The following is a 56,237-nucleotide window of genomic DNA, read 5'->3' on the forward strand; positions in this document are numbered from 1 at the left end:
CCCGTTCGGCGCCCCGGACCCCTTCGGAGCCGCAGACCCGTTCGGCGCTCCGGCCGCCGCACCGGCACCCGCGCCCACGCCCGAGCCCGAGGCGGCCGACCCGAAGAAGGGACGCCTCGTCAAGGTGCCCCCGGCGGACTTCAACCCCTTCGCTCCTCCGGCCCCGCCCGCCGCCCAGAGCGCGCCCGCGGCCGCCGACGGCGAGCAGGAGGAGCCGAAGGGACGCCTGGTCAAGGTCCCCCCGGCCGACTTCAACCCCTTCGGGCAGTCCGCCGCCCCCGCGGCCCCCGCCGCCCGGCTCCGGCTCCGACCCCGGCCGCCGCGCCCGCCCGTCCGGCCTCCGCCGACCCGTTCGGGACGGTGGTCTCCGCCGAGCCGGCCGACCCGTTCGGCACCGTCACGGGCCCGCCGTCCTCGTCGAACATCCCGCCGCGGCCCACCGCGCCGCCGACGGTGCCCGCCCCGGCCGGCCCGCCGGAGGCGGCGGACCCGACGAAGGGACGCCTCGTCAACGTGCCCCCGGCGGACTTCAATCCGTTCGCCCCGCCGGCCCCGAGCGCGGGCGCGCCCGCAGCCGCCGAGGGCGAGGGCGACGAGGAGAAGCCGAAGGGCCGCCTGGTCAAGGTCCCCCCGGCAGACTTCAACCCCTTCGGCGGCCTGTCCGCACCGCCGGCGCCCGCCGCGGCTCCCCAGGCGCCGCCGGCCCCGCCGGCCACCAGCCCCTTCGGCTGACCGGATCCCGAACGGCGGGCCCCCACCGGGCCCGCCGTTCGCCGGTCCCGCGGCCTCCGTCCCGGTTCCCCGGTTGCCGCGGGACAGGCGGCCGCCGCGGCGAGTTCTGTGCCCAGCTTGGCCGAGCCCCTACTGGTCCGCCCTCCGCCGAACGATCATCATCACTCGTGGCAGACACCACGACACGAGAGAAGATCGCGATGTCCCTGAGCTCCTCCAGGAAGCCCCGCCGGAACGCCGTCAAGGCCGCCACGGCCGTCAAGGCCTCGTTCGTCGCCTTGGCGACTGCGGCCGCGCTCGGCGCCGTCGCCCCCGGCGCCCAGGCGGCGGGCAACTGCACGCACTACGGGCAGGCGGGGTACGGGCAGGTGTTCACCGACTACAACTACGCGGGCGACTGCTGGGAGTTCCAGCTCGGGAGCTGGACGGTCTTCCCGGTCCTGGTGAACCACAAGGTCTCCTCGCTCCGGAGCTGGGGCAGCTACTCGGGCCAGAAGGTGAACCTGTCCGGCGACGGCCTGACCTTCACCGCGGGCGCCGGCGAGTGGTGGCCGAACCTGCCCGACTGGTTCAACGACCGTGCGAACGCCGCCTACTGACGGCTCGTCGCAACGGCAGCTGCCGCAACGCCCGCGCGTCCCAGGACCGTTGACCTGCACCGCCGGCCCCGGCCTCGCGCGGGCTCCGCTCCGTCGTGTGTCGACCTCGGGCTCGAAACGTCCACCACGACAGGAGAATCGATGACCGGCAAGACCCTGAGCACCGAGCTGCGCATCCCCACCGCGGGCGGCGGCCGGGCCGACGCGTTCGCCGTGCACCCGGACGGCGGCGGGCGGTACCCGGGCGTGCTGATGTACCCGGACGCGTTCGGGATCCGGCCCGTGGTGCGGGAGTTGGCGCAGGAGCTGGCCGGGCAGGGGTACTACGTGCTCGTCCCCAACCCCTTCCACCGGCACGGCCCGACGCCGGTGATCGAGCTGCCCGCGTTCATCGACGAGTCCCGGGCCGACCTGTTCGCCAGGCTGATGCCGTTGATCCGGGCGCACACGGCGGAGCTCTCGCGGAGCGACGCCGCCGACTACCTCGACTTCCTCACCGCGCGGCCCGAGGTCCGCCCCGGGCCGGTCGCGGTGACCGGCTACTGCTTCGGCGGCCTGCTGGCGATGCGCACCGCCGCGGCCCGCCCGCACCAGGTGGCCGCGGTCGGCGCCTTCCACGCCCCGGTGGCCGCGGACGGGCCCGAGCTGTTCGGGGAGGTCACCGCGCGGCTCCATTTCGGCCACGCCGCCACCGACCTGACGCCCGAGACCCTCGCCGAGCTCAACCGTTCGCTGGACGCCGCGGGCCTCGACCACTCCTCCGAGATCTACCCCGGCACCGTCCACGGCTTCACCATGTCCGACACCTCCGCGTTCAGCCCCGCCGGCCTGCGACTCCACTGGGACCGCCTGCTCCCGCTGCTCGCCGAGGCCCTGCCCGCCGACCCCCGGCCCGCCCTCTGACGGGCCCGCTCGCGCCGACGGCCCGTCAGTCCCTGCTGCGAGGATCTCCGGGGATCGTCGCCGCTGCCGCGCTGGTGGCCGCGCAGTGTCCGGGCGGCGGCCCGGTCAGCACCGCCTACGGGCCGGACGAGCCGCTGCCGGTGTTCGGCGCCGGCCTCCGCCGGACCGCCCTGGACGCGCTGGGCACGGTGCTCGGCGCGGACTCCGAACTCGCCGAGCTCTGGGACGACGCGGACCAGGGGGCTCAGTGGCGGCGCGAGGTGGAGCGGCTCCGGGCCGTGCTGCACGCGGCAGCGGCCTGACGGAGGCTCAGGCGGGGTCGCCGCGTTCGCCGTCGATCTCCTCGGCCAGCACGGCCATCCGGTACAGCGCGACGAAGTAGCGGGAGGCGTAGCCGTCGGCCGCGAAGGCCGGCAGCAGCTGGCCGAGGAGCAGGATGCGGCGGCGCAGGTGGTCGCGGTGGCGGGCGCCGAGGGCGGGGCCATCGAGGACGTTGGCGGCGAAGCCGGTCAGGACGGTGTCCAGGGTGACCAGGCAGGTGCCTTCGGGTTCCTGGTCGTACCAGCCCGCGGGGAACCTCATGGCGCTGAACTCGTCCCAGAGGCACGCCAGGAGGTCGGTCTTCTCGTCCGACATGACGATGATCATGCCGCACGCGGGGGCTGGTGGGAACGCGTCACGTACACGACTTCCCCACCGAATCCGGCCGCTCCGTCTGCGATCGGGTCAGCCGGCCCGCCGGGCCAGGTGGACGACGTCCGGGACGCCGCGCTCGACGGCGATCTCCTCGGTGCGGACCTCGGTGAACCCGGCGTCCCGCAGCGCCTGTTCGAAGGCGGAGGACGGCTGGGCGCTCCACACCGCGAGGATGCCGCCGGGGTGGAGCCGGGCGGCCGCGGCGGCCAGGCCGGCCGGGCCGTACAGGCTGTCGTTCTGCTCGCTGACCGTCCAGTCCGGGCCGTTGTCGATGTCGAGGCAGAGCGCGTCGTAGCGGTCGGCGGACTCGGCGAGGTAGCGGACCAGGTCGGTGTGCAGCACCTCGACCCGGGGGTCGTCCAGCGCGCCGGCGGAGAACGTACCGAGCGGGCCGGTGCGGTGCCAGTCGATGATCGCCGCCTCGCGCTCGGCCACCGCGATCCGCCCCCACCGAGGCTCGGCGGCGGCGTACGCCAGCGAGAAGCCGACGCCGAGGCCGCCGATCAGCACGCTCGGGCGGGGCGCGGCCAGTCCGTCCAACGCCGCCTGGACCAGCAACCGTTCGGAGCGGCCGTCGGCGGTGTCCATCAGGAAGCAGCCGTTCGCGATGATCTCGTAGTGCCCGCCGCGCCGCCGCAGCGCCACCTCCCCGTACGGGCCCTCCCGCCGGTCGATCACTTCGGCCTCGGGCAGGCCCTGGCGGGTGGGCAGCACGGACATCCGGCAACTCCTGGTCAGCACGCGGTCACGGACCAATCGACCCTAACCGATCGCCCCGGCCCGGGGCCGGGCATTTCCGGCCGCCGGATCACCCCTGCGCGTCCAGCACCGGACCGGCCTCGGCGATCGGCGTCGCGCCCTCCTTGGGGCTGCGACGGCCGCGCGCCTCCAGCCACTTGGCCAGCCAGGACAGCAGCAGACACATGCCGATGTAGATCGGGGAGATCACCATCACCACGGGGATGAACGGCAGGTCGTAGTCCAGGTTGGTGGCGATCAGCTTCCCGGCGTGCAGGAACTCCTCGAAGGTGATCAGGAAGCCAAGCGAAGTGTCCTTCAGCGCCACCACCAGCTGGCTGACGATGGTCGGCAGCATCGCCCGGACGGCCTGCGGCACCAGCACGTACGTCATCACCTGCGTCTTGCGCAGGCCGAGCGCGAACGCGGCCTCCTTCTGGCCCTTGGGGACGGCCAGCACGCCGGCCCGGAACACCTCGGCCAGCACCGAGCCGTTGTACAGGGTGAGGCCGGCGACCAGTGCCCACAGCGGTTCGACCTTGAGGGCGACGAAGATGAAGAAGATCATCACCAGCAGCGGCATGGCCCGGAAGAACTCGACCACCACGGTGGACACCCAGCGCACCGGCCGGTGGTCGGAGAGCCGCCCGGCGGCGAACAGCGCGCCGAACGGCAGCGCGAACAGCACCGTCCAGCCGAACGCCTTCAGGGTGTTGCCGAGGCCGTCCAGCAGCAGGCGCTGAACGCCCTTGTACTGGAAGGCCGTCCACTTCTGGTAGGTGAACTGGTTGGTGTGGAACAGCATCCAGACCACCCAGCCCAGCACGGCGGCGATCACCACCAGCGCCAGGAAGCCGTACAGCCGGTGCCGGGCCAGCGCCTTCGGGCCGGGGACGTCGTACAGCGCGGAGGACTCCACCGTCATCGGGACACCGCCACCCGTCGTTCGAGCACGTTGAACAGGGCGCTGATCGCGAGCGTCAGGATCAGGTAGCCGACAGCGATCCAGACGAAGGTCCAGATGATGCTGTAGCCCAGCTCGTTGATGGTCCGGTAGGTGCCGAGCAGTTCGACCACGCTGAACGAGCCGGCGATCGCCGTGTTCTTCGCCAGCGCGATCATCACGCTGCCCAGCGGGGCGATCACCGCGCGGTACGCCTGCGGCATGACGACCAGGCTCAGCGTCTGACCGAACGTCATGCCCAGGCTGCGGGCCGCCTCGCCCTGCCCGGCCGGCACCGTGTTCACGCCGGAGCGGAGCGCCTCGCAGACGAACGCGGAGGTGTAGCAGCCCAGCGCCAGCACGGCGAAGGTGAAGAACGGCAGCGTGATGGAGAAGCGGGGCAGGCCCAGCACCACGATGAAGAACAGCAGGGTCAGCGGGGTGTTCCGGAGCACCGTCACCCAGCCGGTGCCGAACGCCCGCAGCGGCTTCACCGGCGACACCCGGAAGCCGGCGATCACCACCCCGAGCACCAGCGCCAGCGCCGCGCTGACCAGGGTCAGCCAGAGCGTGCCGAGGAAGCCGTGCCAGTAGGTGGACCAGTTGTCGGTCAGCACGTTCATCCGCGCCCCCTGCTCACTTGTACCGGTCGATGGCCGGGGGCTGCGGCGCCGGCACCCCGGACAGGCCGAGCGTCGCGTCGTACGCCTTCTTCCAGTTGCCGTTGTCCATGTTGAGCTGGAGCGCGTCGTTGATCGCCATCCGCAGCACGGTGTCGTTCTTCGGGACGCCGATGCCGTACGGCTCGGTGGAGAACGGCTCGCCGACCATCTTCAACTCGTCCGGGACCTTGGCCACGTAGCCCTGCAGGATCGCGTTGTCGGTGGTCACCGCGTCGACCTGATTGCTGATCAGGTTGTCCACGCAGGCCGAGTAGGTGTCGTAGCCGACCAGCTCGGCCTTCGGGTAGTTGGCCTGGATCCGCTGGTACGGGGTGGAGCCGGCCGCCGAGCAGACCTTCCGCCCCGCCAGGTCCTGCGGGCCGTTGATCTTCGTCTCGTTCTTCCGGACCATCAGCGCCTGCCCGGCGATGAAGTACGGGCCGGCGAAGCCGACCAGCTTCTTGCGGTTCTCGTTGATGGTGTAGGTGCCCACGTAGTAGTCGACCTGGCCGTTCTGCAGCGCCGTCTCGCGGTTCGCGGAGGCGATGGTGCGGAACTCGATCCGGTCCGGGCCGAAGCCGAGGTAGGCGCCGACCATCCTGGCGATCTCGATGTCGAAGCCGGAGTACTCGCCGGTGGCCGGGTTCTTCTGCCCCAGGTACGGCTGGTCCTCCTTGGCACCGACCACCAGGTGGCCGCGCGCGCGGGCCGCGTCCAGGGTCGGCGAGCCGGTGATCGGGGCGGCGGTGCGCACCTCGTAGCTGGGCAGCGCGCCGGGCTGCGGGCCCTTCGGCGGCGGGGTGCCCTCCTTGCCGCAGGCGGACAGGCCGGCCAGCGCGGGCAGCACGGCGAGCAGCGTCAGCGCGGGCAAGAGCTGTTTCCTCACCGCGCCGCCTCAGTGCTTCAGGATCTTGGACAGGAAGTCCCGGGCCCGCTCGCTGCGCGGGTCCGCGAAGAACTCCTCGGGCACGCGGTCCTCGACGATCCGACCGTCCGCCATGAACACCACGCGGTTGGCGGCGGAGCGCGCGAAGCCCATCTCGTGGGTGACCACCACCATGGTCATCCCCTCGGCGGCCAGCGAACGCATCACCTCCAGCACCTCGTTGATCATCTCGGGGTCGAGCGCCGAGGTCGGCTCGTCGAACAGCAGCGCCTTCGGGTCCATCGCCAGCGCCCGGGCGATCGCCACCCGCTGCTGCTGGCCACCGGACAGCTGCGCCGGGTACTTGTCCGCCTGCGAGGCCAGCCCCACCCGTTCCAGCAGCGCCCGGCCCTTGGCCTCCGCCTCCGCCTTGCCGCGCTTGCGCACCTTGACCTGGGCGAGCGTCACGTTCTGCAGCACCGTGCGGTGCGCGAACAGGTTGAAGGACTGGAACACCATCCCGACCTCGGCGCGCAGCTTCGCCAGGCCCTTGCCCTCCGCGGGCAGCGGCTGGCCCTCGATCAGGATGTCGCCGCTCTCCACCGCCTCCAGCCGGTTGATCGCCCGGCACAGCGTGGACTTCCCCGACCCGGACGGGCCGATCACCACCACGACCTCGCCCCGACCCACCGTCAGATCGATGTCCTGCAGCACGTGCAGGGCGCCGTAGTGCTTGTTCACCCGGCGCAGTTCGATCAGCGGCTCGCCGGACGGCCGGGCCGCGGCCTCCTGCGGACCCGTCACCTGGTGCGCCGCCCCTTCAGCAGCCAGCCGAGCGCCGTTCCCGCGAGCAGCGTCGCCAGCAGCGCGATCCAGAGCGGACAGGTGACGGTGAAGACCCAGAACTGGATCTTCACCTTGTCCAGGTTGGCGAACAGGAACCAGATCGCCAGCACCACGATGACGCCGATACCGATGTACCGGGTCGGGATGCCGGCGATCTCACCGCGCTGGGCACCGGACGGAGAACCACCTGAAGTCTTGGTCACCCCGGCAGTCTGCGCCCGTCCCGGCCGGTGATCGTCGCACCACCACCGCCCGGGCCGCGCATTCACCCGTCCGCACCACACTCCCCCGGCCCGACCGGCGCCACCGCACCGCCCGCGCCTCCCGCGCCGACCGCAGTGCCCGCGCCGCCCGTACCGTCCGGGCGGCGGGCGGGCCGCTCGTCGCGCCAGGAGCGCCAGAGCGCCGCGTACGGCCCGCCGGAGGCCACCAGCTCCGGGTGCGGCCCGTACTCGGTGATCCGGCCCTGCTCGACCACCGCGATCACGTCCGCGTCGTGCGCGGTGTGCAACCGGTGAGCGATCGCCACCACGGTGCGCCCCGCCAGCACCCGCGACAGCGAGCGCTCCAGGTGCCGGGCGGCCCGCGGGTCGAGCAGCGAGGTCGCCTCGTCCAGCACCAGCGTGTGCGGATCGGCCAGCACCAGCCGGGCCAGCGCCAGCTGCTGGGCCTGAGCGGGCGTCAGGACGGTGCCGCCCGAGCCCACTTCGGTGTCCAGCCCGTCCGGCAGCGCGTCCGCCCAGTCCGCGGCGTCCACCGCGGCGAGCGCGGCCCGCAGTTCGGTGTCGTCGGCCTCGGCGCGGGCCAGCCGCAGGTTGTCGCGCAGGGTGCCGACGAAGACGTGGTGCTCCTGGTTGACGAGCGCCACCTCGGTCCGCACCCGCTCGGCGGGCATCCGGGACAGCTGCGCCCCGCCGAGGGTGACCCGGCCGCGGCCGGGCGCGTAGATGCCCGCCAGCAGCCGGCCGAGCGTGGACTTGCCCGCCCCCGACGGCCCGACCAGGGCGACCCGGCTGCCCGGCTCGACGTCCAGCGTGATCTCGCGCAGGACGTCCGCCCCCTCGCGGTAGCCGAAGCTGACCCGGTGCGCCTCGACCCGCCGCCCGTCGGGGCGCAGCTCCGCGTCGGTCTCCGGCTCGGCGACCTCGTGGACGCCGACCAGCCGGGCCAGCGAGGTCTGGCCGATCTGCAGTTCGTCGTACCAGCGCAGGATCCGCGACACCGGGTGCACCAGCGCCTGGGCGTACAGCACGCCGGTGGTGAGGCGGCCCGGGCCGATCCAGCCGTGCAGGGCGAACAACCCGCCGAGCACCAGGGTGCCGAGCACGGCCAGCGCGTAGGTGGCGTCCACGGTGGGGAACCAGACGGTGCGCAGCCACAGCGTGTACCGCTCCCAGGAGATCCACTCGTGGATCTTCCGGTCCGTCAGTTCGACCCGGCGCGCGCCGAGCCGCAGTGCTTCGACCGTCCGCCCCGCGTCGACCGTCTCGGCGAGCGCGGTGTTGACGGCGGCGTACCCGGCGGACTCGTTCCGGTAGGACTGCGGGGCGCGCCGGAAGTACCAGCGGGAGGTGAGGACGAGCAGCGGCAGGCCGAGCACGGCGGTGGCGGCGAGCAGCGGCGAGGTGACCAGCAGCGCGCCCAGCACCAGCAGCACCGAGACGACCGCGACCACCAGTTCGGGCACCGCGTCCCGGATGGAGCGGGCCAGCCGGTCGATGTCGGTGGTGCCGCGGGAGACCAGGTCTCCGGTGCCGGCCCGTTCCAGGACGCCGAGCGGCAGGGCGACCGAGCGGACCAGGAAGTCCTCCCGGAGGTCGGCCAGCACCTGTTCGCCGAGCACGCTGCCGCGCAGCAGCGACAGCCCGGTGAACGCGGACTGCACCACCAGCGCCGCCAGGTACCAGCCGACCGCGGCGGTGATCCCGTCGGCGCCGCCGCCGGTGGACAGCGTCTGCACCAGCGAGCCGAGCACGGCCGGCCCGACCAGGCCCGCCACCGTCGCCGTGCCGTGCAGGGCCACCACGCCCGCCAGCCCGCGCCGGTGACGCCGCGCCAGCATCCGCCCGTAGGCCCGCACCGCTGCGGCGGACCCGACCGGCAGCGTGGTGGCCGGCCCCTGTTCCTTGATCCTCGGCGGCTTCACCGGGTGCTCCTTCGCCTTCGTTCTCCGGCTCGTTCTCGGTTGCTCCCCCGGTCTCCGGCGACAACCGGACGGGAGTGGTGCGCCGACGCCCCGTCAGCAGGGCACTGCGCCATGGCCGTTCGCTGCGGCGTACCTGAGGTCAGCGGCGCGCCTGAGGTCAGCTGCGTGCTTGAGGTCGGCGGTGTGCTTGAGGTCACTGCGCACCTCCCGGTGCGGGCACGCCGGCGCCGGCGGCCGCGAGGTCGGTCTCGTCGCGGGTGACCACCGCCCGGTAGCGCGGTTCGGTGGCCATCAGTTCGCGGTGGGTGCCGCCGGCGCAGACCCGGCCGTGGTGCACCAGCAGGACGGTGTCGGCCTGGTCGAGCAGCAGCGGGCTGGTCGCCAGCACCACGGTGGTGCGGCCTTCGCGCAGGGCGCGCAGGCCGGCCGCGATCCGGGACTCGGTGTGCGCGTCCACCGCGCTGGTCGGTTCGTCCAGCACCAGGACGGGCGGGTCGGCGACCAGCGAGCGGGCCAGCGCGAGGCGTTGGCGCTGGCCGCCGGAGAGCGAGCGGCCGCGTTCGGTGATCCTGGCGGCCATCGGGTCGCCGCCGCACTCGGGCGAGCCGTCGACCAGGGCCTCCAGCGCGTCGCCCGCGTGGGCTGCGGCGAGGGCGGCGGCGGGCTCGACCCGGCCCGAGCGCGGGACGTCGAGCAGTTCGGCGAGGGTGCCGGAGAGCAGCATCGGCTCCTTGTCGTGCACCAGCACGGCGGCCCGGGCGGCGGCCAGCGGCACCGCGTCGAGTTCCGCGCCGCCGAGGCGGGCGGAGGGCAGCGGCGTCTCGCCGTCGGCCAGGGCGGGGCGGCCGCCGAGCCGGGCGGCGAGTTCGCCGGCCGCGTCGGGGTCGCCGCAGACCACGGCGGTCAGCCGGCCGGCGCGGGCGGTGACGCCGCTGGCCGGGTCGTGCAGGTCGGACCGCTCGGCCCGGCGCACCAGCTCCGCGGGGTCGGTGTCGGCCGCGGCGGTCGGTCCGTCGGCGGCCGCGCCGTCCCGGGTGAGGGCGAGCACGGACACCACGCGGCCGGCCGAGACCCGGGCGACGCTCCAGGCGTGCGCGGCCTCGCCGATGACCCGCAGCGGGGCGGCGAGGAACGCGGTGGCGCCGTAGACGGAGATCAGTTCGCCGACGCCGATCGAGCCGTTCAGCGCCAGGTGCGCGCCGTACCAGGTGACGCCGATGACGAACAGGCCCGGCAGCAGCACCTCCTGGGCCTGCATCACGGACCAGGTGCGGGCAGTGCGCACGGCGGCGGCGCGGACCCGCTGGGAGGCGGCCCGGTAGCGGCGCAGGAACAGCTCCTCGCCGCCGATGCCGCGCAGCACCCGCAGCCCGGCCACGGTGTCGGCGGCGAGTTCGGAGGCCTTGCCGCCGAGCGCCCGCTGCTCGGTGTAGCGCCGTTCGAACGGCCCGAGCAGCGGCCAGACGGCGGCGGCCAGCACGGGGACGCCGAGCAGCACGGCGAGGCCGAGGCCGGGCTGCCAGCAGAGCACGGCGATGCTGACGCCGAGCCAGGCGAGCACCGCGCCGTACAGCCGGGCGGCGAGTTCGACGTACCAGCCGATCTTCTCGACGTCCCCGCTGGAGACGGCGACGATCTCGCCGGTGGCGATCCGCCGGCTCAGCGCGGCGCCGAGGGTGGAGGCCTGACGGGACAGCAGTTGCCGGACCTGGGAGGCGGCGTGGATCCAGTTCCACACCACTTGGCGGTGCACCAGCACCGTGGTGGCGGTCTGGCCGGCGGAGAGCAGCAGGGCCAGCAGCCCGGCCGTCAGCAGCCCGGAGCCGTCTCCGTCGACGACGGCCTGGACGCCGCGGCCGACCGCGACGGGCAGTGCGGCCGTGCAGCCGAGTTCCAGGACGCTCCACAGCGTGGCGAGCAGTTGGCCCCTGCGCTGGGAGCGTTGGAGCCAGCGCAGGAAGCCGAGGGGTGAGCCGAGATCGGGGCTGCCGGGGTCGGGCAGCGGCAGGGGGACGAGCGGCATGGTCGCTCCGTGGTGGGACGAGGGTCGGGCGAGGACCGCCGGGGAGGGCACGGCGGAGGGGCCTACAGGGCCGCAGGGAGCCTCGGGGTGCCGCGGGGGCCGGCCGGGAGCGGCGGCGGGCGGCGAACGGACGGTCGGTGCGTTCTCACATGCTGGGGAGCGTGGCTGCCGCAATGTGACGCACGCAACAGGTTTTTCTGCGGATCGGCCCGATTCGGCCGCCGCGCTCGAAGCGTTTCATTCGTTAAGGGGAACTCTCGGACAGGGGGAATAGACAGTTGTTCGACCCGGTTGCCGCCCTTCTGGAAGCACCCGCACGCCAAGAGCACCGTCAAGAGCTCCGCACAACCGAAGGACACCCCTTCTCGTGACCAGCACTCCCGCAGTCCCCCAGATCCCCTCCGTCGCGCTGAACAACGGCGTGCGGATCCCGCAGCTCGGCTTCGGCGTCTGGCAGGTGCCGGACGCGGAAGCCGTCCCGGCGGTGCGCACCGCGATCGAGGCGGGCTACCGCTCGATCGACACCGCTGAGATCTACGAGAACGAGGCGGGCACCGGCCGGGCGATCGCCGAGGCCGGCGTGGCCCGGGACGAGCTGTTCGTGACCACCAAGCTGTGGAACTCCGGCACCGTCGACTGGTCGGGCGAGCAGGGCCGCGACCGCGTGCTGCGCGCCTTCGACGGGTCCCTGGCCAAGCTCGGGCTGGACCAGCTGGACCTGTACCTGATCCACTGGCCGCGCCCGATGCACGGCAGCACCTTCCTGAACATCTGGCGCGCCTTCGAGCAGCTGCACGCCGACGGCCGGGTCCGCGCGATCGGCGTCTCCAACTTCCGCGTCCCGGACTTGGAGCTGCTGCTCAAGGAGGCTTCGGTGGTCCCGGCGCTGAACCAGGTCGAGCTGCACCCGTACTTCCCGCAGGCCGAGCTGCGCGCCTTCCACGCCCAGCACGGCATCGCCACCGAGGCCTGGAGCCCGCTGGGCCAGGGCGGCGACCTGCTGGCCGAGCCCGCGCTGGTCCGGATCGCCGAGAAGCACGGCCGTTCGACGGCCCAGGTGGTGCTGCGCTGGCACCTGCAGAGCGGCGTGATCGCGATCCCGAAGTCGGTCACCCCGTCCCGGATCCGGGAGAACCTGGACGTGGCGGGCTTCGAGCTGGACGCCGAGGACCTCGCGGCGATCGCCGCCGTCGCCACCGACCAGCGGATCGGCCCGGACCCGGCCGGCTTCGACTGGAACTGACGGCCCGTCCGATGCCCCGAACCGGCCTTCCGGACACTCTGACTGACGCGGCATCAGCGAATGCTGACTGCCCGTCAGCACGGAGCGTGACGAACCGGAGGGCCGGCCGGGGTGCCCGGAGAACCGGAAGGGGCCGACACCTGACGAGGTGTCGGCCCCTTTCCGGCGCGTCCCGGGCGGTGCCGCGTGCCCGCCGGGGCGCGTTCGCCGCCCGAATCGAGGGCAGCGCTTTGCAGAATCGTTACAGCCGAGCCGCCTTCGCGAGCAGCGCCAGCGCCGGCGCGTGCTCGTGCGGCTCCAGCGGAGCGAGCAGCGCCTCCTGGACCTCGCGGACCCCGGCGGTGGAGCGGTGCAGCAGCTCCTGGCCGGTCGGGGAGAGCGAGAGCAGGTTGCGGCGCCCGTCCGAGGGGTCGCGGCGACGCAGCACCAGGCCGCGCCGCACCAGCCGGCTGACCATCTCGGCCATCGTCGCCTTGTCCAGCGAGGCGAGCTCGCCGACCGTGCGCTGGTCGGCGCCCGGTTCGGTCTCCAGCGCGTCCAGCACGGCGTACTGAGGGGCCGTCAGCTCGGTGCCGACCTTCTCCGACCACAGCTTCGTGTGGACCTGCTGGGCGACCCGGATCAGGTAGCCGATGGCCCGCTGGGCGTCCAGCGTGGGCCTGGCGTCGGCCATCACGGCGACGGCGGCCGGTTCGAGCCGGGCTATCCGCGCCATGGTCCGGACGATTTCCAGCTGTTCGTCCGGGGTGAGCGGTTCGAACAGGGTCCGCTGGACGCGGACCACGCCACCGGTCGCCTCGCGCACGGCCTGAGCGCCGCTCTGCGAGAGGGCCAGCAGCTTGCGGCGGCCGTCGGCGGGGTCGCGGCGGCGGAGCACCAGGCCCCGTCGGACCAGCCGGGCGACCATTTCGGCCATCGTGGCCTTGTCGAGCGAGGCCCGTTCACCGACCGTGCGCTGGTCGGCTCCGGGTTCCAGCGCCAGTACCAGCAGCACCGCGAACTGCGGAGCCGTCAGCTCGGTACCGACGTATTCGGACCACAAGCGGGTGTGCACCTGCTGGGCCACTCGAATGAGGTGACCGGGCGACTGCTGCAGTCGGCCGGGCACGCGGGTTGTCGGGATCTCCCCCAGCACCATGAAATCCGTCCCGGTGTCACGCTCGGGGGTGTGTGGGACACCCGAGCGGGGCAGTAACGGCGAGTGAGCATCCCGCTGTGAGTAAGGACGCGCCGGCCGTGCAGCCGGTGGCTGCTGGCGCACACTATACAAACGGTCGGCCTGGACCGGCAGGTAGGGGCGCAGAGTAGTCGCAGGTTCCGCAAAGTTGGCATATTTCCCCCGTATGTCGGGACCACGTCCAACCCGGTTCACCCGCTCGGCCGCCGCGCGCCCTCACCCTCTGTCACCTGCGGCGCTGCCTCTGGCCGGAATTCCTACCCGCCGGTAAGGTTGCCGCGCTGCGCGCTGCGCACCTCATTTATTTCTCATCCACGGGTCGCCGGCCCGCGCCGGTCCCGTCGTCCGACTTCGAGAGAGACGAGTACGAAGATGACCGAGCAGAGCACGTCCGTGACCGCCGACGCTCCGGTGCGGGTGGCCGTGGTGACGGGCGCGGCCCGCGGCATCGGCGCCGCCACCGCGATGCGGCTGGCCGCGGACGGTTACGCGGTCGCCGTGGTCGACCTGGAGGAGTCCAACGCGAAGGGCACCGCCGAGGCGATCGTCGCCGCGGGCGGCCGCGCGCTGGCCGTCGGCGCCGACGTCTCGAACGCCGAGCAGGTGCAGGCCGCGGTGGACCGGATCGCCGCCGAGCTGGGCACCCCCGTGGTGCTGGTGAACAACGCGGGCGTGCTCCGCGACAACCTGCTGTTCAAGATGTCCGAGTCCGACTGGGACACCGTCATGAACGTGCACCTCAAGGGCGCGTTCCTGATGACCCGCGCGATCCAGAAGCACATGGTGGACGCCGGCTTCGGCCGCATCGTCAACCTGTCCTCCTCCTCCGCGCAGGGCAACCGCGGCCAGGCCAACTACTCGGCGGCCAAGGCCGGCCTGCAGGGCTTCACCAAGACCCTGGCCATCGAGCTCGGCAAGTTCGGCATCACCGCCAACGCGGTCGCCCCCGGCTTCATCGCCACCGACATGACCGCGGCCACCGCGGCCCGGGTCGGCATGGAGTTCGAGGCCTTCAAGCAGGCCGCCGCCTCGGCGATCCCGGTCCAGCGGGTCGGCGTCCCGGACGACATCGCGCACACCATCTCCTTCCTCGCCTCCGAGGGCGCCGGCTTCGTCTCCGGCCAGGTCATCTACGTGGCGGGCGGCCCGCTCGACTAGTCGTCGGCCCGCTCGTGGTGCGCCGCCCCCGGCGCGGGTCCAGACTCGACGTGCAGGCCCGCCGATCACCGGCGGCAGGCGCCCCGCCGCAGGGCCCGGCCCGGCGGCGCTCCACCCACGGAGGATCTTGATGACCGAACCCACGGACAGCGACTCGAAGCCCACCCCGGACAACCTGCTGCACACCGGGGCGGAGCACCCGGTCGACCCCGAGGACCTGGTGATGGCCTCGGGGCGCACCCCCACGCCGGAGCTGGTCGCGAAGGCGAAGAAGGACCTGGAGGAGCAGGGCGCGGCGGCCGTCGAACGCGTGCTGCCCTGAGTCGCCCGGCCCGCCCGACGAGGCGGCCGATTTCCCGGAAGTGACGCGCGTCACGGGAAATCGGCCGCCTCTTTCGTTCTCGCACCACCCGCCCGCCAATTGGAGAAACGGCGGGAAAACGGCGCCCGGGAGCACCCCCGGGCGTGATTTGGCCCACTCCCCGCCGCTTTCCGGTCCGGCTCCGACACCTCTGAACTGCCCGTATGGGGATAGTGCGGACAACCGATCACCGGCGGGTGACAGATCCCCCGAATAGCCCGGACCGCTCAGGGCCAGCCGGTAATGTCGAAGGCGTGCCAGCCAAGCCCGAATCCTCCGAGAAGCGGATATCGACCACACCACGCACGGTTCCGGTCCAGTCCGAGCGCGATTCCGTCACCGATGCGACGGAATCCGCACTCCCTTCGATCAGCCGCCGGCACGCTCTGCTCTTCGGCATCACCGCGGTGCTCTATCTCGCGGTGGTGCTGGCCATCATGTGGGACTCCCCGCTGGTGGACCTGGACTGGGCGCTGCAGCAGCTGCGCCCGTACAAGGTGTGGCCGGAGGCCCTGCCGTACCTCGACATCTGGGTGATCGCCGGGCAGCGCGGACCGACCGCGATCGCGGCCTGCCTGTGGCTGGGCTGGCGCTGCTACCGCACCCACTCGGCGCGGCCGCTGCTGGTGATGGGCATGGCGCTGCTGCTGCTGAACGTCACGGTCGGCGGGGTGAAGATCCTGACCGGCCGGCTGGGTCCGCACTACGCGCACTACGTGGGCTCGCCCGAGCTGTTCTCCGGCGGCACCATCTTCCCGTCCGGGCACACCGCCAACGCCGTGGTCACCTGGGGCGTGCTGGCCTACCTGGCGGCGCGCTGGCGGCGGACCGGCACGGTGCTGGCGGCGCTCACCGCGGCCTCGATCGGGCTGACCACCGTCTACCTGGGCACCCACTGGATCTCGGACGTGTTCGCCGGCTGGGCGGCCGGCGCGCTGGTGCTGCTGTCGCTGCCGCTGGCCGAGCCGGCCGTCGCCGCGCTGGACGAGCGGGTGCTGGCCGTCTGGCACCGGGAGGGGCGGTTCGCCCGGCCCGCGCCGGTGCCCCGGCCGAAGCCGGCGGTGGCGCACTGGACGACCCGCCCGCTCCCGCTGCCCCCTCAGGCCGCCCAGGCGCGTTCCACCACGCCGTCCCGCACCGTCAGGTTGAGCCGCTCGGACCGGTACTCCATGGTGAGCAGCGCCTCCGGCTCCAGCACCCGCACCGTGCGCCAGCCGCGCTCCGCGGCCAGCGCCCGGGCGGGCTCGACCGGCAGCCCGAGGTAGTCGTCCAGCCTGTCCTCCATCGCTCCGCCTCCCGTGCCCGACAGTCCTACGCTGGAAGGGTAGAGGGAGGCGGTTGCGTATGCGGCGGGCGAGGACGCCGAGGGTCTGGCGGAGCGGGACGGAGCCGGCCACCGCGCGCAGCGATCTGAAGCTGCGCTTCCTGCTGTCGGTGGTCTTCCTGCCGTTCTTCGCGCTGTGCACCGCCGGGTTCGCGGTGTGGGCGGGCTTCGCCTCGCCGCACGGCGCGCCCAGCAGCGGGACGCTGATCGTCTTCGCGGTGGGCTGCGGAGTGCTGACGCTGGTGGCGGCGGCGGACCTGTGGGTCGTGGTGCGCCGCCGCCGCACCGAGCTGTAGCCGGGGTTCAGCGGGAGCCGACCGCCTGCTTGACCAGGGTGCGGCCGAAGTCCCACATCAGGCCGCTGCCGCGGTGGGCGTCGTCCATCACCTCGGTGAAGGCGTCCACGAAGCGGTCGGCGTCCCGTTCGGTGACGATCAGCGGCGGGATCAGCTTGATCACCTCCAGGTGGTCGCCGGAGACCTGGGTGAGGATCCGGTGCCGCTGCAGCAGCGGCACGACCACCATCTGCGCGAAGAGTCCCTTGCGGGCGGCCTGGAGGGCCGTCCAGCCGGTGCGCAGCTTGAGCGACTTGGGCCGGCCGAACTCGATGCCGATCATCAGTCCGCGGCCGCGCACCTCGGCGAGCAGCTCGTACCGGTCGGTGAGCGCGGCGAGCCGGGTGCGCAGCAGGTCGCCGACCTTCGCGGCGTTCTCCACCACGCCCTCCTGCCGCATCACGTGCAGGGTGGCCAGGCCGGCGGCCATCGCCTGGGCGTTGGAGCCGAAGCTCGCGGAGTGGACGAGGACGCGGTCCATCGAGGAGTACACCTTCTCGAAGATCCACGACTTGCCGAGGGTGGCCCCGATCGGCACGTAGCCGCCGGACAGCGCCTTGGCCGCGCACACCAGGTCGGGCTGGACGCCCTCCTCGGCCTGGAACGCGAAGAAGCTGCCGGTGCGGCCGATGCCGGTCTGCACCTCGTCGCAGATCAGCAGCGCCTTGTGCGCGTGCAGCAGTTGCTGGGCGGCGGCCAGCCAGCCGGGCGGCGGGGCGAGTACGCCCTTGCCCTGGATCGGCTCCACGATCAGCGCCGCGACGTCGCCCTTCCTCAGTTCCCGCTTCAGCGCGTCCAGGTCGCCGAGCGGGATCGCGGTGTCCGGCAGCAGCGGGTCGAAGCCCTTGCGGAAGCCGTTCTCGCCGTTGACGGAGAGCGAGCCGGTGGTGAGGCCGTGGAAGGCGTGGTCGCAGTAGAGGACGCGGCGCCGGCCGGTGGCGAAGCGGGCGAACTTGAGCGCCGTCTCGACCGCCTCGGTGCCGCTGTTACCGAAGAACACCCGGTCGAGGCCCGGGGCGTGGGCGATCAGCTGTTCGGCGAGCAGGCCGGGCAGCGGGGAGCAGTCGAAGCGGGTGAGGTCGGCGGTCTCCAGGTCCATCGCCTGCTGGACGGCGGCCCGGACGACCGGGTGGTGGCGGCCGAGCGCGAAGATGCCGAAGCCGGCGAGCATGTCGAGGTACTCGTTGCCCTCGGCGTCGTAGAAGTAGGGGCCCTTCGCGCGTTCGTAGTACCGGTCGAAGCCGATGGTGTGCAGCATCCGGGGCAGCTGCGGGTTGAGGTAGCGGGCGTGCAGCTCGTAGCGGTCGCCGCCGCGGGCGTCGAGCAGGGCGGCGAGGTCGAGCGGTTCGGCCTGGGTCACGCTGGTTCGCTCCAATCGGTCAGCGGCATCCGGGGCCGGTAGTCCTGAGTGCGGGTGCCGGGCAGCAGGCGGCGGGCGTGGGCGGCGGTCTGGGCGGCGACGCCGGTGCCGGTGAGTCCGATCTCTTCGAGGATCTCGCCGCGCGAGGCGTGGTCGAGGAACTCCTGCGGGATGCCGAGGTCGCGCAGCGGCACGTCCACGTCGGCGTCGCGCAGTGCCTGGGCGATCGCGGAGCCGACGCCGCCGGCCCGGCCGTTGTCCTCGACGGTGACGACCATCCGGTGGGCGGCGGCCAGGGTGACCAGGGCGGGGTCGACGGGCTTGACCCAGCGCGGGTCGACGACGGTGGCGGTGATGCCCTCGGCGGCGAGCAGGGCGGCGGCGTCCAGGCAGGCGGGGGCCATCGGGCCGACGGCGACCAGCAGCACGTCGGGGGCGGGTCCGGTGCGGGCGAGCACGTCGATGCCGCCGGTCCGTTCCAGCGCGGGGACGTCGGGGCCGAGTTCGCCCTTGGGGAAGCGCACCACGGTGGGGGCGTCCTCGACGTCGACGGCTTCGCGGAGCTGTTCGCGCAGCCGTTCGGCGTCGCGGGGGGCGGCGATCCGCAGGCCGGGGACGACCTGGAGGATCGACAGGTCCCACATGCCGTTGTGGGAGGGCCCGTCGTTGCCGGTGACGCCGGCCCGGTCGAGCACGAAGGTGACGCCGAGGCGGTGCAGCGCGGCGTCCATCAGGACCTGGTCGAAGGCCCGGTTCAGGAAGGTCGCGTAGACCGCGACCACCGGGTGGAGTCCGCCGGTGGCCAGGCCGGCGGCGGAGGCGACGGCGTGCTGTTCGGCGATGCCGACGTCGAAGGTGCGGCCGGGGTGAGCCTTGGCGAACGGGCCGAGTCCGACAGGGTGCAGCATGGCGGCGGTGACGGCGACCAGGTCGGGGCGTTCGGCGCCGAGGGCGAGCATCTCCTGCCCGAACACGGACGTCCAGGAGGTGCCGGCGGACGGCGAGATCGGCAGGCAGGTGTACGGGTCGATGGGGCCGACGGCGTGGAAGCGGTCGGCCTCGTCCTGTTCGGCGGGCCGGTAGCCGCGGCCCTTGACGGTGAGGCAGTGCACGATGACGGGGCCGCCGAAGTTGCGGGCCCGGCGCAGCGCCTGTTCGACGGCGGCGATGTCGTGGCCGTCGATCGGGCCGAGGTACTTCAGGCCGAGGTCCTCGAACATGCCCTGCGGGGCGAAGGCGTCCTTGAAGCCCTTCTTCGCGCCGTGCAGGGCGTCGAACAGCGGGGGTCCGACCACGGGGGTGCGCTGCAGGGCGTCCTTGCCCCAGGCGAGGAAGCGTTCGTAGCCCTTGGTGGTGCGCAGGGTGGCGAGGTGGTGGGCGAGGCCGCCGACGGTCGGCGCGTAGGAGCGTTCGTTGTCGTTGACGACGATGACCAGCGGGCGGTCGTCGGCCTCGGCGATGTTGTTGAGGGCTTCCCAGGCCATGCCGCCGGTGAGCGCGCCGTCGCCGATCACGGCGACGGTGCAGCGGTCGACGCCGAGCAGCTGGTTGGCCTTGGCGATGCCGTCGGCGTAGCCGAGCGCGGTGGAGGCGTGCGAGTTCTCGATCAGGTCGTGCGGGGACTCGGCGCGGGCGGGGTAGCCGGAGAGGCCGTCCTTGGCGCGCAGCCGGCTGAAGTCCTGCCGGCCGGTGAGGAGTTTGTGGACGTAGGCCTGGTGGCCGGTGTCCCAGAGGATGCGGTCGTGCGGGGAGTCGAAGACGCGGTGCAGGGCGATGCTGAGTTCGACCACGCCGAGGTTGGGTCCGAGGTGGCCGCCGGTGCGGGTGACGGCGTCGATCAGGAAGTCGCGGATCTCGTCGGCGAGCGGCGGGAGCTGCTCGGGGCGCAGTCGGCGGAGGTCGGCGGGTTGGGTGATCCGGCTCAGCAGTGGCATGGCGTGCCCCTCACGGCTGGTTCGGGTGGGTGGACGGTAGGTGTCCAGCCTGCGGCCCCGGGGTCGTGGTCGCCTGTCGGCGTGGGCCGCCCGCGCGGGGCGCGGGCGGCTCCTGACGGTCCGTCAGGCCTTGGGGGCGGCGAGGGTCTCCCGGGCGGCGCGGATCGATTCCTTGAGGGAGCCCATGGTGGCGAGCACGGCGGTGGGCTCGTACCCGCAGTGGGCCATGCAGTTGTCGCAGCGCGGGTCGCGGCCGCGGCCGTACTTGTCCCACTCGGTCTTCTCGATGAGTTCCCGGTAGGTGGGGACGTAGCCGTCGGACATCAGGTAGCAGGGGCGCTGCCAGCCGAACAGGGAGTAGTTGGGGATGCCCCAGGCGGTGCACTCGAAGTCGACCTTGCCTTCGAGGAAGTCCAGGAACAGTGGGCTGTGGTTGAGCCGCCAGCGGCGGCGGTTGCCGCCGGCGAAGGCCTTCCGGAACAGCTCGCGGGTCTGTTCGACGCCGAGGAAGTGGTCCTGGTCGGGGGCCTTCTCGTACGCGTAGGCCGGGGAGATCATCATCTCGTCGACCTTGAGTTCGTCGTTCAGGAAGTCCAGCACCTCGACCACGGTCTGCGCGGTGTCGGTGTTGAAGAAGGTGGAGTTGGTGGTGACCCGGAAGCCCCGCCGCTTGGCCTCCTTGATCGCCTCCACGGCCTCCGCGAAGGTGCCTTCCTTCGCCACCGAGGCGTCGTGCCGCTCCTCCAGGCCGTCGATGTGCACGGCGAAGGTGAAGTACGGCGACGGGGTGAACAGGTCGAGCTTCTTGCGCAGCAGCAGCGCGTTGGTGCACAGGAAGACGTACTTGCGGCGGGCCACCAGCTGCCGGACGATCTCGTCGATCTGCGGGTGCATCAGCGGTTCCCCGCCGGCGATGGAGACCATCGGGGCGCCGCACTCCAGGACCGCGCCGACCGCCTGCGCGACCGGCATCCGCTGCTTGAGCACCCCCGCCGGGTGCTGGATCTTGCCGCAGCCCTCGCACTTCAGGTTGCAGGCGAACAGCGGCTCCAGCTCCACGATCAGCGGGAACTTCTCCCGGCGCTTCAGCTTCTGCTGCATGAGGTAGGTGGACACGCGGATGGTCTGACGCAGCGGCATGGCCATGGCTTAGCTCGCCTCCTGAGGGAGCGTCGAGGGCTGTGGGGACGTCAGCGGACGGGGCGCGGCGGCCAACTGCCGGTGCCACGCGGTGAGCGCGGGGACGGCGGCGCGCAGCACCCGCCAGGCGCGGAACCCGGCGGGCAGGGTGCCGGGGCGGACGAGTTCCCGCTCGGGGGTGTCGACCACCACCCGCAGCACCGCGGCGGGCAGGTCGGGGGCGTGGGCGGCGCGGGCGGCGAGCACCGCGGCGGCCTCCATGTCGACGGCGAGCGCGCCCTCGGCGTGCAGCCGGACCCGTTCGGCGCCGCGCACCACGTGGTCGGCGGTGCGGTGGGTGCCGAGGTGGACCCGCAGTCCGGCCTCCTCCAGGGCGGTGGCCAGCTCGGGCGCGGTGCCCAGCGGGTGGTCGGCGCCCTCGGGGTCGGTGACCCGGTCGGCGACGATCACCTCGCCGGGGCGGACCCCGGGGCCGACCGCGGCGCCGAACCCGGCGACCAGCAGCGCCCCGTAGCCGCCGACCTCCAGCAGGGCGGCGGCCCGCGGCCCGGCGGCCCGGCGGCCCATGCCGGTGCGGGCCAGCACCGGGGTCCGCCGGCCGCGCCGGACCAGTCGCCGCCGCGCAGCGCCCAGGCCTCGGGCCGAGCGCGCACAGCACCAGCAGGGGCGCGTTCATCGGTCACCGCCCCGGCCGAGCGGGGCGTCGTGCACGTACCGGCCGAGCGCGGTGACCGGGAAGACCAGGCGGTACAGGTGGTAGTTGATGGAGAAGTCCCAGGGGAAGCCGGTGCCGGTGAACTGGGGTTCGTCCCAGCTGCCGTCGGGGCGCTGGGTGCGGGTGAGCCAGGCGATGCCGCGCTCGACGGTCTCGGAGTCGCGTTCGCCGGCGGCGAGCAGCGCCATCAGGGCCCAGGCGGTCTGCGAGGCGGTGGAGTCGCCGCGGCCGGCCCAGGTGGCCGGGTCCTCGTAGGAGCGCATGTCCTCGCCCCAGCCGCCGTCGGTGTTCTGCCGGCCGGTCAGCCAGCGGACGGCGCGGCGGACCGCGGGGTGGTCGGGGGAGATCCCGGCGGCGATCAGGGCGGGCACCACGGAGCCGGTGCCGTAGATGTAGTTGGTGCCCCAGCGGCCGAACCAGGAGCCGTCGGGCTCCTGGTGGCGGAGCAGCCAGGCGAGGCCGCGGCGGGCGCGGGGGTCGCGGGAGCGGCCGGTCTCGGCGAGCATCTCGACCATGTGCGCGGTGACGTCGGCGGAGGGCGGGTCGATGACCTCGCCGAAGTCGCAGAACGGCAGCTTGTTGGGGAGCCGGCTGGTGTTGTCGGCGTCGAACGCGCCCCAGGCGCCGTCCTTGGACTGCATGCCGAGGCTCCAGCCGACGGCCCGTTCGACGGCGCCGGCCAGCCGGGGCCGGTCGGGGTGGTCGATGCGGCGCAGGGCGAGCACCACCTCGGCGGTGTCGTCGACGTCCGGGTAGGTGTCGTTCTGGAACTCGAACGCCCAGCCGCCGGGGTCGAGCCGGGGCCGCTTGACCGACCAGTCGCCGCGGGTGGTGACCTCCTCTCCGAGCATCCAGTCGCCGGCCCGGACCAGGGCGGGGTGGTCGCCGGGCAGTCCGGCGTCGCGCAGCGCGATGGCGGCGAGGCAGGTGTCCCAGACCGGGGACTGGCAGGCCTCCATCCAGCGCTTGCCGTCCTCGGTGTGCACGGTGAAGGAGTCGAACGCGGCGAGGCCGGCCTTCATCACGGGGTGGTCGAGCCGGTAGCCGAGCAGCCGCAGCGCGATCAGCGAGTACACGGCGGGCGGCTGGATGCCGCCCCAGCAGCCGTCGGCCTCCTGCCGTTCGACGATCCAGGCGGCGGCCTGCCGCAGCGCGAGCCGGCGCACCGGTTTGATGGCGTGCCGGTGGTAGCGGTGCATCAGCTGGTCGAGCCGCTGGAAGAGGCCGTCCCAGGTGTGCGCGGGGGCGAGCGGCCGGTCGGGGTAGGGGTGGGCCGGGTCGGTGTGCAGTTCGGTGAGGTCGAACGGGGCGGGCCGGACCGGGCGGTGGGCGGAGACCACGGTGAGCGGGACGATGGTCTGCCGGGCCCACTGGCCGAAGGAGTAGATGTTCAGCGGCGCCCAGCTGGGCAGGAACAGCACTTCGGGCGGGAGTTCGGGGAGCTTCGCCCAGGGCCACCAGCCGAACAGGGCGAGCCAGATCCGGGTGAAGACCCGGGTGGCGGCGATGCCGCCGTGTTCCCGGACGTGGGCGGCGGCGGCCCGCATGTGCGGGGCGTCGGGGGCGTCCCCCGCGAGCCGGAGGGCGACGTACGCCTCGACGGTGGTGGACAGTTCGGGCGGGCCGCCGTGGAAGGTGGCCCAGGTGCCGTCCTCCCGCTGCCGGGAGCGGATCCAGGCCGCGGTGGCCCGGGTCTGCTCCTCGGTGCGGATGCCCAGGAACTGGCGGAGCAGCAGGTCTTCGGCGTCCATGGTGACGTTGGTCTCCAGGTCGCCCTTCCACCAGCCGTCGGCGTGCTGGAGTGACAGCAGGTGTGCGGTGGCTCGGCTGAGCGCCGCCGCGGGTGAGGAATCGTCAGATCGTGTTACTGCAACTGAGGTTTGGGGTCCGAGCCTTCCACCCGCGGTTGCTGTCACTCTTACGTCACCTCTCTCTGACCACCACGAATTCGGCGAGTGCGACGAAGTGCTCGCGCACCTCGTCGGTCATGGGCACCTCGCCGAGCGCGGCGAGGGCGGTGTCGTACTGGCGGCGGGCCTCTTCCTGCGTCCAGGCCCGGCCGCCGGCCTGCTCGATCAGCGCGGCGCGGGCGGCGAGCTGCTGCTCGCTCTCCTCGCCGCGGCCGGTCGGGTCGGCCAGCTGTGCGGCCAGCTCGCGGGAGGCGGCGCCCCCCTCGGCCAGCGCGGCGCACACCGGGAGCGACTTCTTGCGCGACTGGAGGTCGCTCCAGTGCGGCTTGCCGGTCACTTCGGTGGCGCCCCAGATGCCCAGCAGGTCGTCCACCGCCTGGAACGCCAGGCCCAGGTGGTGGCCGTACCGCTGGAGCGCGTCGGAGATCCGGTCGTCGGCGCCGGCCAGGACCGCGCCGATCGCCGCGGAGGCCGCCAGCAGGGCGCCGGTCTTGCCGCCCTCCATGGTCAGGCACTCCTCGACCGTCACCACGTCACGCTGTTCGAACGAGACGTCCAGGGCCTGGCCGTCGATCAGCCGCCGGGTCGCGGTGGTGATCAGGCGGACGGCGCGGGCGGCGTCGGTCGGGGTGGCCCCGCCGGTCACCGCGGCGTCCAGCAGGACCTCGGTGCCGAGGGTGGCCAGCGCGTCGCCGACCAGCACGGCCTGCGCCGGGCCGAACACCGTCCAGGCGGTGGCCCGGTGACGCCGTGTCTCGTCACCGTCCATCAGATCATCATGGAGGAGGGAGAAATTGTGGACCAGTTCCACCGACACGCCGCCCGGTACGCCCACCTGCGCGTCCGCGCCCACCGCTTCGGCCGACAGCAGGGCCAGCGCGGGGCGCACCGCCTTGCCGCCGTCACCCGCCGCGGGCCTGCCGTCGCGGTCGATCCAGCCGAAGTGGTACGCCGCGACGGTGTCCATCGGGGCGGCCAGCCGGGCGACCGCCTCGCGCATCGGCGGCGTGCAGAGCGTGCGCCCGCGCGCCAGCAGGTCCAGGACCGTCGGGGTGTCCCTGACCGTCGAGCCGGTGCGTGCCTCCACGTGCGTTCCCTCTCGGTACGTCTGGCCGGCCGCGAACGGCGGCCGGCCGGGTGCGATGTCGGTGGTCGGGTAGCGGCGGGTGGCCGTCATCGGGGCCACCGCCCGTCCGCCCGGTCGACGGGGAGCCGGCCGGTGCCGGCCAGCGCCGCGTCGGCCGCGGCGTGGCCGCTGCGCACGGCGCCCTCCATGGTCGCGGGCCAGCCGGTGGCCGTCCAGGAGCCGGCCAGCAGGATGCCGGGGACGTCGGTGCGCGCGCCGGGGCGCAGCCGGGCGGTGCCGGGCGCCGGGTCGAAGGTGGCGGTGCGCTCGCGGGTGACGAAGAAGTCCAGCACCTGCGCGCCGCGGGCGGCGGGCAGCAGCCGGGCCAGCTCGGGCAGGTAGCGCTCGCGCAGCTCGGCGACCGGCAGGTCGATCTCGTCCTCGGCGGCGGACTGCGACACGGCCAGGTACTGGGCGCCGGGGACGGCCAGGCCGGAGTGCCGGGTGCGGTCGAAGACGAACTGCACCGGGGAGCCGATCGCCGCGAAGAACGGGCGGCGGATCATCGGCCGGTCGTAGATCACGTGCACGTTGAGGATCGGCGCGGTGCCGAAGTCGGCCAGCCGCTGCTGGCCGGGGATCGCGCCGGGCGGCAGCAGCGCGGCCGCGGTGTCCTGGGCGCCGGCCAGCACGACGGTGTCGGCGGTGAGCAGCTCGCCGCTCTCCAGCCGGACGGCGTGGGGTTCGGCGGCCTTCAGCTCGGCGGCCCTGGTGCGCAGCAGCACCCGGACGCCGGCCCGTTCGAGTTCGGCGCGGGCCCGGTCGTGGTGGATCTCGCCGAGCGGGGCGCGGGCGATGCCGATGTCGGCGGCGCCCGGGTCGGACAGCAGGCCGGTCTGGAACACCTTGGCCGCCAGCGCCATGGAGGTGCGGTCGGCGGTGGCGTTCAGGGTGGCGACGCCGACCAGGTCCCAGACCGCCTCGATGGTGGCCGGGGTCTGGCCGTGGCGGCGCAGCCACTCGCCGAAGGACAGGTCGTCGAGCGCCGGGTCGTCCAGGTCGAGGCCCTTGAGGGCGAGCGCGCCGCGCACCACCCGCAGCCGGTCGGCCGGGCCGAGGTGACGGTACGTGGCGAGGCTGCCCGCCAGGTGCAGCGGGACGGGCAGCGCGGCGCGGCGCAGCCGGCCGAGGCTGCGGGTGCCGTCGGCGGCGAGGCCGAGCACCGGGACGTCCAGCCGGTCCTGGAGGTCGACCAGGTGCTGGGCGCCGAGGCGGTCGATCAGGCCGCGGTAGGCGGTGCAGCAGCGCAGGTAGACGTGCTGGCCGTTGTCGACCGTCAGGTCGCCGCGCTTGAAGGAGAAGGCCAGGCCGCCGAGCCGGGGGCGGGCCTCCAGCAGGGTGGTGCGCACGCCGGCCTCGGCGAGCCGGAGCGCGGCGGTGATGCCGGCCAGGCCGCCGCCGACCACCACGGCGGTGCGCTGCCGCTGCGGCGTCGGCGTGCTCATCGGTCCTCCCGGACAGCAGTGGACTGAGGGCACAACAACGTGCGCGTGCGTCGTGATTCCCTGTTGACACAGCGTGACATAACTGGCGTGAGAATCAAGAACGCCCTCCGGCGAGCCCGGACAGTGCCACGTATGCCTTCTCCCAGCCGGGCAGCGAGACCCGGCCGCGGAGCACCGAGTGCGGGTCGGCGGAGATCCGGCCGAGCAGGCGGTGGTAGATACCGGCCATCGCGGCGGTGGCGGCGCGGCTGCGGCGGTCGAGCATCGGCAGCAGCCGCAGGCCCTCGGCGAAGGCCTGCTGGGCGCGGTCGGCCTCGAAGGCGACCAGGCCGGTGAAGTCGGCGCCGACCGGGAGCTGCGGGAGGGCGAAGCCCTGCTGGCAGCCGAACCGGGCGAGGTCCTCGGCGGGCAGGTAGGTGCGGCCGTTGAGGGCGTCCTCGCGCAGGTCGCGCAGGATGTTGGTGAGTTGCAGGGCGAGGCCCAGGGTGTCGGCGTACTCGGCGCCGCGCTCCCAGTCCTCGCAGCCGTAGACGCCGAGCGAGAGCCGGCCGATCGAGCCGGCCACGCAGCGGCAGTAGACCTTGAGCTCGTCGAAGGTCCGGTACTCGACGCCCTTGAGGTCCATCTCGACGCCGTCGATCAGCTCGTCGAAGCCGCCGAGCGGGATCGGGAAGCGGCGGGCGGCGTCGGCCAGCGCGACCTTGATCGGGTCGGTGTCGTCCTCGCCGACGGCGCCGGCCCGGATCTCGTCCAGCAGGGCCCGGGTGCGGGCCAGCGCCTCGGTCTTCTGTTCGGCGGGCAGTTCGCCGTCGCCGATGTCGTCGACCCGGCGGGCCAGCGCGTACAGCGCGGACATCGCCAGCCGCTTGGCCTCGGGCAGCAGCCGGATGCCGTAGCTGAAGTTGCGGGCCTGCAGGGCGGTGACCGCCTCGCAGTACCGGTAGGCCGCCATGACCGGCGCGGACGCCAGTGGTGATGCCCCCACGCGGGCGCTCACCTTCCCTTCGCGAAAAGTGCCGCCGCCCGGCCGGCCAGGCGGCGCTTGTCCGGCTTCGCCCGGTGCGCGAGCACGTCGAACCCGGCCGCCGCGATGGCGTCCAGGGCCGCGTACCCGCCGGCGGTGAATCCCGCCAGCAGCAGTCGAAGCCTCCCGTGAACCGTACCTACCAGCGGTGCGCCGCGGTCGAGCAGGGTCCGGGCCCGGCTCGCCTCCCAGGCGATCAGCTGCCGCACTTCGCGGGAGGCGGCGGGGGCGGCGAGGTCCTGTTCGGTGACGCCGAAGGTGGCGAGGTCCTCCTGCGGGAGGTAGATCCGGCCGCGGTCGAGGTCCTCGGCGACGTCCTGCAGGTGTTCGACGAGCTGCAGCGCGGTGCAGATCGCGTCGGAGAGTTCGATCCGCTCGGGGGTGGCGCGGCCGGCCAGGGCGAGCACCAGGCGGCCGACCGGGTCGGCGGACAGCGTGCAGTAGTGCAGCAGGTCGTCGTAGGTCGGGTAGCGGGTGGTGGTCTGGTCGACCCGGTTGGCCTCGATGAGCCGGCGGAACGGCTCGGGGGTGACGGCGTGCTGTTCGATCAGCGGGACCAGGCGGCGCATCAGCGGGTGACGGGGTTCGCCGGCGGCGGTGCCGAGCACGGTGCCGCCCTGGGCGCGGTCGTCGCCGAGGGCGGTGGCGAAGGCCCGGTCGAGGTCGCGTTCGAGGCCGTCCAGCAGCGCGAGCCGGAAGCCGTCGTCCGCGGGCCGGCCGGGGACGTCGAGCAGCTGGGCGACGGCGGCGGGGTCGGCGAGGTCGCCGTCGCCCGCGTCGTCGATCAGCCGGGCGAAGCCGTAGACCGCCATCAGGTCGTCCCGCCAGGCCGCGGGCAGGAAGCCGGGGGCGACCGGGAAGTTCTCCAGGTCCGCCTTGTCCAGCGTCACCGCCGCTGTCTGGTTATCGGATTTGATTGAAGCCGACACTGCCGTCACTCCCCCGTTCTACACCGGTCCCGGCCGCCATCGCGCCTCGGACACGCTTCCGTCGCCGCGCCTTCACCCGCCGCACGGCACAGGGCCGGTGCCGGGGATCGTGCTCCCCGCGCACCGGCCCTGCGACCGTCGGCCGCGCCCCGGTCAGGGGCGCTCGCCCTTCTCGTACCGCCGGACCACCTCGTCGGTGTGCCCGTCCATGATCAGCTCGCCGTGCTCGATCCAGATGGTGCGCTCGCAGGTCTCGCGGATCGCGTTGTTGTCGTGGCTGACCAGGAAGACCGTGCCGGCCTCCTTGCGCAGCTCGTTGATCCGGGCCTTGGAGCGCTGCTGGAAGCCCTGGTCGCCGGTGGCGAGGGCCTCGTCGATCAGCAGCACGTCGTGGGTCTTCGCCGCGGCGATGGAGAACCGCAGGCGGGCGCCCATGCCGGAGGAGTAGGTGCGCATCGGCAGCGAGATGAAGTCGCCCTTCTCGTTGATGCCCGAGAAGTCCACGATGTCCTGGTAGCGGGCCCGCACCTGGGCCGGGGACATGCCCATCGCCAGGCAGCCCAGCACCACGTTGCGCTCACCGGTCAGGTCGTTCATCAGCGCCGCGTTCACGCCCAGCAGCGAGGGCTGCCCCTGGGTGTAGATGCCGCCCTTGGCGGTCGGCAGCAGGCCGGCGATGGCCGCCAGCATGGTCGACTTGCCGGAGCCGTTCGAGCCGATCAGGCCGACCGCCTCGCCCTTGTACGCGGTGAAGCTGATGCCGCGCACCGCGTGCACCTCGCGGATCGCGGGCGACTTCTTGCGCGTGATGATCCGGCTCAGCGCCGAGGTGGCGCTGCCCTTGCCGGAGCCGGCGCCGTGCACCTTGTAGACGATGTGCACGTCGTCCACGACCACGGTGGGGACCTGGGACTTGTCCACCGCAGTGGCCTCCTTCACGGTGTCGAGTGCTGCGTCAGCCACGGCCGTACTCCTCCTCGGCCTTCCAGAAGAACACGAAGCCGATCGCGAAGGCGACGACCGCCCAGCTGGTGGCCATGATCCAGATGTGGTCCGGCAGGATCAGCGCCTTCGGCAGCGCGTTGCCGTGGGCGTCCACCCCGCCCGGGTAGAGCGTCTTGTCGAAGCTCTCGGGCATGAAGGCGTAGCGGATCAGGTCCATGTAGACCACGGCCGGGTTCCACGAGTAGGCCGTCTGCCAGAAGGGCGGCCACTTCTCGATGAAGCTCGACACGCTGTACATCACGCCCGAGACGTACATCCAGGTGCGCAGCAGGAACGGCATCAGCTGCGAGATGTCGGAGGTCTTGGAGCCGATCCGGGCCATCACCAGGGCCAGGCCGGTGTTGAACATCGACTGGAGCACCAGCGCCGGGATGATCAGCAGCCAGGTGGCGCCCGGGGTGATGCCGTTCACCAGCACGATGACGACCAGCACGACCATCGAGATCAGCAGCTGCTGGAGCTGGATGATGGTGAAGGCGATCGGCAGGCTGGCGCGCGGGAAGTGCAGCGCCCGGATCAGGCCCAGGTTGTCGGAGATCGACCGGGTGCCGGCCTGGATCGCGCTCTGCGAGAACTGGAAGATGAAGACGCCGATGCACAGCCAGGCGATGTAGTTCGGGACGGTGTCCCGGTTGCTCATGATCAGGCCGAAGACCAGGTAGAACACCGCGCAGTTCAGCAGCGGGGTGAGCACCTGCCAGACCTGGCCGAGCTTCGCCGTGGTGTACTGCGCGACCAGCCGAGCGGTGGCGAACGCGCTGATGAAGGCCCGGCGGGCCCACAGCTGGCGGACGTACTCGGGCAGGCTCGGCCGCTTGCCGCTGACGGACAACCCGTACTTGTCCGCGAGCTGCTTGGGGGTCAGACCCGCGTCGGAACCCCTTGGCGCGGAGAGGTTGACCGGGTCACTCAGTGTCGACACATTCGTCCTTCAGGGGGTCGGAATCCGCTACCCGGGGGGACGGGGCAGGGGACCGGGGCGTACCACGAAGAGCTCTGGTTTGCGTGCGGGCGGCACGGGGAAGTACCGACCGGTTGCGATCAGATGATTGGCGGTCTGCCGAGCCTGGTCAAGCGCCAGACGGTGGACCACTTCATCGGCCGGCGCGGGCCGCAGGGCTCGCTCCAGCCTGCCCGGAACCCGCCGAGCCACGCCTTCAGCGCCGACCCGGAGGGCCGCCGGGCGAGCGTCAGCAGGAACCAGGTTCCCAGGTAGAGAGGCACCAACAGGGCCGGAAGGTTCCGTCGGGCCAGCCACACCCGGTTGCGGGCCACGTTGTGGAAGTACGTCGCGTGCCGGGCCGGCGAGGTCGCCGGGTGGAACAGCACCACGTCCGGGCGGTAGTCGATCGACCAGCCGGCGTCCAGCGCGCGCCAGGCCAGGTCGGTCTCCTCGTGCGCGTAGAAGAACTCCGCGGGCAACTGCCCGGCCTGCGGGAAGACCGCGCTGCGCACCGCGCTGGCGCCGCCCAGGAAGGTGGTGACCCGGGAGCCGCGCATCGGGTCGCTGGCCCGCAGCCGGGGGACGTGCCGGCGCTGGGTGGTTCCGGTCTCCGGGTCGGCGATCCGGAACGAGACGATGCCCAGGCCCGGATCGGCGGTGAACGCCTGCCGGAGCAGCTCGGCGGAGTCGGTGTTCGGCAGCAGGCCGTCGTCGTCGAGGAACAGCACCGCGTCGACGTCCCGGCCGTCCGGGCCGAACAGCTCGATGCCGACGTTGCGGCCGCCGGGGATGCCCAGGTTCTCGGGCAGCTCGACGCTGCGCACGCCCTCGGGCAGGGCGGGCAGCGGGGCGCCGTTGGCGACCACGGCGAGCTCGACCGGCGGGCCCTGCTGGGCGCGCACCGACTCGATCAGGGCGTTCAGCTCGGCGGGCCGGTTGCCCATGGTGATGATGACCGCGCCGAGGCGGAAGTCGTCGCTCATCGCAGCCTGCTCGACAGCACGATGGACAGCAGGTGCAGGACGGTCTGCAGCATCGCGATGGCGGCCAGCACGACCACGGCGAGGCGGGTGAAGAACAGGTCGCCGCGGACCGCGTCGGCGATGCCGGCGGCCAGGATGAACAGCGAGGCCTCGACCGCGCCGACCAGGCGGTGGAACTTCAGCAGCGAGGCGGCCCGGCGGGCCTTGGCGACGGCGTTGGAGCGCGGCACCGAGGCCTCGTCCGCGACGGCGGTCATCCCGGAGCGGGCCCGGGCGACGTCGACCAGGTCGGTCTCGGACTTGATCAGGATCGCGCCGAGCGCGGCCAGCGTGCCGAGGAAGGCCCACTGCCAGGCGGCGTGGTCGCCGTCGCGGTGCAGCAGGTCGGCGGCGCGCAGGCCGAGGCCGGTGAGCAGCGCGGCCTCGGACATGTAGTGGCCGACCCGGTCCAGGTAGACGCCGGTGAGCGAGGTCTGCCGGCGCCAGCGGGCGACCTCGCCGTCCACGCAGTCCAGCAGCAGGTAGACCTGGATCAGCACCGCGCCGAGGATCGCGCCGGTCAGGCCGGGGACCACCAGGGCGATGCCGGCCAGGATGCCGGTCAGCATCATCAGGTAGGTCAGGCCGTTGGGCGTGATCACGGTGACGGTCGACAGGATGCGGGTGATCCGCAGCGAGATCTTCCGCATGTAGAGGCGGCCGGCCCAGTGCTCGGCGCTGCGTCGCTGGAGCATGCCCTCGGGGTGGATGACCGCCCGGAGCTCCTCGATCGACGGGCGGCGGGTGAGGTCAACCGGCGGGCGTTCAGCTGTTGACGGCTTGGACATAGTCGGCGTACGCGTCCCTGATGTCTGTGGCGGAGAGGTCGAGGTGTTCGAGGATGGTGAAGCGCCCCGGTCTGGTGTTCGGAGCGTAGTGCACCGCTTCGGTGAACTCCGCCTCGGTGAAACCGATCTGATCGGCCGTCACCGGCAGGCCGTGGAAGCGCAGGCGCTCCACGACCAGTCCGGACAGGTCCCGCTCGCCCCGCAGGAAGCAGGCGAAGGCCGCGCCGAGGCCGACCTGCTCGCCATGCTGCGCGGACCGCTTGGGGTACAGCACGTCCAGGGCGTGCGAGATCTCGTGGCAGGCGCCCGAGCTGGGCCGGGTGCTGCCGGCGATGTTCATCGCGATGCCGGACAGTACCAGGGCTTCCGCGAGCGTCGTCAGCAGGTCCGGGTCCTCCAGGGTGCCCGGGTGCCGCAGCAGGTTCTCGCCGGCCGCCCGGGCCATCGCCACGGCCAGTCCGTCGACCGGTTCGCCGGTGACGGCGTGCGACAGTTCCCAGTCCGCGCAGGCCGAGATGTTGGAGACGGCGTCGCCGATCCCTGCGGCCACGAACCGCTTCGGGGCCTTGGCGACCACGTCCAGGTCGACGATGATGCCGATCGGGCCGGGCACCCCGTAGGAGCCGCGGCCGGCGTCGTTGTCCAGGGTGGAGACCGGCGAGCAGATGCCGTCGTGGGCCAGGTTGGTGGCGACCGCGACCACCGGCAGGCCGACCCGGGCCGCGGCGTACTTCGCCACGTCGATGATCTTGCCGCCGCCGAGGCCGACCAGGGCGTCGTAGTGGCCGCGGCGGATCTCGTCGGTCAGCCGGACCGCGCTGTCCAGGGTGCCGTCGTCCACCTGGTACCAGTCGGCGCCGGGCAGCGCCGGCTCCAGGCGCTCGCGCAGCACGGCGCCGGAGCCGCCGCTGATCGCCACCGCGATCCGGCCGGCGCTGGACAGCCGCTGGTCGGCGAGGATGCCGCCGAGCGCGTCCAGCGCGCCGGCCCGCACCTCGACGAACACCGGCGAGGGCACCAGTCGGGTCAGTACCGGCACGCGATCTCCCGGGCCTTGGCCAGGTCGTCGTGGTTGTCGACCTCGACCCAGGAGACCTCGCCGATCGGCTGGACGTCGATGGTCAGGCCGCGGTCGACCATCTCCTGGTAGCCGTCCTCGTAGTACAGCTGCGGGTCGCGCTCGAAGACCGCCTTGAGGGCGTCGGCGAGGGCCGGGCCCGCGGACGGGTTGATCACGGTGACGCCGATGTACTCGCCGGTGGCGTCCAGCGGGTCCATCAGCTTGGTGATGCGGCGCACGCCGAGCTGCGGGTCGACGACGACCTTCATCTCCTCGTCGGCGAGCTTCTTCACGGTGTCCAGCGCCAGCAGGATGCCGGGGGCGCCGCCCTCCTTGATCCGGCGGTCGTTGCCGTCCAGCATGGTGCGCTGCACCGAGGCCGGGTGCACGGTGTCGCCGTTGGCGAGCAGCAGGCCCTCGCCGAACAGGTCGCGGGCGCACCACAGGGAGTAGGCGTTGTTCCACTCCTCGGCCTTGTCGTTCTCGACCAGGGTGAGCTTGACGCCGTACTTCTGCTCCAGCGCGTCCTTGCGGTCGTACACGGCCTCCTTGCGGTAGCCGACCACGATCGCGGCCTCCCGCAGGCCGACCTCGGCGAAGTTCCCGAGGGTCAGGTCGAGCACCGTCCGCTCCCCGTCGACCGGCACCAGCGCCTTGGGCAGCGTGTCGGTGTAGGGACGGAGCCGGCGGCCTGCGCCGGCGGCCAGGACGAGGCCGATCATGCGGGACTCCAGGGTCTCGGGTGCCGTCCGGCCCACCGGTGCGGGCCCGGGCGCCGGGACGCGGCCGCGGCTGCGGCGCGCCGTTGGGGCGCGTCTTGCGCAGCGCCCAGTCCCACTGATGGTAGGCGACCCCGGTCACCTGCCAGAACGCGCCCCGGGCAGGTCAGGCGATCATCCGCCGGTACCGGGCGGACGTCCGGCGACGCCGGGCGATCGCGGATCGAACAGTTCCGCCGGTCATCCGGTCGACGGGCCCGGCGGCGTGCGTCGTGGCCCCGGCCGTGCCGGGGCATGCGGCAGACTTGGGCCCCGACGCCGTCGGCGGACCGGCCGGTCCGGGCCGACGTGCGCGCAGCCGACCTCAGGACCGGGGTGGGCGGCCGCGGAGCCGCACCCGGTCCACGTGCCGAAAGGGGCATTGTGCCCATGAGCCCTGCCGTCAGCCGGACCGACGACCCCTCCTCGGAGCTCTCCGTCCCGTCCGCACCCGGGGAGATCCTGCTGGAGCTGGTCGACGACCACGGCGTGACCATCGGGACCGGGGAGAAGCTCTGGGCCCACCAGCAGCCGGGCCGGCTCCACCGCGCCTTCTCGGTGTTCCTGTTCGACCGGCAGGGCCGGCTGCTGCTGCAGCGCCGGGCGCTCGGCAAGTACCACTCGCCGGGCGTCTGGTCGAACACGTGCTGCGGCCACCCGTACCCGGGCGAGCAGCCGTTCGTGGCGGCCGCCCGCCGCACCACCGAGGAGCTGGGCGCGGCCCCGGCCCTGCTGTGCGAGGCCGGCACCGTCCGCTACGACCTGCCGGACGAGGCGTCCGGGCTGATCGAGCGGGAGTGGAACCACCTGTTCGTCGGGCTGGTCACCGCGGAGCTGGAGCCGGACCCGGAGGAGATCGAGGACACCCGGTTCGTCACCGCCGCCGAGCTGCGCGCGCTGCGGGCCGAGAAGCCGTTCTCGGTGTGGTTCGAGACCGTCTTCGAGGCCGCGCTGCCGGGGATCCGGGAGATCGCCGGCAACGACTGGTGACGGCCGTTCAGTAGTCCGGGTCCTCGTCGGGGTCGTCGCCGCAGCGGCCCGCCCCGGCGGGGCCCGTCCCGGGCAGCGGCAGGCTGGCCCAGATCACCTTGCCACCGGCCTCGGTCCGCTCCACGTCGCAGGCCCCGCCCGCCTGCAGGGTGACGCTCTTCACCAGCAGCAGCCCGCGCCCGCCCGGGCGGGCCGGGTCGCTCTCCTGCGCCTTCGGGCGGTACGGGTGACCGTCGACCACCGAGATCCGCACCCGGTCCGGGCCGATCTCCAGCTCGCAGTGCAGCTGCGGGGAGAGCACCGCGGCGTGCGTGACCGCGTTCGACACCAGCTCCGAGACGATCAGCAGCAGGTCGTCCACCAGCTCCTGGTAGCGCTCCCCCGCCATGCCCTGGGCGAGCAGCCGGTCCCGCACCGCGTGTCTGGTGCGCGGCACCGAGGACTCCTGCGCGGGGGCGGTGAACCGCCACACGCCGGGCTCCGGTCCCGCTGCGAACCGCCCCGGCCGGACCACCAGGTGGCCACGTCGGTGGCCGCCTTCTGCGCCTCTTCCACTGCACGCCGCCCTTCACGCGGTGACGGGAGCCGGCGGCAGCTGTCGGGACGGGGCGTTCCGCTCGGGGCTCCCTGGTCACCCGAGGCTAGGAGAGCACCGGCCGATGACCCGCACCGGGACAGGAATCACGCGTGTCGTGAAGGTTCTCGACCGATTCGGTGCACGCCCTGCCCCCTCCTGCCCGCCCAGGCTCGTCTTCTGCCCCGGACCCTCCGGCCCGCACCCCCGCCACCAGCGCTTTCACCCCCTCCCCCGCCCGCCTTGCCCGCTTGCGCCCGAATTGCCCCTCCCCGCCGCCGCAGGGCCTCGAAAACGCAGGTGAGAAGCAGTCCGGAAGCCTGGTAATGTTCTCTCTGTCGCCAGGGGGCAGCCGAAAGGAAGCCCCGAGGTGAACACCCGGTCCGGGTGGCGGAATGGCAGACGCGCTAGCTTGAGGTGCTAGTGCCCTTTATCGGGCGTGGGGGTTCAAGTCCCCCCTCGGACACAGATGCTGCGGGTCAGGAGAAATCCTGGCCCGCAGTTTTTGTTTGCCCGCAGCCTCCTCCGCCCGCGGCCTTGTCGGTGCGCGACCTCATTCGCCCGGTGCCCAGAAGCCTTCGGCGCGCCCCTCGGCGAGGCGGCCGCGGTAGGTGTCGACTTTGTGGTCGATGCGGGCCAGGTGGGACTGGAGTTCGGTGAGCCGGGCGGCGACCTCGGTGCGGTGGGCTTCGAGGAGGGCGAGGCGCTCGGGTTCGTTGCCGGGGCCGGCGGTGACGAGTTCGGCGTAGCGGCGGATGGTGCGGATCGGCATGCCGGTGGCGCGCAGGCGGGTGCAGAGGTCGATCCACCGCAGGTCGCGGGGGTGGTAGCGGCGGCGGCCGCCCGGGGTGCGGTCGACGGGGGTGACGACCAGGCCGGCGCGTTCGTAGTAGCGCAGGGTGTGGACGCTGACGCCGGTGCGTTCGGCGGCTTCGGCGATGGTCAGCCCCTCGGCGGGGGCCGCGGGTCGGGAGTTGATTTCGAGCACGCTCGAAATCGTAGCCTCGGCACGGTCGACCGGGCGGGGCAGCGCTGACGAGGGGTCAACTCCCGTACTGGTGACCGGTGGAGGAGTTGCGGTGTCCGAACTGGACGGCCGGCGGAAGCGGTTGGTGCTCGCGGTGTGCTGCGTGAGCATGGTGATGGTGGTCATGGACATCACGGTGGTGAACGTGGCACTGCCCGCGGTGCGGCGGGAGTTGGGGGCGTCGGTGCCGGCGCTGCAGTGGACGGTGGACGCGTACACGCTGGTGCTGGCGGCGTTCCTGCTGCCGGCGGGGGCGGCGGCGGACCGGTGGGGGCGGCGCCGGGTGTTCATGGTGGGGCTGGCGCTGTTCGGGCTGGGTTCGGCGCTGTGCGGGCTGGCGCCGGGCACGGGGGCGCTGGTGGGGGCCCGGGTCGTGCAGGCGGCGGGCGGGACGATGCTGAACCCGGTGGCGATGGCGATCGTGGCGACGGCCTTCCCGGAGCGGGAGGAGCGGGCCCGGGCGATCGGGGTCTTCGGGTCGGTGTCGGGGCTGTCGCTGGCCCTGGGCCCGGTGCTGGGCGGGGCGCTGGTGGACGCGCTGGGCTGGCGGGCGGTGTTCTGGGTGAACCTGCCGGTGGTGGCGGCGGGCCTGGCGGGGCGGCGCGCTGGGTGCCGGAGTCGCGGGCGGCGCGGGCGCGGCGGTTCGACCCGGTGGGGCAGCTGCTGGTGGTGGCGCTGCTGGGCGGGGTGGTGTTCGCGGTGATCGGGGCCGGCCGGGCGGGCTGGTCGGCGCCGGTGGTGTGGGGGCCGCTGGCCGGGCGGCGCTGGCGGTGCCGCTGCTGGGCCGGTGGGAGTCGCGGCGGGCGGACCCGCTGCTGGAGGTGCGGCTGCTGCGCAGCGCGCCGGTGCTGTCGGCGCTGGTGATGGCGTTCGCGGCGCTGTGCGCGTTCGGGGCGTTCCTGTTCGCGGTGACGCTGTACCTGCAGGGGGTGCGCGGGATGCCGGCGCTGCGGGCGGGGCTGTGCCTGGCGCCGGTGGGGGTGCTGATCGTGCTGCTGTCGCCGTGGACGGGCCGGACGGTGGGGCGGCGGGGGCCGCGGCTGCCGCTGCTGCTGTCCGGGTCGGCGCTGGCGCTGGCGGGCGGCCTGCTGCTGCTGGTGGGTCCGGGGACGCCGGTGCCGGCGCTGCTGGCGGTGTTCGCACTGGTGGGGGTGTTCCAGGGGACGGTGAATCCGCCGATCACGAACACGGCGGTGTCGGGGATGCCGGCCTCGATGGCGGCGCTGGCGTCCGCGCTGGCGTCGGCGGCCCGGCAGACGGGCTCGGCGGTGGGCGTCGCGGTGGCGGGCACGGTGCTCGCGGGCGGGGTGGCGGCGGGCGGTGCGGCGTTCACCGGGCGGCGCGCGGGTGTGGTGGCTGCTGGTGGCGGCGGGTGTGCTGATCGCGGTGCTCGGCGCGGCGGGGTCGGCCGCCGGGCCGGGGCGCCGGGCGCCCGGGGTGCCGAGGGGGCGGGTCAGGCGGCGCTGCGGGCGCAGTCGGCGCAGAGTCCGCGGTAGGTGACCTCGGCGGTGGTGATGGTGAAGCCGAAGCGCTCGGCGGAGGGGAGGGAGGCCAGCGGGTCGCCGGTGGGGTGGACGTCGCGGATGGTGCCGCAGGCGAAGCAGACCAGGTGCTGGTGCGGGCGGTGCGCGTTGGGGTCGTACCGCTTGGCGCGGCCGTCGGTGGCGACTTCGAGGACCTCGCCGAGGGCGACGAGCTCACCGAGCGTGTTGTAGACGGTGGCGCGGGAGATCTCGGGGAGGCGTTCGGCGGCGCGCGCGTGCACCTCGTCCGCCGTCAGGTGGACGTGGTCGCCGTCGAGCACTTCGGCCACCACGCGGCGCTGGGAGGTCAGTCGCCACCCTCGGTCACGCAGCCGTTCCAGCAGGTCACTCATCTTGTTCATCCATTCAGCTCAACAGACGCCCGAACTGTACAGGGGGCGCGGCGACGCGCCCGAGTCGAGCGGAACCACCACCCGATCGACCAGCTTCTTGACTTAGACTGTGTCTATCTTAGGATCGACTCCGGCGAACAGCCAAGATCCCGTTGCAGAGTGCGATCCGCCCGACCCGGAGGGACTCCCATGCCCGAGAACGACGACGCCATCGTCACCGACCCCAAGTCCGAGGGTGCGGGCGGCTGCCCGGTCGCGCACGGCCGCGCGCCCCATCCGACCCAGGGCGGCGGCAACCAGCAGTGGTGGCCGAACCGGCTGAACCTGAAGATCCTGGCGAAGAACCCGGCGGTGGCGAACCCGCTGGGCGCGGACTTCGACTACGCCGAGGCGTTCAACAGCCTCGACCTGCCCGCCGTCAAGCGGGACATCGAGCAGGCGCTCACCACCTCGCAGGACTGGTGGCCGGCCGACTTCGGCCACTACGGCCCGCTGATCATCCGGATGGCCTGGCACAGCGCCGGCACCTACCGGATCTCCGACGGCCGCGGCGGCGCGGGCGCCGGCCAGCAGCGCTTCGCCCCGCTGAACTCGTGGCCGGACAACGCCAACCTGGACAAGGCCCGCCGGGTGCTGTGGCCGGTGAAGAAGAAGTACGGCAAGAACCTCTCCTGGGCCGACCTGCTGATCCTCGCGGGCAACGTGGCGCTGGAGTCGATGGGCTTCGAGACCTTCGGCTTCGGCGGCGGCCGGGCCGACGTCTGGGAGGCCGACGAGGACGTGTACTGGGGCCCGGAGACCACCTGGCTCGGTGACGAGCGCTACACCGGCGACCGCGACCTGGAGGACCCGCTGGGCGCCGTCCAGATGGGCCTGATCTACGTCAACCCGGAGGGCCCCAACGGCAACCCGGACCCGGTCGCGGCGGCCCGCGACATCCGCGAGACCTTCCGCCGGATGGCGATGAACGACGAGGAGACCGTCGCGCTGATCGCCGGCGGCCACACCTTCGGCAAGACCCACGGCGCCGGCCCGGCGGACAACGTCGGCGACGCCCCCGAGGGCGCCGGCCTGGAGGAGATGGGCCTCGGCTGGAAGAGCACCTACGGCTCCGGGAAGGCCGGCGACGCGATCACCTCCGGCCTGGAGGTCACCTGGACCAACACGCCGACCACCTGGGACAACTCCTTCTTCGAGATCCTGTTCGGCTACGAGTGGGAGCTGACCAAGTCCCCGGCCGGCGCGCACCAGTGGAAGCCGAAGGACGGCGCCGGCGCGGGCACCGTGCCGGACGCCTTCGACCCGCAGAAGAAGCACGCCCCGCAGATGCTCACCACCGACCTGTCGCTGCGCTTCGACCCGGTGTACGAGCAGATCTCCCGCCGCTTCCTGAACGACCCGGCGGCGTTCGCGGACGCCTTCGCCCGCGCCTGGTACAAGCTGACGCACCGTGACATGGGCCCGGTCGTCCGCTACCTCGGCCCCGAGGTGCCCTCCGAGGAGCTGATCTGGCAGGACCCGCTGCCGCAGGCGCAGGGCGAGCCGATCGACGCGGCGGACGTCGCGGTGCTGAAGGAGCGGGTGCTGGCCTCCGGCCTGACGACCGCTCAGCTGGTGTCCACCGCCTGGGCGTCGGCGGCCTCGTTCCGCGGCAGCGACAAGCGCGGCGGCGCGAACGGCGCCCGGGTGCGCCTGGAGCCGCAGCGCGGCTGGGAGGTCAACGACCCGGAGCAGCTGGCGCAGGTGCTGCGGGTGCTGGAGGGCATCCAGGCGGCGTTCAACGCGGAGGGCGGCAAGCAGGTCTCGCTGGCCGACCTGATCGTGCTGGCCGGCACCGCGGCCGTCGAGCGGGCCGCGCAGGCCGGCGGCGTGGACGTCGAGGTGGCCTTCCACCCGGGCCGGGTCGACGCCACCCAGGAGAAGACCGACGTGGAGTCGTTCGCCGCGCTGGAGCCGAAGGCCGACGGCTTCCGCAACTACCTGGGCAAGGGCAGCCGGCTGCCCGCCGAGTACCTGCTGGTGGACCGGGCGAACCTGCTGAACCTGTCCGCCCCCGAGATGACCGCGCTGGTCGGCGGCCTGCGGGTGCTGGGCGGCAACCACGGCGGCTCGCAGCACGGCGTGTTCACCGACCGTCCGGGCGTCCTGAGCAACGACTTCTTCGTCAACCTGCTCGACATGGACACCGCCTGGGCGCCGGTCGCCTCCGACAACACCCTGTTCGAGGGCCGGGACGCCTCCGGTGCCGTCAAGTGGACCGGCACCCGGGCCGACCTGGTGTTCGGCTCCAACTCGGAGCTGCGCGCGGTGGCCGAGGTGTACGCCTCGGACGACGCCAAGGAGAAGTTCGTCAAGGACTTCGCCGCCGCGTGGACCAAGGTGATGGACCTGGACCGCTTCGACCTGGTCTGAGCACGAGTACGGCGAAGGCCCGGTTCCGCGCGAGCGGGGCCGGGCCTTCGCCGTGCGGGCGTCAGCGGCGCAGTTCCAGGGTGCAGCACTTGACGGCGCCGCCGGCCCGGAGCAGTTCGGTCAGGTCGACGCCGATCGGGGTGAAGCCGCGGTCGCGGAGCTGCTCGGCGAGGCCGGTGGCGGCCTCGGGGAGGATCACGTTCGCCCCGTCGGAGACGGCGTTCAGGCCGAACACCTTCGCCGCGTCGGCGTCGGCCAGGACCGCGTCCGGGTAGAGGCGCTCCAGCACCGCGCGGGACTCGGCGTCGAACGCCGGCGGGTGGTACATGATCTCGTCGTCGTCGAGGACGGCGAGCGCGGTGTCCAGGTGGTAGTAGCGCGGGTCGACCAGCCGCAGGGTGACCACCTCGCGGCCGAGGAAGGACTGCGCCTCGGCGTGCGCGGCGGTCTCGGTGCGGAAGCCGGTGCCGGCCAGGATCCGGTCGCCGGCCACCAGCAGGTCGCCCTCCCCCTCGTTGATCTGCTCGGGGTCGCGCACCTGCCAGCCCCGGTCGCGGAACCAGTCGGCGTACGCGGGGCCCTCGGCGGTGCGCTCGGGGTACCGGAAGCGCGCGCCGAGCACCCTGCCGTCGACCACGGTGGCGCCGTTGGCGGCGAACACCATGTCCGGCATGCCCGGCAGCGGGTCGATCAACTCGACGGTGTGGCCCAGGCGTTGGAAGAGCGCGTAGAGCTCGTCCCACTGCGCGAGGGCGGTGTCGGTGTCGGTGGGCTTGGCCGGGTCCATCCACGGGTTGATCGAGTAGTCGACGGTGAAGTGCGCGGGCCGGCACATCAGGTAGTGGCGCGGGCGGGCGGTTCGCGGCGACACGGTGGTGTCTCCTTCCGGGCGGGACGCGGCAGCTGACGGTCGGTCGGCTGCGCGCCGGACGGGGCTGGGCCTTGGGATGGGGTCAACTGGGGTCAACTGCCGACGGACTGCGGGAAGTCGAACAGTCCGTCCGGGTCGTGGCGGCGCTTGACGGCGACCAGCCGCGGATAGTTCGCACCGTAGTAGGCCGTCCGCCAGTCTCGCAGGTCCGGGTCGGTGAAGTTCAGGTACGCACCGCCGGTCGCGTGTGCGGCGATCAGGTGATCGAGAGCGGCCAGCCAGCCGAGCTGCGGGGCCGGCTCCTCGCCGGGCAGCCAGGAGGTGTCGAGGCTGATCAGGTACTGCGCGTCGCGGTGCACGAAGGCGGTCGCCGCCGGGCCCACCCGGTTGATCGCGCCGCCCCAGCCGAACAGGGCGAAGCCGCAGCCGTCCGGGTTTCCGCTCGGGGGCGCGGCGGCGAGGTGGGCGAGCGCCTGCGCGACGGCCTCCGGCGGCAGCGGGTCGACGGCGAAGTGCGTGCGGACGGCGAACGCCCCGCCGGCGGTCTCGTGCTGCAGGTAGTCCATCGCGTCCCAGAAGTCCCGGTCGGCGATGTCCGCCCGGGACGGCGGGCCGGCGGCGAAGGCCGGCGCGAGGATGTCGCGCAGCTCGGCGGCCGGGCCGAGGTGCAGGCCGACGACCGAGACCAGCGTCCGCCCGCCCGAGGTGGCGACGCCGAGGCGCAGCGAGACCTCCTCCGGGGCGGTGCGCATCAGCTCCTGGACGGCCTCGAACACGGCGGGCGCGTGCGCGACCTCCCAGAGCAGCAGGCAGGTCGACGCGGCCGGGGCGGGGACCGCCTGGAAGGTCAGGTCGAGGTTGATGCCGAAGTTGCCGCCACCGCCGCCCCGGCAGGCCCAGAACAGGTCCTCGTTCTCGGTGCCGTCGCAGGTCAGCACCGTTCCGGCGGCGGTGGCCAGGGTGGTGGCGCGCAGCGTGTCGGCGGTCAGGCCGAGCCGGCGGGAGGTGGCGGCGGAGCCGCCGCCGAGGGCCAGCCCGGCGATCCCGACGGTTGCGCCGTTGCCGAGCGGCAGCGCGAGGCCGTGCGGCCGCAGCGCGGCGTACAGCGCCCCGGTGAGGACGCCGCCGCCGACGGTGACCAGCCCGCTCCCGGGGTCGACGGCGATCCCGTCTAGTGCCCGCAGGTCCACCACCAGCCCGGAGTTGACGGAGTGTCCGGCGTACGAGTGCCCGCCTCCGCGCGGCACGATCGGCACCCCGGTCTCCCGCGCCCACTCCACGGCCCGCACCACGTCCGCCGGCCCGGCCGCCCGCAGCACGGCCCCGGCGCCCGGTCCGCCCACCGCTCGTTGAACGCGGCCGACGACTCCCGGAACCCCCCGTCCCCGGGCCGCAACACCGGCCCGACGGTGAGCTTGTCGAGCACCTCCCACGCCCCGCTCACCGCTCCACCCCCGCCCGGCCCCGCCCCGCCCACTGCCGCCCGAGGCCCGAACGACCGGCCGCACCCCGTGGGGTCAGCCGCCGGACCACCGCTGCGCGGAGCGGCAGGTGCACCGAGAACGGCAGGGCGGCAGTCGGGCGACGGTCGGCCGTGCTCGCCGAGGCCGACCACCGTCCCACCGCTGTGCGGGCCGGTGGGCGTACGGAGGAGGCCAGGGCGGCCGTGTTCGCCGAGGTCGACCACTGTCGCGGCGGTGTGGGGGGCGGTCATGGGGCTACCTCTTCGATGGTGGAGGTGCCGGTGGTGGGGTGGGGGCCGTAGCGTTCCCAGGTTTCGTGGAGGCGGATGCGGCCGTCGGGGGTGCGGGTGGGGGTGTTGTGGGTGCGGCCGCAGACGACTTCGCCGGTGGTGAGGACGAAGGTGTAGCCCATGGCGAGGGTGCCGTCGGGCTGGCGGGTGCCGGCGGTCCAGCCGCGCTGGATCGCGCCGCCGGCGACCTCGCCCCAGACCAGGTCGCCCTGCTGGTGGTAGACGGCGACGGTGCGGTGGTCGCCGTCGGGGGCGTGGAAGCGGCGGCCCTCGTAGTCGAACGGCGGGTGGTCGAACGGGGAGTCCGTCATGCCTGCCACCAGATCGCGTAGTAGGCGAAGTCCTCGTCGTGCGGGTTGGCGACGGCGTGGTCGGTGTCGGCGGGGAGCAGGACGAGGTCGCCGGCGGCGATGGGGTGGCGGTCGCCGTCCGGGGTGCGGACCTCGCCGCGGCCGCTCATGCAGATGAAGAGTTCGCGTTCGGTGTGCTGGTGGGTGTCGGTGAGGTCGCCGGGGCGCAGGACGCACCAGGCGCCGTGGAAGGGGGTGGTGAGCTCGCCCCAGGGGTGGAGGAGGTTGAGGTCGAGGCCGTGCGCGCGTTCGAGCCGGTCGGGTTCCTGGCGGCGGATCACCAGGCCGGCCGGAGGGGCGCTTTCGGACATGGCGGGGCTCCGTTCGAAGGTGAGAGCGGGTGCGCGTCAGCCGGCGGCCGCGTGGCCGAGTCCGGCGTCGCGGGCGAGGACCAGGGCCTGGGCGCGGTCGGCGACGCCGAGTTTGCCGAGGATGCCGGAGATCCGGTTGCTGACGGTCTTGGAGGCGAGGGCGAGCTCCCGGGCGATGGCGGGGTTGGAGCGGCCGGCGGCGAGGTGTTCGAGGACCTCGCGTTCGCGGTCGCTGAGCTGCGGGAACGGGTAGCTGCGGGGTCGGGCGCCGGTGCCGATGAGGGTGCCGAGCCGGGCGGCGATGGTGCGGTCGACGATGGCTTCGCCGGCGCCGACGGCGTGGATGCCGCGGACGATCTGTTCGGCGGTGGCGCGTTTGACGAGGTAGCCGCGGGCGCCGGCGTGGAAGGCGGCGGCGACGGCCTTGTCGTCGTCGAGGGTGCTGAACACCAGGACGCCGGTGTCGGGGGTGAGCCGGACGATCTGACTGATCATCCGCATGCCGGCGGTGTCGTCCATCTGCGGGTCGAGGACCAGGACGTCGGGCCGGTGGCGGGAGGTGGCGGCGAGGACTTCACCGGTGGTGCCGGCCTCGCCGACCACCGCCGCACCACCGGTGGCCTCCACCATGGAGCGGACGCCCTGCCGGACGGCGGGCTGCACGTCGGCGAGCAGCACGGTCAGCGTCGCGGAACTCCCGTGCTGGTTCATCGTCCCCTCGCGGCGTGTGGTGGTGCGGCGGGTGGTGCGGCGCTGCCAACAGTGGATCACCGGCAGTGATGATTCCGTGACCTCATCATGATCTGATCAAATCGCCAGCTCAAGTGTGCAAATGTCATACAGGAGTTGGCAGATGTGAGGATTGGCCGGCGGCCTCGGCCGATTCCCGGGCGCGGCGCATGATCTCCTCCCGGCCTCGCCAGTGCGACCAGAACGCGCCGGTGTAGCCGAGGCCGCCGAGGCTGGTGAGGAACGGGTTGTCGGCGTAGTTGTTGTCGTGCTCGCTCATGCCTTCGACGGTGGGCAGCATGACGCGGTGGTGGTCGGCCGGGTCGATCAGCGCCCACAGGTCGGTGACGGCGCCGTGCCAGCGCTCCTCGGGGTCGGTGGCGCGGGCCGGGTCGGGCAGCAGGTCAGGCGAGAAGTAGCAGACCAGCCGGAAGTTGCCGTGCTCGTCGAACATGAACTGCCGTTCGTACTCGGCCGGGGAGGCGCACATCCGCAGCGGTTTGAGCACGATCGGGCCGTCCGCGGTGTTGGACTGGAGGCCGGGGACGGTGCGCTCGCCGGCGCACTGCTCGGCCAGGTCCATGCCCATGGGGGTGTAGGGGAACAGCCGCAGGCCGAGCGAGAAGCCGGTGACGGTGGCGTCCAGGGCCATGAAGGCGTCCACGCAGGCGCGGACCGTCTCGGGGGTCTCCCCCGGCATGCCGAACAGCGCCTCGACCATGGTGAGGATGCCGCGTTCGTGGCAGAGCCGCACCAGGCGCTCGGTGTCGGCGAAGGTGTAGTAGGTGCCGCCCTTCTCGGTGACCTTCCAGCCGCTGAGCACCTCGGGGCGGATGTGGTCGCTGCCGACGTTGACGCCCCGGCAGCCGGCAGCGGCCAGCAGGTCGGCGAACTCCTCGTCGAACGGGCTGGGTTGGCAGTAGACCCAGAGCCGCAGCGAGTTCAGCGGGTTCTCCGGGTCGGCGTGCCGGCGACGGACGATCTCCCGCAGCAGGTTCTTGGCGTGCACGACGGACAGGTTGAACTCGCTGTCGGTGGTGTGCTGGTCGAGGATGCCCTGCGCCGCCAGCGACTCCATCTCGTCGACCACGGAGGCGAGTTCGCGCTGCCCGTAGCGGGTGCCCTTGGCGTCGGGCTCGACGCAGTGCGAGCAGCGGTAGGCGCAGCCGTTCTTGGTCAGGATGGAGCCGAGCCCGCCGCGCCGGTAGTACTGCAGATTGTCCACCCGGTTCGGGACGCCGGAGCGCCGCCGGTACACCGAGAGCCGGTCGACCTGCCACACCCGGGGCTCGAACCGGCCGGTGGGGTCGGCCTGTTGGGTCTCGCCGTGGCGGACCGTCAGGAACGCGGGCGGGGTCCGGACGGCGCCGTTCTCGGTGTTGCGGATCAGGCCGGGGATGGCGGAGGTGTCGCGGCCCTCGGCGATCGCCACGGCCAGTTCGCAGAGGATCTTCTCGCCGGGGCCCTTCACGCCGTAGTCGATGCCGAAGTACTCGACCAGGGCGAACGGCATGGTGGAGAAGCCGATGCCGCCGCCGACCACGGGCGCGTCGGTGAGCCGGCGGATCTCGGTGATGATCTCGCGGTGCTCGCCGACGAACGGGCGCTGCTCGAAGGCGTACACGGTGTCGGTGTTGCGGACGGTGACCCCGACGAGCATCGGTGAGCGTTCCGCGAAGTACTCGTGCAGGCAGGTCTTCCAGTCGTCGCGGCGGAAGGTCAGGTCGAGCACCTCCACCTCGAAGCCGGCGTCCTCGAGTGCGGTGGTGAGCACGTCGAGGGCGTACGGCGCGATCGGCGGATGCACCTTGTTCGGGTTGACCAGCAGGATGGGTCCGCTCATCGGGTGTTTCCCCCCTTGGGTGTGGTGGACGGGTGCTCAGACCAGGCCGAGGCTGATGCCGAACTCGGGTGCGCCGCCGATCAGGTAGGCGCCGGCGGACTGCAGGATGCGGTCCTGCGCGACCAGGTGCTGGGCCAGCACGGCGGTGTCGCGCAGCCAGCGGTCCATCGGCGCGGTGCGGTAGACGGACCAGGTCTGCAGCAGGTCGTAGGAGCGGGCGACGATGGCCCGCGAACTGCGGAAGGCGTGCAGCCAGGAGAGCGGGGAGGCGGCGCGCTCTGTGGGGGTGAGGTCGTCCAGCGTGCCGCCGGCCTCCAGCACCTCCCACTGGCGGCGCATGGAGCCGTACACGCCCTCCCGGGTGGCGTTGAACGCGGCTTCCAGGCGGGCGACTTCGGTCTGCACCCGGTAGCTCTCGGACCAGCTCTGGCCGGCCATCCGGTCGTAGCGGGTGGTGGCGACCTCGTGGACGTGGTCCAGGACGGCGCGGGCCACGCCGAGCGGGACGCCGCACATGGCGCGGGTGAAGGAGTCCGGCTGGGTGAGCGGGGTGACGCGGCCCTGCGGGGTGGCGAAGGTGTAGGTGTGCTCCTCGGGGACGAACACGTCGGTCATGGTGTAGTCGCAACTGCCGCTGCCGCTCAGGCCGGTGGGGTTCCAGTTGTCGATCACCTCGACCTGCTCGCGGCGGACCAGGAACTGCCGGGAGTCGTGCCGGTGCTTGCTGCCGGGGGCGGCCCACGGTTCGCCGTCCTGGTACAGGAAGGCGCCGGAGGTGACCCAGTCGGCGTGTTTGATGCCGGAGCCGAAGGACCAGCGGCCGCTGAGCCGGAAGCCGCCGGGGACGCGTTCGGCCTTGCCGGAGGGCTGGAGCAGGCCGGCCACCACCAGGTCCAGCCGCGGGAAGACGTCCTTGGCGACGGTCTGGTCCAGGAAGTTGGCGTAGATGCCGGTGTTGGCGCCGATGACGGCGCACCAGGCGGCGGAGGCGTCGCCGTAGGCGAGCGCCTCGACCACCTCGGTCTGCTCCATCGAGGTGAGGCCGGGGCCGCCCCACTCGGGGCCGAAGCACATGCCGAACACGCCGGTGCCGCGCAGCAGTTCGACCACGTCGGCGGGCAGCGTGCGGTTGGCCTCGATCTCGCCGGCCTTCTCGCGCAGGACGGGCGCCAACTCCCGGGCGCGGCGCAGGATCTCCGTTGTCATGCTGGTCATTTCTCCTTCTCCGTCGGGTGGTTGGCGGTGCTCAGTGGAGGCCGAGGCCGATCCGGACCTTCGGCCGGCGGCCGAGCAGGTAGGCGCCGACCGACTCCAGGACGACGTCGTGGCCGATCTGGCCCTGGCTCAGCACGGCGGTGTCGCGCAGCCAGCGGTCCATCGGGGAGTCCCGGTTGATCGACCAGGTCTGCAGCAGGTCGTAGAGCCGGCTGACCACGTCGCGGGCGACGTGGACGGCGTGCAGGCCGGCCAGCGGGACGGCGCCGCGCTCGACGGTGCTGAGGTCGTCCAGCGAGCCGCCGGCCGACAGCACCTCCCACTGGCGGCGCAGCGAGCCGTAGACGCCCTCCCGGGCGGCGTTGAACTCGGCCTCGCAGCGGGCGATTTCGGTCTGCACCCGCCAGCTGTCGGACCAGCTGCGGCCGGCCATCCCGTCGTAGCGGGTGGTGGCGACCTCGCGGGCGTGGTCGAGGGCGGCCCGGGTGATGCCGAGCGGGACGCCGGGCAGGGCACGCATGAAGGAGTCGGACCAGGCCATCGGGTTGGGCTCGACGCGCGGCTCGAAGAAGGTGAAGGTGTGGCCCTCGGGGACGAACACGTCGGTCATCGTGTAGTCGCAACTGCCGGTGCCGCACAGGCCGGTGGTGTCCCAGTTGTCGATCGGCTCGACGGCGGAGCCCGGGACGAAGAACTGCATCGAGTCGTGGTCGTGGGGGCTGTCGGGGGCGGACCAGGGCTCGCCGTCCTGGTAGACGAAGGCGCCGGAGGTGACCAGGTCGGCGTGCCGGACGCCGGAGCCGAACGGCCAGTGGCCGCTGAGCCGGTAGCCGCCGGGGACGCGTTCGGCCCGGCCGGCCGGGACCAGCGCGCCGGCGGTGATCAGGTCGGGGCTCGGGTAGAGGGCGCGGACCGCGTCCGGGAGGAGGAAGTTGGTGATCGCGCCACCCATCGCGCCGATTCCGGCGCACCAGCCGGCCGAGGAGTCGCCGTAGGCGATCGCCTCGATGATCTCGGTCTGCTCCAGCGAGGTGAGGCAGGGGCCGCCGGTCCGGGCGGAGTGGCCGATCCGGAACACGCCGGTGGCGCGCAGCAGTTCGACCACGTCGGCGGGCAGGGTGCGGTTGGCCTCGATCTCCGGGGCGCGCTTGCGCAGGACGGGCGCCAGTTCGCGGGCCCGGCGCAGGATCTCGGCGGCGTCGAGCGGGGCGTCGTCCGGGTTGTCGTTCGCGTGCTCGATCGGGGTGTCGGTGTTCATCGGTCCACATCCAGGAGTCCGGCGGGCATGGTGAAGGGGGCGTGCGGGTCGGCGGGTCCCACCGGGGTGGTGACCGTCTCGACCAGGGCGGCGGCGGCGTCCAGGCGCCGTTCGCAGTCGGCGACGCTGTCGGCCTCGCAGACCACGAAGGAGTGCCGGGCGAGGTAGCCGCCGGGGGCAGTCGCAGCACGGTGCCGGGCGGGGCCATCGGCGCGGCGTGCAGCAGGCCGGGCGCGTCGCCGGGCTTGGGGAGGGTCAACTCCTCCAGCCGGCAGTCCTGTTCGGGGCAGCCGAAGCGGATGCCGGCGACCGCGGCGCGAGTCGCGGCGGTCTCCGGGCGGCGGCCGACCGCGACGTCGAACAGCACCTCGCCGGGCTCCAGGCCGGTGGCGATCCTGCCGAGCAGCGGGATCAGGTCGCCGCCGAGCCGGCCGTTGACCTCGACGATCAGCGGGCCGCGCGGGGTGAGCCGCAGCTCGGTGTGGGTGATGCCGTCCTCGACGCCGAGCGCCCGGTGCGCGTCGGCGAGCACGGCGAGCAGGGCGGGGTCGGCGAGCAGCGGGTCGGCGGCGTCGACGATGTGGCCGACCTCCTCGAAGTACGGCTCGTCGCTGCTGTACTTGCGGGCCAGGAACATCGGCAGGTACTCGCCGCGGTGGACGGCGCCGTCGACGCTGATCTCCGGGCCGCCGGCGTACTCCTCGACGATCACGCTGGCCCGGTACGGGCCGGGGTCGACCCGGCTGGCGGACAGCGCGGTGTCGAACGCGGCGTCGAGTTCGGCCTCGTCGGCGGCGAAGACCACGCCGATGCTGGCGCCCATGGCGCGCGGCTTGAGCACCACGGGGTAGCCGATCCGGGCGGCGGCGGCGCGCGCCTCGGCCAGGTCGGTGGTGAGCGCGAAGCCGGGCTGGCGCTGGCCCGCGGCGGTGAGCACGGTGCGGGTGCGCTCCTTGTCGCGGACGCCGCGGACGCCGCGCTCGGACAGGCCGGGGACGCCGAGTTCGGCGGCCAGCAGGCCGGCGTCGAGCACCAGCGGCTCGTCCCAGCAGAGCAGGCCGACGATCCGCTTGCGGGCGGCGATCTCCCGGACGGTGGCGTTCATGGTGTCGGTGTCGAAGACGTCGGCGACCACGATCTCGTCGAAGTACTCGCGCTGCCAGGTCGGCCGCAGGTTGTTGACCAGCAGCAGTTCGAGGCCGGCGGCGCGGGCGCGGCGGCTCATCGGGCCGACCAGGTACTCGCGGTACTCCTTGAGTCCGCTGCCGATCACCAGCAGCGTGCCGGGTCCGGCCCCGGCTTCTTGTTGCTCCGTCATGAGTCCTCCTCTGCGTGGGAGTCGATGTCGAACCGGACCAGTGCGGCGGCGGCGTCGGCGAGCCGGCGGGCCTCGGCGGGGGTGTCGGCGAGGGTGGTGACGATGCCGACCCGGTCCCAGGAGCTGCGCAGTCCGGCGGCGCGGTGGCCGGGGGCGATGCCGACGACGGCGAGTTGCACGCCCTCGGCGGCGGAGGCGGCGTCCAGGCCGTGCACGGCGGTGACGGTGCCGGGCCGGTCGGGGGCCAGGAAGGCGGCGGCGGTGGCGCGTTCGGCCTTGGCGGGCAGCGGGCCGGGCTGCTCGCCGCGCATCAGCGCGTAGTAGGCGCGGGTGAGTTCGACGGGGTAGGCGGCCTCGATCAGGTCGGTGATCGAGTCGCCGGGCAGCCGGCCGGCGCACTCGACCAGCACCGGGACGCCGTCGGCGAGGATCCACTCGCAGTGCAGGACTCCGGTGCCGAAGCCGACGGCGGTGGCCAGTCGTTCGGTCTCGGCGGCCAGCAACTCGTGGGTCTCCACCGGGAGTTCGGCCGGGACGGTGTGCCCGGACTCGATCGGGTACGGGCCGGGGTAGAGCTGTTTGCCGGTGGTGTTGGCGAACACCGGGCGGCCGTCGGCGATCAGCATCTCGACGCTGAACTCCGGTCCGGCGACGTACTGTTCGGCCAGCATGACGGGCGTGATCGGCCGGTCGGGGACGAACACGCCCTCGTCCTGGGCCTGTCCGAACGCCCAGGCGGCCTCGGCCTCGGCGGGCCCGCGGACCACCAGGGTGCCGACCGAGGCCTGCCGGTTGGCGGGCTTGAGCACGGCCGGGCCGGGGTGCCGGTCCATGAAGGCGGCCAGCTCGGCGGCGCTTCCGACCGGTTCGGAGGCCGGGTTGGCGATCTCGGCGGCGGCCGCGACCACCCGCAACTGGTGCTTGTCGCGCAGCAGTTGGGCTGCGCCGAGGCCGGCGCCGGGCAGTCCGTAGCGTTCGGCGAGCCGGGCCGCGAACGGCACCGCGTACTCGACGGCGGGGATCACCGCGACCGGGTCGAGCCCGGGGTGGGCGGCGTGGAAGGCGTCCGCCCGGCCCGGCAGGTGGTACTCCCACTCGATCAGCTCGCGAGCGTACTCGATGCCTCGGACCGCCTCGGCGAGGTGCCGCTTGCGGGCGACGTCGGGCTCCTCGACGTAGATCACCGAACCGGCCTGCTGGAAGCCGGCCAGGGTGGGCACCGCGAAGGCGACGTAGCCGACGACCAGGACGGGGCGGGCGCTCATGCCGTCCCCCCGGCGGGCTCGACCGTCTCCGGCCGGATGGCCTCGGCGGCGCGGCGGTCCGCGTCGCGCTTGATGCCGTACACCGCGAACGCGCCGGCCACCGCGGCCGTCAGGCCGGCCATCGCCCAGAAGCCCTGGCCGAACCGTTCCCACAGGTAGACGCCGAACAGCGGGGCGACGGCCCCGGCCAGGCCGGTGACGGCGTGCATGGCGGCGAGGTAGCGGGCCTTCAGCGCGGCCGGGAAGGTCGCCGGGTGGGCGAACATGCTGGGCGCGGCGGTCATCATCCCGGCGACGTAGACCACCATGCCGAGCACCACGAACGCCCCGGCGTGCACCGCCAGCCCGTACACCGCCAGCCCGATCGCGTTCAGCGCGTGGCCCGCGCCGACCGCCAGGTAGGTGGGGATCCGGGTGATGTACGCGGTGATCTTCAGCTCGCAGCTGATCAGGATGACCGAGGAGGTGGCCAGCACCGCGCTGTACAGCCAGGTCGGGTAGCCGTCGCGGACGATCTCCAGCGGCAGCGAGACCGAGGACTGCACGTAAGTGACGGTGCCGAGGGTGATCGCCACCAGGTACGCCAGGTAGGCGCGGTCGCGCAGCATCGCCGCGTACACCGCCCGGCCGGTGGCCCGGCGCTCGGTGACGGTCACGGCGGCCGGCTCGGGCACCGCGTGCCGGGGCAGCAGCCGGTAGGCGAGCGCCGCGTAGACCAGGGTGGTGGCGCCGTCGATCCAGAACAGCAGGTCCCAGTCGAGCAGGATCACCGCGGCGGCGATCAGCGGGGCGAGCGCGGCGCCGACGTTGAGGGCGATCCGCATCATGGAGAACGCCATCACGTGGTACCGGTCCGGCATCAGGTCGCTGAGCAGCACCGACGCGGCGGGCCGGTACGCCTGGGCGAACAGTCCGGCCCCGGCGACGGACAGCAGCAGCGGCGCCAGCAGCCCGGGCCGGGCCAGCAGCGGCAGCACGGCGACCAGCGGCGCCGAGCCGGCCATCGCGATCACGATGGTGGTGCGGGCGCCGAGCCGGTGGGTGGCCTCGCCGCCGAGCACGGTGCCGACGGCGGTGCCCAGGCTGTACGCGCCGAGCGCCAGGCCCGCGGTGCCGTCCGACAGGTTCCGGTGCGTCAGGTACAGCACCAGGAAGGTCTGGACGAACGCGCCGAGCTGGTTGACCAGCACGCCGCCGAGCAGGTACCGGACGGTGGCCGGGGTGGCCCTGAGCGTGTCGAGGACGCCGATCGGGGGCCCGTCGTCGTCGGTCATGCCGCCTCCTTCACAGCTTGGACGATGCGTTCCGCGACCAGCGGAGCGGTGGAGAACCCGCTGCCGCCGCAGGCGGCGCGGGTCCACAGGCCCGGGGTGACCGGGGCCAGCAGCGGTCCGCCGGTGGCGGCGTCCGCGGTGTAGTGGCAGACCCGGACGCCGGCCGTCGGGTAGCGGTCCAGGTCGGGCAGGATGCCCTCGGCGGCGAGGCGGTCCAGGTGGGGCTGCTGGTCCTCGCCGCGGCTGTCGGTGTCCTCGACGGGGCGGCACACCGTGTCGGAGCTGAGTTTGAGCAGCGTCCCGGCGCCGGGCGGCAGCACCCAGCCGCGGCCCTCGCGGCCGAGGCCGCCCGCGGCGGGCGCGCCGTCCCAGCGGTCGCCGCCGGCGGGGCGGCCCAGGTAGAGCATGGTCTGCCGGTACAGGGTGACGGGGGCGGCGGCGAGCCGCCGCGTCCAGGGGCCGCCGGCCAGCAGCGCGAGGTCGCCGCGGAGCACCTCGCCGCTGTCCAGCACGATCCGCCCGGAGCCGGTGAACACCGAGCGGACCGTGCTGTGCGGGCGCAGCGTGACGCCGGGGCGGGCGGTGAGCCAGCGGACGGCGGCGCGCAGCACCCGGTCGGCGAGCAGGACGCCGCCGGTGCGTTCGCGGACCCCGACGGCGCCGGGCGGCAGGCCCAGCGGCGGGAGCCCGTCCCCGTCGGGCAGGTCGACGGGGACGCCGGCCTTGTCGGCCTCGGCGAGCAGTTCGTCGAGGCGGTCGGCGGGGTGGCGGTGAGGACGCCGACCCGGCGGTAGAGCGTGGTGCCGAGCAGGGTCTCCAGTTCCTGCCAGTGGCGGTGCGCGGCGAGCCGGCGGGCGGTGCCGTCGGGGTCGCCGGGCAGCAGGGTGCGGATGGCGCGGTGCTGGTCGTGCGAGGTGGCGTCGGGGTTGGGCAGCGGGCCGCGTTCCAGGACGGTGACCCGGTGCCCGGCCCGGGCGCACGCGACGGCGGTGAGCAGGCCGGTGACGCCCGCGCCCACCACCACCACGTGCGCGGCGGCGCTGCCGGTGGCGGCGGGCCGGTGGTGCTCACCGCCCGCCGCCGCGGACCCTGGTCGCCAGCCTGGGCAGCGGGCGGGGCCGAACGGTGACGGCGGCCGGTTCGCCGGGGATGGCGGTGTCGGGCAGCGCCTCGGCGGCGAGGTCGACGAGCAGCGGGGCGGCGCAGCGCAGGAACAGGTCGAGTTCGTGCCAGAAGTCGCCGGCGTCGGCGTCGGTGACCTCCCAGCGGTCGAGCCGGCCGAGCTGTTCGGTGAGGGTGAACGCGGCGGCGCTGAGGCTGAACCGGCGCGGCCGCAGGGCGGCGGCGAAGCGTTCGGCGATCAGGGCGGCGGCGTGCCGGGAGCGGGCGCTGACCGGCAGCGGCCGCGGTCGAGGTGGGCCTCGGCCTTGGCGGCGACCCGGTTCCAGGGTTCGACGAGGCGCTGCCCGCAGACCCGGTCCATGGCGGCGCGGGTGAAGTTGGTGCGCTGGAAGTCGGGTCCGGTGGCGGCCAGGTAGTAGCGGACCAGGTCGCGGGGGACTTCGGCGGTGAGCTGACGGCCCGTCACCACGTGGCCGCGGCTGGTGGAGAACTTGTCGCTGTCGAGTTCGTAGAACTCGTTGGTGACGAAGTGCGCGGGCAGGGCGAGTCCGCCGAGGGCGAGCAGCATGGCGGTGCCGGCCAGCGCGAACGCGAAGCTGGCGTCGGAGCCGAAGAAGTACACCACTTCGGGTCCGGCCTCGACGGCCCAGTGCCGTTCCTCGTCGCCGGGGACCTCTCCCCTGGCCTCGGCGGCCAGGGCGATGGCGTGCAGGCTCCAGGCGACGGTCTCGGTGTCGGAGTAGAGGACCTGGCCGGGGGTCTCCGGGAACGGGGCGGGGATGCCCCAGTCGATGGGCAGGGTGATCGGGTAGTCGGGCAGCCGACGGGCCATCAGCTCCTCGACGAGCTGGGCGAGCCGGGGCCGCATGGTCGGGGCGAGCCGGGCGAAGTAGGAGGCCAGGGCGGCCCGGTGCTCCTCCAGCGGCAGCACCAGGACGTCCTTCTCGCGCAGTTCGACGGCGAGTTCGGGGTGCCGGGTGGAGCGCGGGTCGAGCAGTTCGCCGGAGGCGATCCAGTGGCCGCAGTTCTCGCACAGTCCGGCGCAGCCCTCGGCCAGGCAGACCGGGCAGCCGCCGCGCACGTACGCGTCGGTGAGGTACTCGTCGGTGTCCGGCAGGTACGGGAACCTGACCTTGCGCAGCCTCAGGTGGCCTTCGCCGTGCAGCCGTTCGAAGAAGGTGCGGACGGTCTTCAGGTAGCGCTCGTCGAAGCGGACGAAGCCGTCGGGGACGATGCCGGCGGCGGCGAGGGTGGCCTCGACCTGTTCGGCGGCGCGCAGCCGGAGTTCCTCGGGCTGTTCGCCGAGGCGGCGGGCGGTGGTGACGATGTAGTTCTGGGTGAAGTGCACGCCGGTGCCGAACAGGGTGTCGCGGGCGGTGGCGCGGGCGTAGCGGGCGCAGACGTCGGCGGACAGGAACGGGCCGGCGAGGTGGCCCAGGTGCAGGTCCCCGTTGGCGGTGGGGCCGGGGGCGACGACCAGCAGCGCGGCCATCAGCGTGCGCCTGCCGCGGCGGTGTCGAGTCCGTGGCGGGCCAGCAGGTCGCCGGTGATGTCGCGGGCGCGGTGGGCGAGCACGCTGATCAGCGAGTCGGCGATGCCGTGGGTGGCCTCGTTGACGCCCTGCAGGTACAGCGCGGCGTCGGTACCGGCGCCGAGGTCGACCCGGTAGTCGCGGCTGACGGTGACCTCGGGCAGTCCGGCCTTCTCGGTCAGGTCGCGGACCATGGCGGGCATCCGGCTGTCGTAGCCGGTGCCGAGCAGGACCAGGTCGCAGCGCTGCTCGACGGTCTTGCCGGTGCGCCGGTCGCGCAGGTCGAGGACGACCTCGCCGTCCTCCTCGCGGGCGGCGACCACCTCGGTCATCGCGCGGACCTCGGCCCGGCCGGTGCCGATCATCTTCTCCCGGTACAGCACCATGTACAGCTCGTCGAGGAACGGCGGGGCGAGCGCCGCGTAGTTGGTGAACCGCATCTCGTCGAGGAGCTGGGCCCGGGTCTCGGCGGGGGCGTCGTAGAACTCGTCGACGAAGGACGGGTAGAACAGCTCGTTGACGAACTTGCTGGTCTGGTAGTTCTGCAGGCCGATGGAGCGGACCAGCATGGTGACGGTGGAGTTCGGCAGGTTCTCGTACAGCGCCAT

At 73.2% G+C, this 56,237-nt stretch carries 55 protein-coding genes, 1 tRNA gene and 2 pseudogenes (1 of these 58 cut by a window edge); 14 read left to right on the plus strand and 44 right to left on the minus strand.

Annotated features, from left to right (window positions below):
• Positions 1–360: 360 nt before the first annotated feature.
• From KCH_RS08375 to KCH_RS44190, 4 genes are all read left to right on the plus strand, one after another.
• On the plus strand, positions 361–732 hold the full coding sequence (locus tag KCH_RS08375) for a hypothetical protein (RefSeq protein ID WP_051652886.1): 372 nt from the start codon (positions 361–363) through the stop codon (positions 730–732).
• A 200-nt stretch (positions 733–932) separates the two neighbouring features.
• Complete coding sequence (locus KCH_RS08380) at positions 933–1,331, plus strand: hypothetical protein (RefSeq protein ID WP_035860828.1); 399 nt, start codon at positions 933–935, stop codon at positions 1,329–1,331.
• A 141-nt stretch (positions 1,332–1,472) separates the two neighbouring features.
• A complete protein-coding gene (locus KCH_RS08385; protein WP_035860830.1) occupies positions 1,473–2,234 on the plus strand; it encodes a dienelactone hydrolase family protein in 762 nt (253 codons plus the stop codon).
• A 74-nt stretch (positions 2,235–2,308) separates the two neighbouring features.
• Positions 2,309–2,536, plus strand: coding sequence for a DUF4259 domain-containing protein (locus KCH_RS44190; RefSeq protein ID WP_051652887.1), 228 nt, complete (start codon positions 2,309–2,311; stop codon positions 2,534–2,536).
• A gap of 7 nt (positions 2,537–2,543) precedes the next feature.
• Here the strand turns inward: KCH_RS44190 and KCH_RS08395 are convergent, their stop codons facing one another.
• The 9 genes from KCH_RS08395 to KCH_RS08435 all read right to left on the minus strand — a co-directional run bounded on the left by KCH_RS08395 (position 2,544) and on the right by KCH_RS08435 (position 11,153).
• Positions 2,544–2,870, minus strand: a complete 327-nt coding sequence (locus tag KCH_RS08395) for a hypothetical protein (protein ID WP_157031951.1) — start codon at positions 2,868–2,870, stop codon at positions 2,544–2,546.
• Positions 2,871–2,960: 90 nt separating this feature from the next.
• A complete protein-coding gene (locus tag KCH_RS08400; protein WP_035860836.1) occupies positions 2,961–3,650 on the minus strand; it encodes a spermidine synthase family protein in 690 nt (229 codons plus the stop codon).
• 88 nt (positions 3,651–3,738) lie between these two features.
• Positions 3,739–4,593, minus strand: coding sequence for an amino acid ABC transporter permease (locus tag KCH_RS08405; protein WP_035860839.1), 855 nt, complete (start codon positions 4,591–4,593; stop codon positions 3,739–3,741).
• Complete coding sequence (locus KCH_RS08410; protein WP_035860841.1) at positions 4,590–5,234, minus strand: amino acid ABC transporter permease; 645 nt, start codon at positions 5,232–5,234, stop codon at positions 4,590–4,592. The genes KCH_RS08405 and KCH_RS08410 overlap by 4 nt, the downstream gene beginning before the upstream one ends.
• Before the next feature lie 13 nt (positions 5,235–5,247).
• Complete coding sequence (locus KCH_RS08415) at positions 5,248–6,144, minus strand: glutamate ABC transporter substrate-binding protein (RefSeq protein WP_035860844.1); 897 nt, start codon at positions 6,142–6,144, stop codon at positions 5,248–5,250.
• 24 nt (positions 6,145–6,168) lie between these two features.
• A complete protein-coding gene (locus KCH_RS08420) occupies positions 6,169–6,897 on the minus strand; it encodes an amino acid ABC transporter ATP-binding protein (protein ID WP_035871148.1) in 729 nt (242 codons plus the stop codon).
• Between the two features lie 41 nt (positions 6,898–6,938).
• Positions 6,939–7,187 carry a LapA family protein gene (locus KCH_RS08425; RefSeq protein ID WP_035860847.1) on the minus strand — a complete coding sequence of 83 codons (249 nt, stop codon included), beginning with the start codon at positions 7,185–7,187 and terminating at the stop codon, positions 6,939–6,941.
• Positions 7,188–7,249: 62 nt separating this feature from the next.
• A complete protein-coding gene (locus tag KCH_RS08430) occupies positions 7,250–9,130 on the minus strand; it encodes an ABC transporter ATP-binding protein (protein ID WP_425268746.1) in 1,881 nt (626 codons plus the stop codon).
• A 193-nt stretch (positions 9,131–9,323) separates the two neighbouring features.
• Positions 9,324–11,153 carry an ABC transporter transmembrane domain-containing protein gene (locus KCH_RS08435; RefSeq protein WP_051652888.1) on the minus strand — a complete coding sequence of 610 codons (1,830 nt, stop codon included), beginning with the start codon at positions 11,151–11,153 and terminating at the stop codon, positions 9,324–9,326.
• Between the two features lie 367 nt (positions 11,154–11,520).
• Here KCH_RS08435 and KCH_RS08440 point away from each other — a divergent pair, with 367 nt between their 5' ends.
• Positions 11,521–12,396: an aldo/keto reductase gene (locus KCH_RS08440; protein WP_035860851.1), complete on the plus strand. Its 876-nt coding sequence runs from the start codon at positions 11,521–11,523 to the stop codon at positions 12,394–12,396.
• Positions 12,397–12,637: 241 nt separating this feature from the next.
• Here KCH_RS08440 and KCH_RS46535 read toward each other — a convergent pair whose 3' ends face one another.
• On the minus strand, positions 12,638–13,462 hold the full coding sequence (locus KCH_RS46535; RefSeq protein ID WP_341865359.1) for a MarR family winged helix-turn-helix transcriptional regulator: 825 nt from the start codon (positions 13,460–13,462) through the stop codon (positions 12,638–12,640).
• Between the two features lie 483 nt (positions 13,463–13,945).
• Between KCH_RS46535 and fabG the strand changes: the two genes are divergently transcribed.
• The 4 genes from fabG (at position 13,946) to KCH_RS08470 (ending at position 16,712) form a co-directional block, all read left to right on the plus strand.
• Positions 13,946–14,731, plus strand: coding sequence for a 3-oxoacyl-ACP reductase FabG (gene fabG, locus KCH_RS08455; protein WP_051652889.1), 786 nt, complete (start codon positions 13,946–13,948; stop codon positions 14,729–14,731).
• Between the two features lie 130 nt (positions 14,732–14,861).
• Positions 14,862–15,053, plus strand: coding sequence for a hypothetical protein (locus KCH_RS08460; RefSeq protein WP_035860854.1), 192 nt, complete (start codon positions 14,862–14,864; stop codon positions 15,051–15,053).
• Between the two features lie 446 nt (positions 15,054–15,499).
• Positions 15,500–16,357 carry a phosphatase PAP2 family protein gene (locus KCH_RS47110; protein WP_425268747.1) on the plus strand — a complete coding sequence of 286 codons (858 nt, stop codon included), beginning with the start codon at positions 15,500–15,502 and terminating at the stop codon, positions 16,355–16,357.
• Positions 16,358–16,436: 79 nt separating this feature from the next.
• Positions 16,437–16,712: a DUF6343 family protein gene (locus tag KCH_RS08470; RefSeq protein WP_035860856.1), complete on the plus strand. Its 276-nt coding sequence runs from the start codon at positions 16,437–16,439 to the stop codon at positions 16,710–16,712.
• Positions 16,713–16,719: 7 nt separating this feature from the next.
• Here KCH_RS08470 and KCH_RS08475 read toward each other — a convergent pair whose 3' ends face one another.
• The 15 genes from KCH_RS08475 to KCH_RS08545 form a co-directional block, all read right to left on the minus strand.
• Positions 16,720–18,111: an aspartate aminotransferase family protein gene (locus KCH_RS08475; RefSeq protein ID WP_035860859.1), complete on the minus strand. Its 1,392-nt coding sequence runs from the start codon at positions 18,109–18,111 to the stop codon at positions 16,720–16,722.
• Positions 18,108–20,045 carry a 1-deoxy-D-xylulose-5-phosphate synthase gene (dxs, locus tag KCH_RS08480; RefSeq protein ID WP_035860862.1) on the minus strand — a complete coding sequence of 646 codons (1,938 nt, stop codon included), beginning with the start codon at positions 20,043–20,045 and terminating at the stop codon, positions 18,108–18,110. The genes KCH_RS08475 and dxs overlap by 4 nt, the downstream gene beginning before the upstream one ends.
• 123 nt (positions 20,046–20,168) lie before the next feature.
• Positions 20,169–21,191, minus strand: coding sequence for an adenosyl-hopene transferase HpnH (gene hpnH, locus KCH_RS08485; RefSeq protein WP_035860865.1), 1,023 nt, complete (start codon positions 21,189–21,191; stop codon positions 20,169–20,171).
• Positions 21,192–21,194: 3 nt separating this feature from the next.
• Positions 21,195–21,770, minus strand: a complete 576-nt coding sequence (locus tag KCH_RS08490; protein WP_244305237.1) for a phosphorylase family protein — start codon at positions 21,768–21,770, stop codon at positions 21,195–21,197.
• Between the two features lie 87 nt (positions 21,771–21,857).
• Positions 21,858–23,816, minus strand: coding sequence for a squalene--hopene cyclase (gene shc / locus KCH_RS08495; RefSeq protein ID WP_035860882.1), 1,959 nt, complete (start codon positions 23,814–23,816; stop codon positions 21,858–21,860).
• 7 nt (positions 23,817–23,823) lie between these two features.
• The gene (locus KCH_RS08500) at positions 23,824–24,987 is read right to left on the minus strand and encodes a polyprenyl synthetase family protein (protein ID WP_425268748.1); all 1,164 of its coding nucleotides are present in this window, start codon (positions 24,985–24,987) and stop codon (positions 23,824–23,826) included.
• Positions 24,984–26,381: a hydroxysqualene dehydroxylase HpnE gene (gene hpnE, locus KCH_RS08505; RefSeq protein ID WP_035860898.1), complete on the minus strand. Its 1,398-nt coding sequence runs from the start codon at positions 26,379–26,381 to the stop codon at positions 24,984–24,986. The genes KCH_RS08500 and hpnE overlap by 4 nt, the downstream gene beginning before the upstream one ends.
• A 94-nt stretch (positions 26,382–26,475) precedes the next feature.
• Positions 26,476–27,333 (minus strand): presqualene diphosphate synthase HpnD, encoded by an 858-nt coding sequence (gene hpnD / locus KCH_RS08510; protein ID WP_051652891.1) that lies wholly within the window; start codon positions 27,331–27,333, stop codon positions 26,476–26,478.
• 41 nt (positions 27,334–27,374) lie between these two features.
• Entirely contained in the window at positions 27,375–28,334 is a 960-nt protein-coding gene (gene hpnC / locus KCH_RS08515; protein ID WP_035860905.1) for a squalene synthase HpnC, read from the minus strand.
• Between the two features lie 153 nt (positions 28,335–28,487).
• Entirely contained in the window at positions 28,488–29,297 is an 810-nt protein-coding gene (locus KCH_RS08520) for an ABC transporter ATP-binding protein (protein ID WP_063750130.1), read from the minus strand.
• Positions 29,290–30,261 (minus strand): ABC transporter permease, encoded by a 972-nt coding sequence (locus KCH_RS08525; protein WP_035860908.1) that lies wholly within the window; start codon positions 30,259–30,261, stop codon positions 29,290–29,292. Before KCH_RS08525 ends, KCH_RS08520 begins: the two co-directional genes overlap by 8 nt.
• Before the next feature lie 119 nt (positions 30,262–30,380).
• Positions 30,381–31,265: a glycosyltransferase family 2 protein gene (locus tag KCH_RS08530; RefSeq protein ID WP_035860910.1), complete on the minus strand. Its 885-nt coding sequence runs from the start codon at positions 31,263–31,265 to the stop codon at positions 30,381–30,383.
• Complete coding sequence (locus KCH_RS08535; protein WP_084223383.1) at positions 31,262–32,092, minus strand: CDP-alcohol phosphatidyltransferase family protein; 831 nt, start codon at positions 32,090–32,092, stop codon at positions 31,262–31,264. Before KCH_RS08535 ends, KCH_RS08530 begins: the two co-directional genes overlap by 4 nt.
• Entirely contained in the window at positions 32,070–33,131 is a 1,062-nt protein-coding gene (locus KCH_RS08540; RefSeq protein WP_035860914.1) for an iron-containing alcohol dehydrogenase family protein, read from the minus strand. Before KCH_RS08540 ends, KCH_RS08535 begins: the two co-directional genes overlap by 23 nt.
• The gene (locus KCH_RS08545; RefSeq protein ID WP_035860916.1) at positions 33,119–33,874 is read right to left on the minus strand and encodes a phosphocholine cytidylyltransferase family protein; all 756 of its coding nucleotides are present in this window, start codon (positions 33,872–33,874) and stop codon (positions 33,119–33,121) included. Before KCH_RS08545 ends, KCH_RS08540 begins: the two co-directional genes overlap by 13 nt.
• 420 nt (positions 33,875–34,294) lie before the next feature.
• On the opposite strand from KCH_RS08545, the gene idi reads away from it, so the two are divergent.
• Complete coding sequence (gene idi, locus KCH_RS08550; protein ID WP_035860918.1) at positions 34,295–34,900, plus strand: isopentenyl-diphosphate Delta-isomerase; 606 nt, start codon at positions 34,295–34,297, stop codon at positions 34,898–34,900.
• A 7-nt stretch (positions 34,901–34,907) separates the two neighbouring features.
• Here idi and KCH_RS08555 read toward each other — a convergent pair whose 3' ends face one another.
• Positions 34,908–35,414 carry an ATP-binding protein gene (locus KCH_RS08555; protein WP_425268749.1) on the minus strand — a complete coding sequence of 169 codons (507 nt, stop codon included), beginning with the start codon at positions 35,412–35,414 and terminating at the stop codon, positions 34,908–34,910.
• Between the two features lie 441 nt (positions 35,415–35,855).
• Here KCH_RS08555 and KCH_RS08560 point away from each other — a divergent pair.
• A tRNA-Leu gene (locus KCH_RS08560) sits at positions 35,856–35,940 on the plus strand.
• Between the two features lie 87 nt (positions 35,941–36,027).
• Here the strand turns inward: KCH_RS08560 and KCH_RS08565 are convergent.
• On the minus strand, positions 36,028–36,462 hold the full coding sequence (locus KCH_RS08565; protein ID WP_035860920.1) for a MerR family transcriptional regulator: 435 nt from the start codon (positions 36,460–36,462) through the stop codon (positions 36,028–36,030).
• A gap of 91 nt (positions 36,463–36,553) precedes the next feature.
• Between KCH_RS08565 and KCH_RS43270 the strand changes: the two genes are divergently transcribed.
• Complete coding sequence (locus KCH_RS43270) at positions 36,554–37,204, plus strand: MFS transporter (RefSeq protein WP_051652893.1); 651 nt, start codon at positions 36,554–36,556, stop codon at positions 37,202–37,204.
• The gene (locus tag KCH_RS43275) at positions 37,107–37,997 is read left to right on the plus strand and encodes an MFS transporter (RefSeq protein ID WP_341865477.1); all 891 of its coding nucleotides are present in this window, start codon (positions 37,107–37,109) and stop codon (positions 37,995–37,997) included. The genes KCH_RS43270 and KCH_RS43275 overlap by 98 nt, the downstream gene beginning before the upstream one ends.
• On the opposite strand, the gene KCH_RS08575 is transcribed toward KCH_RS43275, so the two are convergent.
• A complete protein-coding gene (locus tag KCH_RS08575; RefSeq protein ID WP_035871175.1) occupies positions 37,955–38,377 on the minus strand; it encodes a Fur family transcriptional regulator in 423 nt (140 codons plus the stop codon). The genes KCH_RS43275 and KCH_RS08575 overlap by 43 nt on opposite strands.
• 189 nt (positions 38,378–38,566) lie before the next feature.
• On the opposite strand from KCH_RS08575, the gene katG reads away from it, so the two are divergent.
• Entirely contained in the window at positions 38,567–40,789 is a 2,223-nt protein-coding gene (katG, locus tag KCH_RS08580; RefSeq protein WP_035860923.1) for a catalase/peroxidase HPI, read from the plus strand.
• A 61-nt stretch (positions 40,790–40,850) separates the two neighbouring features.
• Here katG and ddaH read toward each other — a convergent pair whose 3' ends face one another.
• From ddaH to KCH_RS08650, 16 genes and pseudogenes are all read right to left on the minus strand, one after another.
• The gene (gene ddaH / locus KCH_RS08585) at positions 40,851–41,660 is read right to left on the minus strand and encodes a dimethylargininase (protein WP_035860936.1); all 810 of its coding nucleotides are present in this window, start codon (positions 41,658–41,660) and stop codon (positions 40,851–40,853) included.
• A 92-nt stretch (positions 41,661–41,752) separates the two neighbouring features.
• Positions 41,753–43,003, minus strand: coding sequence for an FAD-binding oxidoreductase (locus KCH_RS08590; protein WP_244305239.1), 1,251 nt, complete (start codon positions 43,001–43,003; stop codon positions 41,753–41,755).
• 367 nt (positions 43,004–43,370) lie between these two features.
• Positions 43,371–43,724 carry an avidin-fold protein gene (locus KCH_RS08595; protein WP_035860937.1) on the minus strand — a complete coding sequence of 118 codons (354 nt, stop codon included), beginning with the start codon at positions 43,722–43,724 and terminating at the stop codon, positions 43,371–43,373.
• Positions 43,721–44,074, minus strand: coding sequence for a cupin domain-containing protein (locus tag KCH_RS08600; protein WP_084223385.1), 354 nt, complete (start codon positions 44,072–44,074; stop codon positions 43,721–43,723). Before KCH_RS08600 ends, KCH_RS08595 begins: the two co-directional genes overlap by 4 nt.
• A gap of 36 nt (positions 44,075–44,110) precedes the next feature.
• Positions 44,111–44,845: a response regulator gene (locus KCH_RS08605; RefSeq protein WP_244305241.1), complete on the minus strand. Its 735-nt coding sequence runs from the start codon at positions 44,843–44,845 to the stop codon at positions 44,111–44,113.
• A 64-nt stretch (positions 44,846–44,909) separates the two neighbouring features.
• The gene (tsrT, locus tag KCH_RS08610; protein WP_035860940.1) at positions 44,910–46,646 is read right to left on the minus strand and encodes a tryptophan 2-C-methyltransferase; all 1,737 of its coding nucleotides are present in this window, start codon (positions 46,644–46,646) and stop codon (positions 44,910–44,912) included.
• Between the two features lie 36 nt (positions 46,647–46,682).
• Positions 46,683–47,852 carry an acyl-CoA dehydrogenase family protein gene (locus tag KCH_RS08615; protein WP_341865360.1) on the minus strand — a complete coding sequence of 390 codons (1,170 nt, stop codon included), beginning with the start codon at positions 47,850–47,852 and terminating at the stop codon, positions 46,683–46,685.
• 40 nt (positions 47,853–47,892) lie between these two features.
• Positions 47,893–49,119, minus strand: coding sequence for an acyl-CoA dehydrogenase family protein (locus KCH_RS08620; protein WP_035860946.1), 1,227 nt, complete (start codon positions 49,117–49,119; stop codon positions 47,893–47,895).
• Positions 49,116–49,265: a hypothetical protein gene (locus KCH_RS46540; RefSeq protein WP_341865361.1), complete on the minus strand. Its 150-nt coding sequence runs from the start codon at positions 49,263–49,265 to the stop codon at positions 49,116–49,118. Before KCH_RS46540 ends, KCH_RS08620 begins: the two co-directional genes overlap by 4 nt.
• A gap of 329 nt (positions 49,266–49,594) precedes the next feature.
• Positions 49,595–50,437 (minus strand): annotated as a pseudogene (locus tag KCH_RS46545) (ATP-grasp domain-containing protein); the annotation flags it as partial.
• Positions 50,434–51,702, minus strand: a complete 1,269-nt coding sequence (locus KCH_RS08630) for an ATP-grasp domain-containing protein (protein ID WP_035860948.1) — start codon at positions 51,700–51,702, stop codon at positions 50,434–50,436. The gene KCH_RS08630 and the pseudogene KCH_RS46545, both read right to left, overlap by 4 nt.
• On the minus strand, positions 51,699–52,976 hold the full coding sequence (locus tag KCH_RS08635; protein WP_035860951.1) for an MFS transporter: 1,278 nt from the start codon (positions 52,974–52,976) through the stop codon (positions 51,699–51,701). Before KCH_RS08635 ends, KCH_RS08630 begins: the two co-directional genes overlap by 4 nt.
• Positions 52,973–53,587 carry an FAD-dependent oxidoreductase gene (locus KCH_RS46550; RefSeq protein WP_341865362.1) on the minus strand — a complete coding sequence of 205 codons (615 nt, stop codon included), beginning with the start codon at positions 53,585–53,587 and terminating at the stop codon, positions 52,973–52,975. Before KCH_RS46550 ends, KCH_RS08635 begins: the two co-directional genes overlap by 4 nt.
• A 212-nt stretch (positions 53,588–53,799) precedes the next feature.
• Positions 53,800–54,003, minus strand: a pseudogene (locus KCH_RS47115) (FAD-dependent oxidoreductase); the annotation flags it as partial.
• Between the two features lie 333 nt (positions 54,004–54,336).
• Positions 54,337–55,590 carry a class I tRNA ligase family protein gene (locus KCH_RS08645; RefSeq protein WP_208865934.1) on the minus strand — a complete coding sequence of 418 codons (1,254 nt, stop codon included), beginning with the start codon at positions 55,588–55,590 and terminating at the stop codon, positions 54,337–54,339.
• Positions 55,590–56,237: the 3' portion of a lysine N(6)-hydroxylase/L-ornithine N(5)-oxygenase family protein gene (locus KCH_RS08650; RefSeq protein ID WP_035860953.1), read on the minus strand. It continues 639 nt past the right edge of the window; only the last 648 of its 1,287 coding nucleotides appear in the window; the start codon falls outside the window, past its right edge; its stop codon occupies positions 55,590–55,592. Before KCH_RS08650 ends, KCH_RS08645 begins: the two co-directional genes overlap by 1 nt.

The organism is Kitasatospora cheerisanensis KCTC 2395 (assembly GCF_000696185.1).
Taxonomy (GTDB): Bacteria; Actinomycetota; Actinomycetes; order Streptomycetales; family Streptomycetaceae; genus Kitasatospora; species Kitasatospora cheerisanensis.

Coding starts and splice junctions, on each gene's coding strand:
- KCH_RS08380 (WP_035860828.1), top strand. CDS start 933: ATGTCCCTGAGCTCCTCCAGGAAGCCCCGCCGGAACGCCGTCAAGGCC.
- KCH_RS08385 (WP_035860830.1), top strand. CDS start 1,473: ATGACCGGCAAGACCCTGAGCACCGAGCTGCGCATCCCCACCGCGGGC.
- KCH_RS08395 (WP_157031951.1), bottom strand. CDS start 2,870: ATGTCGGACGAGAAGACCGACCTCCTGGCGTGCCTCTGGGACGAGTTC.
- KCH_RS08400 (WP_035860836.1), bottom strand. CDS start 3,650: ATGTCCGTGCTGCCCACCCGCCAGGGCCTGCCCGAGGCCGAAGTGATC.
- KCH_RS08405 (WP_035860839.1), bottom strand. CDS start 4,593: ATGACGGTGGAGTCCTCCGCGCTGTACGACGTCCCCGGCCCGAAGGCG.
- KCH_RS08410 (WP_035860841.1), bottom strand. CDS start 5,234: ATGAACGTGCTGACCGACAACTGGTCCACCTACTGGCACGGCTTCCTC.
- KCH_RS08435 (WP_051652888.1), bottom strand. CDS start 11,153: ATGCCGCTCGTCCCCCTGCCGCTGCCCGACCCCGGCAGCCCCGATCTC.
- fabG (WP_051652889.1), top strand. CDS start 13,946: ATGACCGAGCAGAGCACGTCCGTGACCGCCGACGCTCCGGTGCGGGTG.
- KCH_RS08460 (WP_035860854.1), top strand. CDS start 14,862: ATGACCGAACCCACGGACAGCGACTCGAAGCCCACCCCGGACAACCTG.
- KCH_RS08470 (WP_035860856.1), top strand. CDS start 16,437: ATGCGGCGGGCGAGGACGCCGAGGGTCTGGCGGAGCGGGACGGAGCCG.
- dxs (WP_035860862.1), bottom strand. CDS start 20,045: ATGCCACTGCTGAGCCGGATCACCCAACCCGCCGACCTCCGCCGACTG.
- hpnH (WP_035860865.1), bottom strand. CDS start 21,191: ATGGCCATGCCGCTGCGTCAGACCATCCGCGTGTCCACCTACCTCATG.
- KCH_RS08500 (WP_425268748.1), bottom strand. CDS start 24,987: ATGACGGCCACCCGCCGCTACCCGACCACCGACATCGCACCCGGCCGG.
- hpnE (WP_035860898.1), bottom strand. CDS start 26,381: ATGAGCACGCCGACGCCGCAGCGGCAGCGCACCGCCGTGGTGGTCGGC.
- hpnD (WP_051652891.1), bottom strand. CDS start 27,333: ATGGCGGCCTACCGGTACTGCGAGGCGGTCACCGCCCTGCAGGCCCGC.
- KCH_RS08530 (WP_035860910.1), bottom strand. CDS start 31,265: ATGAGCGACGACTTCCGCCTCGGCGCGGTCATCATCACCATGGGCAAC.
- KCH_RS08535 (WP_084223383.1), bottom strand. CDS start 32,092: ATGTCCAAGCCGTCAACAGCTGAACGCCCGCCGGTTGACCTCACCCGC.
- KCH_RS08545 (WP_035860916.1), bottom strand. CDS start 33,874: ATGATCGGCCTCGTCCTGGCCGCCGGCGCAGGCCGCCGGCTCCGTCCC.
- KCH_RS08575 (WP_035871175.1), bottom strand. CDS start 38,377: ATGAGTGACCTGCTGGAACGGCTGCGTGACCGAGGGTGGCGACTGACC.
- katG (WP_035860923.1), top strand. CDS start 38,567: ATGCCCGAGAACGACGACGCCATCGTCACCGACCCCAAGTCCGAGGGT.
- KCH_RS08595 (WP_035860937.1), bottom strand. CDS start 43,724: ATGACGGACTCCCCGTTCGACCACCCGCCGTTCGACTACGAGGGCCGC.
- KCH_RS08600 (WP_084223385.1), bottom strand. CDS start 44,074: ATGTCCGAAAGCGCCCCTCCGGCCGGCCTGGTGATCCGCCGCCAGGAA.
- tsrT (WP_035860940.1), bottom strand. CDS start 46,646: ATGAGCGGACCCATCCTGCTGGTCAACCCGAACAAGGTGCATCCGCCG.
- KCH_RS08615 (WP_341865360.1), bottom strand. CDS start 47,852: ATGACAACGGAGATCCTGCGCCGCGCCCGGGAGTTGGCGCCCGTCCTG.
- KCH_RS08620 (WP_035860946.1), bottom strand. CDS start 49,119: ATGAACACCGACACCCCGATCGAGCACGCGAACGACAACCCGGACGAC.
- KCH_RS08630 (WP_035860948.1), bottom strand. CDS start 51,702: ATGAGCGCCCGCCCCGTCCTGGTCGTCGGCTACGTCGCCTTCGCGGTG.
- KCH_RS08635 (WP_035860951.1), bottom strand. CDS start 52,976: ATGACCGACGACGACGGGCCCCCGATCGGCGTCCTCGACACGCTCAGG.
- KCH_RS08645 (WP_208865934.1), bottom strand. CDS start 55,590: ATGGCCGCGCTGCTGGTCGTCGCCCCCGGCCCCACCGCCAACGGGGAC.